45 protein-coding genes and 4 pseudogenes (2 of these 49 running past the window's edge) are annotated in these 57,671 nt (G+C 46.6%); 12 read left to right on the top strand and 37 right to left on the bottom strand.

Annotation, left to right across the window (positions count from 1 at the left end; all coding sequences use genetic code 11):
- Nucleotides 1-785 carry the 3' portion of an HAD-IIA family hydrolase gene (locus QBE55_07265; protein WZL77384.1) on the top strand. The gene continues 76 nt to the left of window position 1, outside the view, so 785 of the gene's 861 nt are visible here — the last part of the coding sequence; its start codon lies beyond the left edge, outside the window; the stop codon is at nt 783-785.
- Nucleotides 786-1,063: 278 nt separating this feature from the next.
- Here QBE55_07265 and QBE55_07260 read toward each other — a convergent pair whose 3' ends face one another.
- The 6 genes from QBE55_07260 to QBE55_07235 all read right to left on the bottom strand — a co-directional run bounded on the left by QBE55_07260 (nt 1,064) and on the right by QBE55_07235 (nt 10,558).
- Nucleotides 1,064-2,377, bottom strand: a complete 1,314-nt coding sequence (locus QBE55_07260) for an alpha-L-fucosidase (GenBank protein WZL77383.1) — start codon at nt 2,375-2,377, stop codon at nt 1,064-1,066.
- Between the two features lie 95 nt (nt 2,378-2,472).
- Nucleotides 2,473-3,708, bottom strand: coding sequence for an alpha-L-fucosidase (locus QBE55_07255; GenBank protein ID WZL77382.1), 1,236 nt, complete (start codon nt 3,706-3,708; stop codon nt 2,473-2,475).
- A gap of 141 nt (nt 3,709-3,849) precedes the next feature.
- The gene (locus QBE55_07250; protein ID WZL77381.1) at nt 3,850-4,119 is read right to left on the bottom strand and encodes a hypothetical protein; all 270 of its coding nucleotides are present in this window, start codon (nt 4,117-4,119) and stop codon (nt 3,850-3,852) included.
- A gap of 211 nt (nt 4,120-4,330) precedes the next feature.
- Nucleotides 4,331-6,403 (bottom strand): molecular chaperone HtpG, encoded by a 2,073-nt coding sequence (gene htpG / locus QBE55_07245; GenBank protein ID WZL77380.1) that lies wholly within the window; start codon nt 6,401-6,403, stop codon nt 4,331-4,333.
- 29 nt (nt 6,404-6,432) lie between these two features.
- On the bottom strand, nt 6,433-9,663 hold the full coding sequence (locus QBE55_07240; protein WZL77379.1) for a DEAD/DEAH box helicase: 3,231 nt from the start codon (nt 9,661-9,663) through the stop codon (nt 6,433-6,435).
- 70 nt (nt 9,664-9,733) lie between these two features.
- Nucleotides 9,734-10,558, bottom strand: a complete 825-nt coding sequence (locus tag QBE55_07235) for an AraC family transcriptional regulator (protein WZL77378.1) — start codon at nt 10,556-10,558, stop codon at nt 9,734-9,736.
- 200 nt (nt 10,559-10,758) lie between these two features.
- Here QBE55_07235 and QBE55_07230 point away from each other — a divergent pair, with 200 nt between their 5' ends.
- Nucleotides 10,759-12,084 (top strand): alpha-glucosidase/alpha-galactosidase, encoded by a 1,326-nt coding sequence (locus tag QBE55_07230; protein WZL77377.1) that lies wholly within the window; start codon nt 10,759-10,761, stop codon nt 12,082-12,084.
- A 172-nt stretch (nt 12,085-12,256) separates the two neighbouring features.
- On the opposite strand, the gene QBE55_07225 is transcribed toward QBE55_07230, so the two are convergent.
- The 3 genes from QBE55_07225 to QBE55_07215 form a co-directional block, all read right to left on the bottom strand.
- Nucleotides 12,257-13,312 carry a Gfo/Idh/MocA family oxidoreductase gene (locus QBE55_07225; protein WZL77376.1) on the bottom strand — a complete coding sequence of 352 codons (1,056 nt, stop codon included), beginning with the start codon at nt 13,310-13,312 and terminating at the stop codon, nt 12,257-12,259.
- Between the two features lie 134 nt (nt 13,313-13,446).
- A complete protein-coding gene (locus QBE55_07220; protein ID WZL77375.1) occupies nt 13,447-14,469 on the bottom strand; it encodes a Gfo/Idh/MocA family oxidoreductase in 1,023 nt (340 codons plus the stop codon).
- A gap of 79 nt (nt 14,470-14,548) precedes the next feature.
- A complete protein-coding gene (locus tag QBE55_07215) occupies nt 14,549-15,382 on the bottom strand; it encodes a sugar phosphate isomerase/epimerase (protein ID WZL77374.1) in 834 nt (277 codons plus the stop codon).
- A 388-nt stretch (nt 15,383-15,770) separates the two neighbouring features.
- On the opposite strand from QBE55_07215, the gene QBE55_07210 reads away from it, so the two are divergent.
- Nucleotides 15,771-16,754 (top strand): LacI family DNA-binding transcriptional regulator, encoded by a 984-nt coding sequence (locus QBE55_07210; GenBank protein ID WZL77373.1) that lies wholly within the window; start codon nt 15,771-15,773, stop codon nt 16,752-16,754.
- Nucleotides 16,755-17,120: 366 nt separating this feature from the next.
- Here QBE55_07210 and QBE55_07205 read toward each other — a convergent pair whose 3' ends face one another.
- The 8 genes from QBE55_07205 to QBE55_07170 all read right to left on the bottom strand — a co-directional run bounded on the left by QBE55_07205 (nt 17,121) and on the right by QBE55_07170 (nt 26,246).
- Nucleotides 17,121-18,761, bottom strand: coding sequence for a sugar ABC transporter substrate-binding protein (locus tag QBE55_07205; protein ID WZL77372.1), 1,641 nt, complete (start codon nt 18,759-18,761; stop codon nt 17,121-17,123).
- A 43-nt stretch (nt 18,762-18,804) separates the two neighbouring features.
- Nucleotides 18,805-19,689 (bottom strand): carbohydrate ABC transporter permease, encoded by an 885-nt coding sequence (locus tag QBE55_07200; GenBank protein ID WZL77371.1) that lies wholly within the window; start codon nt 19,687-19,689, stop codon nt 18,805-18,807.
- 20 nt (nt 19,690-19,709) lie between these two features.
- A complete protein-coding gene (locus QBE55_07195) occupies nt 19,710-20,333 on the bottom strand; it encodes an ABC transporter permease subunit (protein WZL77370.1) in 624 nt (207 codons plus the stop codon).
- A gap of 480 nt (nt 20,334-20,813) precedes the next feature.
- Nucleotides 20,814-22,622 (bottom strand): DUF4838 domain-containing protein, encoded by a 1,809-nt coding sequence (locus tag QBE55_07190; protein WZL77369.1) that lies wholly within the window; start codon nt 22,620-22,622, stop codon nt 20,814-20,816.
- 60 nt (nt 22,623-22,682) lie between these two features.
- On the bottom strand, nt 22,683-23,861 hold the full coding sequence (locus tag QBE55_07185; protein ID WZL77368.1) for a GNAT family N-acetyltransferase: 1,179 nt from the start codon (nt 23,859-23,861) through the stop codon (nt 22,683-22,685).
- 34 nt (nt 23,862-23,895) lie between these two features.
- The gene (locus tag QBE55_07180; GenBank protein ID WZL77367.1) at nt 23,896-24,792 is read right to left on the bottom strand and encodes a haloacid dehalogenase-like hydrolase; all 897 of its coding nucleotides are present in this window, start codon (nt 24,790-24,792) and stop codon (nt 23,896-23,898) included.
- Nucleotides 24,793-24,804: 12 nt separating this feature from the next.
- Nucleotides 24,805-25,743, bottom strand: a complete 939-nt coding sequence (locus QBE55_07175) for an ROK family protein (protein ID WZL77366.1) — start codon at nt 25,741-25,743, stop codon at nt 24,805-24,807.
- Nucleotides 25,744-26,030: 287 nt separating this feature from the next.
- The gene (locus QBE55_07170; GenBank protein ID WZL77365.1) at nt 26,031-26,246 is read right to left on the bottom strand and encodes a hypothetical protein; all 216 of its coding nucleotides are present in this window, start codon (nt 26,244-26,246) and stop codon (nt 26,031-26,033) included.
- A 240-nt stretch (nt 26,247-26,486) separates the two neighbouring features.
- On the opposite strand from QBE55_07170, the pseudogene istA (QBE55_07165) reads away from it, so the two are divergent.
- Nucleotides 26,487-27,508 (top strand): annotated as a pseudogene (gene istA / locus QBE55_07165) (IS21 family transposase).
- A gap of 1,009 nt (nt 27,509-28,517) precedes the next feature.
- Here the strand turns inward: istA (QBE55_07165) and QBE55_07160 are convergent.
- The 3 genes from QBE55_07160 to QBE55_07150 form a co-directional block, all read right to left on the bottom strand.
- A complete protein-coding gene (locus QBE55_07160) occupies nt 28,518-29,084 on the bottom strand; it encodes a relaxase/mobilization nuclease domain-containing protein (GenBank protein WZL77364.1) in 567 nt (188 codons plus the stop codon).
- Nucleotides 29,033-29,344 (bottom strand): plasmid mobilization relaxosome protein MobC, encoded by a 312-nt coding sequence (gene mobC / locus QBE55_07155; protein WZL79886.1) that lies wholly within the window; start codon nt 29,342-29,344, stop codon nt 29,033-29,035. The genes QBE55_07160 and mobC overlap by 52 nt, the downstream gene beginning before the upstream one ends.
- A 292-nt stretch (nt 29,345-29,636) precedes the next feature.
- Nucleotides 29,637-30,092, bottom strand: a complete 456-nt coding sequence (locus tag QBE55_07150; GenBank protein ID WZL77363.1) for a hypothetical protein — start codon at nt 30,090-30,092, stop codon at nt 29,637-29,639.
- Nucleotides 30,093-30,382: 290 nt separating this feature from the next.
- Between QBE55_07150 and QBE55_07145 the strand changes: the two genes are divergently transcribed.
- Nucleotides 30,383-30,700: a hypothetical protein gene (locus tag QBE55_07145; protein WZL77362.1), complete on the top strand. Its 318-nt coding sequence runs from the start codon at nt 30,383-30,385 to the stop codon at nt 30,698-30,700.
- Between the two features lie 203 nt (nt 30,701-30,903).
- A pseudogene (locus QBE55_07140) lies at nt 30,904-31,050 on the top strand (serine dehydratase subunit alpha family protein).
- Nucleotides 31,051-31,133: 83 nt separating this feature from the next.
- On the opposite strand, the gene QBE55_07135 reads toward QBE55_07140, so the two are convergent.
- The 3 genes from QBE55_07135 to QBE55_07125 all read right to left on the bottom strand — a co-directional run bounded on the left by QBE55_07135 (nt 31,134) and on the right by QBE55_07125 (nt 33,469).
- Nucleotides 31,134-31,901, bottom strand: a complete 768-nt coding sequence (locus tag QBE55_07135) for an AraC family transcriptional regulator (GenBank protein ID WZL77361.1) — start codon at nt 31,899-31,901, stop codon at nt 31,134-31,136.
- Nucleotides 31,902-31,999: 98 nt separating this feature from the next.
- Complete coding sequence (locus QBE55_07130) at nt 32,000-32,827, bottom strand: nucleotidyl transferase AbiEii/AbiGii toxin family protein (protein WZL77360.1); 828 nt, start codon at nt 32,825-32,827, stop codon at nt 32,000-32,002.
- Between the two features lie 399 nt (nt 32,828-33,226).
- On the bottom strand, nt 33,227-33,469 hold the full coding sequence (locus QBE55_07125) for a hypothetical protein (protein WZL77359.1): 243 nt from the start codon (nt 33,467-33,469) through the stop codon (nt 33,227-33,229).
- Nucleotides 33,470-33,893: 424 nt separating this feature from the next.
- On the opposite strand from QBE55_07125, the gene QBE55_07120 reads away from it, so the two are divergent.
- Nucleotides 33,894-35,156 carry an IS30 family transposase gene (locus tag QBE55_07120; GenBank protein WZL77358.1) on the top strand — a complete coding sequence of 421 codons (1,263 nt, stop codon included), beginning with the start codon at nt 33,894-33,896 and terminating at the stop codon, nt 35,154-35,156.
- A 354-nt stretch (nt 35,157-35,510) separates the two neighbouring features.
- On the opposite strand, the gene QBE55_07115 is transcribed toward QBE55_07120, so the two are convergent.
- From QBE55_07115 to QBE55_07095, 5 genes are all read right to left on the bottom strand, one after another.
- Nucleotides 35,511-36,428: an RraA family protein gene (locus QBE55_07115; GenBank protein ID WZL77357.1), complete on the bottom strand. Its 918-nt coding sequence runs from the start codon at nt 36,426-36,428 to the stop codon at nt 35,511-35,513.
- Nucleotides 36,429-36,490: 62 nt separating this feature from the next.
- A complete protein-coding gene (locus QBE55_07110) occupies nt 36,491-37,222 on the bottom strand; it encodes an SDR family NAD(P)-dependent oxidoreductase (protein ID WZL77356.1) in 732 nt (243 codons plus the stop codon).
- A complete protein-coding gene (locus QBE55_07105) occupies nt 37,209-37,358 on the bottom strand; it encodes a hypothetical protein (GenBank protein WZL77355.1) in 150 nt (49 codons plus the stop codon). The genes QBE55_07110 and QBE55_07105 overlap by 14 nt, the downstream gene beginning before the upstream one ends.
- Nucleotides 37,359-37,384: 26 nt before the next feature.
- Nucleotides 37,385-38,746: a mandelate racemase/muconate lactonizing enzyme family protein gene (locus QBE55_07100; protein WZL77354.1), complete on the bottom strand. Its 1,362-nt coding sequence runs from the start codon at nt 38,744-38,746 to the stop codon at nt 37,385-37,387.
- Between the two features lie 25 nt (nt 38,747-38,771).
- Nucleotides 38,772-40,112, bottom strand: coding sequence for an endo-1,4-beta-xylanase (locus tag QBE55_07095; GenBank protein ID WZL77353.1), 1,341 nt, complete (start codon nt 40,110-40,112; stop codon nt 38,772-38,774).
- 758 nt (nt 40,113-40,870) lie between these two features.
- Here QBE55_07095 and istA (QBE55_07090) point away from each other — a divergent pair.
- Together istA (QBE55_07090) and QBE55_07085 are read left to right on the top strand one after the other, a co-directional pair.
- Nucleotides 40,871-42,427 carry an IS21 family transposase gene (istA, locus tag QBE55_07090; protein ID WZL77352.1) on the top strand — a complete coding sequence of 519 codons (1,557 nt, stop codon included), beginning with the start codon at nt 40,871-40,873 and terminating at the stop codon, nt 42,425-42,427.
- A 6-nt stretch (nt 42,428-42,433) separates the two neighbouring features.
- Nucleotides 42,434-42,514, top strand: a pseudogene (locus QBE55_07085) (AAA family ATPase).
- Nucleotides 42,515-42,546: 32 nt separating this feature from the next.
- Here QBE55_07085 and QBE55_07080 read toward each other — a convergent pair.
- Nucleotides 42,547-43,989, bottom strand: coding sequence for a transposase (locus QBE55_07080; GenBank protein ID WZL77351.1), 1,443 nt, complete (start codon nt 43,987-43,989; stop codon nt 42,547-42,549).
- Between the two features lie 162 nt (nt 43,990-44,151).
- Here QBE55_07080 and QBE55_07075 point away from each other — a divergent pair.
- From QBE55_07075 to QBE55_07065, 3 genes and pseudogenes are all read left to right on the top strand, one after another.
- A pseudogene (locus QBE55_07075) lies at nt 44,152-44,853 on the top strand (ATP-binding protein).
- 329 nt (nt 44,854-45,182) lie between these two features.
- Nucleotides 45,183-45,824 (top strand): AraC family transcriptional regulator, encoded by a 642-nt coding sequence (locus QBE55_07070; GenBank protein WZL77350.1) that lies wholly within the window; start codon nt 45,183-45,185, stop codon nt 45,822-45,824.
- A 304-nt stretch (nt 45,825-46,128) separates the two neighbouring features.
- Complete coding sequence (locus QBE55_07065) at nt 46,129-46,368, top strand: serine hydrolase (protein ID WZL77349.1); 240 nt, start codon at nt 46,129-46,131, stop codon at nt 46,366-46,368.
- 152 nt (nt 46,369-46,520) lie between these two features.
- Here QBE55_07065 and QBE55_07060 read toward each other — a convergent pair whose 3' ends face one another.
- The 8 genes from QBE55_07060 to QBE55_07025 all read right to left on the bottom strand — a co-directional run.
- Entirely contained in the window at nt 46,521-48,767 is a 2,247-nt protein-coding gene (locus QBE55_07060; GenBank protein WZL77348.1) for a helix-turn-helix transcriptional regulator, read from the bottom strand.
- Nucleotides 48,768-48,949: 182 nt separating this feature from the next.
- Nucleotides 48,950-50,203 (bottom strand): IS256 family transposase, encoded by a 1,254-nt coding sequence (locus tag QBE55_07055; protein WZL77347.1) that lies wholly within the window; start codon nt 50,201-50,203, stop codon nt 48,950-48,952.
- Nucleotides 50,204-50,385: 182 nt separating this feature from the next.
- The gene (locus tag QBE55_07050; protein WZL77346.1) at nt 50,386-51,321 is read right to left on the bottom strand and encodes a carbohydrate ABC transporter permease; all 936 of its coding nucleotides are present in this window, start codon (nt 51,319-51,321) and stop codon (nt 50,386-50,388) included.
- Nucleotides 51,322-51,332: 11 nt separating this feature from the next.
- Entirely contained in the window at nt 51,333-52,253 is a 921-nt protein-coding gene (locus QBE55_07045) for an ABC transporter permease subunit (protein WZL77345.1), read from the bottom strand.
- Nucleotides 52,254-52,580: 327 nt separating this feature from the next.
- A complete protein-coding gene (locus tag QBE55_07040; GenBank protein WZL77344.1) occupies nt 52,581-54,362 on the bottom strand; it encodes an extracellular solute-binding protein in 1,782 nt (593 codons plus the stop codon).
- A gap of 51 nt (nt 54,363-54,413) precedes the next feature.
- Nucleotides 54,414-55,427: a transposase gene (locus tag QBE55_07035; protein ID WZL77343.1), complete on the bottom strand. Its 1,014-nt coding sequence runs from the start codon at nt 55,425-55,427 to the stop codon at nt 54,414-54,416.
- 907 nt (nt 55,428-56,334) lie between these two features.
- Nucleotides 56,335-57,372, bottom strand: coding sequence for a hypothetical protein (locus QBE55_07030; GenBank protein ID WZL77342.1), 1,038 nt, complete (start codon nt 57,370-57,372; stop codon nt 56,335-56,337).
- Between the two features lie 20 nt (nt 57,373-57,392).
- Nucleotides 57,393-57,671, bottom strand: partial view of a family 20 glycosylhydrolase gene (locus QBE55_07025; GenBank protein WZL77341.1) — the 3' portion only. 1,230 nt of this gene lie beyond the right edge of the window; the window shows 279 of its 1,509 coding nt (coding positions 1,231-1,509); its start codon lies beyond the right edge, outside the window; its stop codon occupies nt 57,393-57,395.

Raw genomic sequence — 57,671 nt, 5'->3', positions numbered from 1 at the left:
TGCTGGAAGGTTCCCTTGAATTTCTGGAGAAGGTGAAAGAGCAGGGAAAGCATTTTCTTTTCTATACGAACAACTCGTCCAAAAATCAGGATGTCTATGTGCAAAAGCTGGCGAAAATGGGATGCAACGTTACAAAAAGCCAGATCATTACCTCCGGGATGGTGACCGCTTATCACCTGAAAAAGCGATGGGCTCATCCAAAGGTTTATCTGCTGGGGACCCCGCTGCTGGAAGAGGATTTTCAGGACAGTGGCATTCTTTTGACAGCGAAGGATCCGGATGCGGTCGTGGCCGGATTTGATACAACTCTGACCTATGAAAAGCTCTCAAAAGCCTGTACTTTGATTCGAAACGGAGTTCCTTTTCTTGCCACTCATCCGGACAACAACTGTCCGACGGAAGACGGTTTTATCCCGGACTGCGGTGCCATATGCGCCTTTATTACCCAATCCACCGGCATTCTTCCAAAATATTTCGGGAAACCCTATAAGGAAACCATGGACTATATTCTGGATAATCTGAATTGCACAAAGGAGGAAGTGGTATTCGTAGGAGACCGTCTGTACACCGACATCGCCATCGGCGCAAAAAATGGGGCCACCAGTGTCCTGGTCCTGACAGGCGAAACGAAACTTCCGGATGTGGATTCTTCCGATGTGAAACCGGATATCATTGTGGACCGATTGGTGGATTTAGCAAACTTGTTCCAGCCACTGCAGCAGCTTCAACAGCCAGGAACTCAAAAGCGGAAACAATCTGCAGTGAAGCAGAATTGGAAATCATAATCCTATGATTTCCAATTCCCAATGTCATCCCAGCCCCGATGCCCTTCCTAAAAAGCACAGATGTCAAAGCGAAAAAGCGCAATAACAGATTTCCTGACAGGATCATTGATCTACGTTTTGGTACTCTTTGTAATTTACTTTTCTGCTTTTATTTCAACAAACAGAATTTTCATGCGGTCCTTCTGTTATAGAGTTAATATACTTATCTTTTCCTCAAAATAAGCGCGTGCATCATCCGCATGCATCATCAGAGAAAAGCCAGCTTCATCTCCAATCTTCTATTTCAGGAAGACTTCGATCACCGGCACGAGAATCGGAGGTTTGATCTTCGGTATGTTAAAGACCAGCAAATCCTTCGATTGCATTCTGCCTTCACTGAAATGATCGCTGGTTTTTTCCGTAAAGGTTATTTCGCTTCCATCATGCAAAAACTGCGCATAATCCACTTTTCCGGCCATCCCCGGTATTTCCAGAAAAGCATAGGGATATTCCATCAGATGGATGTACAGGCGTTTCCCATCCCCGCTTTGCGTATACCGGCAGCCCTTTGGCTCCACAAACTCCGGTTCGGCCATGGTGCACCCATAAATGGAGCGACTGTTGACCTTCATCCAGTCCGCATATACCTTAAGTGCCTTTTCGGCCCGGTAATCGATATAGCCTCTGGACGTCGGGCCCACGTTCATCAACAGATTCCCGCCCCGGGAAACCGTATTGATCAGCATCTGTATCAACACATCCGGCGTCTTCCAGGACATTTCATCCCGATAATACCCCCAGGAACCGGAAAATGTCTGACAGGCCTCCCAGGTCACCCGCTCCCCGGTATCCTCATGGCGGACCCATTCCTGCGGCTGATATTGCTCCGGTGTCCAGAGGTCCTGTTCGATCCCGGTGCGGTTGTCAATGATAATGCCAGGCTGCAGCTTTCTGGCCAGAGCAATCAGTTTATCCGCTTCCCAGTCTTCCCTGCCCTTGCCTTTCATCCATGGCTGATCCTTCATGGTTCGGTCCGGATAGGAGAAATCAAACCACAGAATATCGATCTTCCCATAGTTCGTTAAAAGCTCCTCCACCTGATTGCGCATATATTCCGCATATTTGTGCATATCCCGGCCCTTACTCTGCTCATAGGCATCCTTATCATCACGCCGCGGATGAATGGGATCGATGGGAAAATCGGGATGATGCCAGTCAATCAGGGAATAATAGAAGCCAATACGCAATCCTTCTGCCCGAAAAGCATCCACATACTCCCGGACAATGTCCCGGCCGGCAGGAGTATTTGTGCACTTATAGTCTGTATACTTTGAATCGAACATGCAGAAGCCCTCATGATGCTTTGTGGTGAGAACGGCATATTTCATTCCTGCTTCTTTTGCTTTTCGGGCCCAGTCCTTCGGATCAAACAAATCCGGATTGAAATATTTGAAATATTTATCGTACTTTTCTTCCGGTATTTCTTCCCTGGACTTCACCCATTCATGCCGGGCCGGCATGGAATACAGCCCCCAGTGGATAAACATACCAAACCGGTCATGAACAAACCATTCCGTGTCTCCGGGCGTTTTCCTCGTTGTATAGCTTGACATAATTCCATTTGCTCCTTTCCATTACTGGATATGTTCCCAGATATATTTTGCTTATTATCTCATGGATTCGCCCTTTTCCATCCCGTTTCCTGCCATCATTGCCGGATATAAAAGACCTGAGGGGACAAAAAGTGAAACGTCCCCTTTGCCTCTGTAACTTCGATCCGAACCTCCGCTGCCCGGATGGCAGGAAAGGTAATAATCCTTTTATGCCCGATGGCAGCCCCCATATGGACACAGACAGGACGCTGGATCAAACCGGACCTGACAGAAACACGGAACGCCTGTATGTTTTCCCCTGCCGTCAAATTTTCCCGCAATATAACATGATTGATAAGTTGTTCTTCCTCCAGCCTGATGCAAATGCCATCTTCTATACTCTTCCAGGTGGTTGGAACCGGCTGAGAAAAACGTCTCCTGATTTCCTGACCGAACTCCAGCAGCCGCCTGGCGTCCACCTCCGGCAAAAGACCTCTGCGGTCCGGTCCAATGTTAATAAGGAAATTCGCTCCGTTTCCGACAGAATAATAATATAGGGAAATCAGCTCTTCCACACTTTTCACCGTATGAACATCATATTCACTGTAAAACCAATTCCGGTCCCGCATCATGAAATCACATTCCGCAGGTAAAAACCGTTCTGTATCCAGATCATCCCCGCTCTCGGTGAGGACGGAAAAGTCCACACTGGATACTACATTGCTGTTGGTCACATTTGCCACGCCCGCTTCATTGCCCACCCATCTCGTATCGGGATCCCACATATTGAAGATCAGGATTTCGGGCTGAAGGTCGCGGATCGTGCGTATAATCCTTTTTCTGTCATACTCATGCCCTTCTGATCCGCAGCCGTCAAACCACAGGTAATCGATCCTGCCGTAGTTGGTCAGCAATTCGCTGATCTGGTTGATAAAATAGTCGTCATGCTCCTTTGGCGACCGTTTCTGATACCCCGCCTCCGCGGGAGAATAGTAAAGCCCGATCCGAATGTCGTACTTGCGGCAGGCGTCTACAAACTCCCGTACCACATCACCCTGTCCATCCTTCCATGGGGTGTTGGCCACAGAATAATCCGTATACTTCGAAGGCCAGTTGGCAAATCCGTCGTGATGCTTGCAAACCAGGATGGCATAGGCCATCCCGGCTTCCTTTATCGTACGAATCCAGCTGTCGCAGTCCAGTTTGGCCGGACGAAAGGCATCCAGATCCATTTCTTTCCCGTCCCAGTCCCGATGCCCCTCATAAAATGTGCGGATGCCGAAGTGAAAAAACGCACCCATTTCCCAATCCAGGAAGGAAAGCTGTTGCTTTGTCGGTAATACCCCCGTCATTATTTCATCCCCCGATTTGATAAAGCCCTTTATGAAAGTCCTTTTCTCTCTCTTGTCCCTGTCCTTTGATTATTCCATAAGAGACACTATGGCGTATCTCCCAAAAACAGAAAAAGCATATTATGTGGATCTAGGAACGTCCTATTCCTTGTTCTGCCCGGATCCCGAATGATTCCCCTGCCCGGACTTATCATGCTTTTCCGATGATACCGTCTTCCCGGGAAAGGGGATCACCTTCCCTTTATCATGATCCAGCAGGACATGCTCTCGCCGCCTGGCGGCAGGCATATTTTTCCTATGAAACGCAATACTTTTCTTCTCTTTCTTTTTCCTGCGCCTGTTTTTAATACGGTAAATCAGAAAAGCCGCCAGAGCGAGCAGGAAAAGAGAAACCGCCGTATATTGATCCATAGTCTCCCTCCATCCATAAACTGTTTCCCTGTCTGCCACGGATAATCCTTAGCCTTTGCAATTGGGCACCCGGATTATCCTTCCTTTTTTTCCTCTGTTCCATCCCTTCTTTTCCTACTTCTATCATATCACAAAAAGGGCCGGTGAAAAAAGGTTCTTCACCGGCCCTGCCTGTCCTTTTTTATTTTTCTCAGAAGGATTGCTGTTTCCCCTATTTCCCGAACTCTGCAAGCCGGGTCAGCAATTGATTGCTTCTCTTTACAAACGCAGCCATCTCATCCGGCTCCAGCGGCCTCTGGTTCATCATGGCCAGATCATACACATGTTTGCAGATCATTGCCACATCATCTTTTCGATCCGCCCGATCCTTCATCTTTTCCAGCCGGGCAATCAGATCATTCTTCCGATTCAGAACCAAAGTCTGCTCCATCGGGAAGTTCCCCATGTTCAAATCCCCGAATCGTTTCTGCATCTCCTGCATTCTTCTGGTCTGCTCCGAAAGCACGATAACAGCCGGAATGTCCTCCGTCTTCAGAGCTTCCACCCGAACTTTCAGATCCTTGTTGTCCAGGGCTTCCCGAAACAGTTTCTCCAGATCTTCCGAGTGGGATTTGTCTTCTTTTCTGTCCTCTTTCCCGTCTTCGGACTTGTCCTTCAAAGCATCGGTAATATCGGCATCAATCCCGATAAACTTGATGGACTCCTTCATCTCCAGGAAAGCAATGAAATTGGTATCAATCATGGTATCCAGATACAGGGCTTCCAGATCATTTTCCTTGAACATCCGGATATACTGAGCCTGCTGTTTCTCATCCGAAACATAAAACACCTTGTCCTTGTGCTTCTCACTGTTTCGGTTCAGATAATCCTTAAGGATGGTATAATCCCCGTTTGTGCTCTTATAAATCAGAATATCCTTTACCCGGTCATAGAACTTGTCATCCTTCATGCAGCCATATTTAATGAAGGGATGGATATCCTCCCAATATTTGTTGTAACTCTCCTGTTCCGTCTTGAACAGGCTGTTCAGCTTGTCCGCCACCTTCTTGGAGATGTGTTCGGATATCTTCCTGACATACCCGTCATTCTGCAGAAAACTCCTGGAAACATTGAGCGGTAAATCCGGACAGTCAATCACCCCTTTGAGCAGCAACAGGAATTCCGGAACCACTTCCTTCACGTTATCGGCAACAAATACCTGATTGTTATAGAGCTTGACCTGTCCTTCCATGCCCTGAAAATCGTTGCGTATCTTCGGGAAATACAGGATGCCTTTCAGATGAAATGGATAATCCACATTCAGATGAATCCAGAACAGCGGCTCCTGATAATCCATGAATACCTTGCGATAGAACTCCTTGTATTCTTCCTCCGTGCATTCAGACGGCCTTTTCAGCCAAAGCGGATGGATATCGTTAATCGGCTCCGGCTTTGACGGCTGCTCCGGTTCCCCGGATTCTTCACCGGATTCTTCCCCGGCTTTCTCCGTCTCTTCCTTTTCCTCCTTTTCCCCGGATGCTTTCTGATCAGATGTTTCTCCTGCTCCCGTCTCTTTTTTAGGTTCCTCTGCTGCTTCCTTTGCCTTCGCTACCTTCTTTTCGGCAGCCTCCTTCGCCTTTTTGGCAGCTTCCTCTGCCTTCTTTTCCTCTTCCTCTACATCTTCCAGATATACTTCCACAGGCAGAAAGGCGCAGTACTTCTCCAGTATCCTGCGCAGTTCATATTTGTCCAGAAACTCCTTGCTGTCCCCGGAAACATGAAGAGTAACAACGGTGCCTCTCTCATCTCTTTCGGATGAAGTCATTTCGAAATCCGTTCCGCCGTCACAGATCCACTTTACCGCTTCCGCCCCACTCTGATAGGACAGGGTATCGATCTCCACCTTGTCCGACACCATAAACACGGAGTAAAAGCCCAGGCCAAAATGCCCGATGATCTGATTGGCTTCGTCCTGATCCTTATACTTCTCCAGAAACTCCTGCGCGCCGGAAAAAGCCACCTGGTTGATGTACTTTTTCACCTCTTCGGCCGTCATGCCGATTCCATTGTCCATCACCTGAATGGTTTTCTTTTTCTTGTTCAGCACCACATGGATCGCGTAGTGTTCGTCATCGTCCACTTTCGCATCTCCCATGGAAACAATCCGTTTCAGCTTGGCGATGGCATCGTTCCCGTTGGATACCAGTTCGCGGAGAAAGATATCCTTATCCGAATAAAGCCATTTCTTTATGATCGGAAAGATATCGGCAGTATTGACCGAAATATTTCCACTTTCATGAATCATAATCCGTTCCCTCCATAAAATTCTGTTTTTTATTCAAACAGTGCCATGACTTCCTCTTTCGACATCCTGGATACAAATGTCTCGCCAGGCTTGATCACGGCATCCGTCAGATTCCTCTTTTGTTCCTTCAGGTGCTCGATTTTCTCTTCAATCGTGCCCTTTGTGATCAGCCGCATGACATGAACTGCCTTCTTTTGCCCAATCCGATACGCCCGATCCGACGCCTGATCCTCCACCGCCGGATTCCACCAGGGATCAAAATGGATGACCGTATCGGCTCCGGTCAGATTCAGACCTGTTCCTCCGGCCTTTAAGGAAACAAGGAACACCTCTCCGTCCCCTTCGTTGAATCTCTTTACCAGTTTGCCGCGTTCCCGCACCTCGGTATTCCCATCCAGATAAAAGGTATGGATCCGGTTCGCTTCCAGCCGCTCCCGGATCAGATGCAGCATGCTGGTAAACTGGGAAAACAGCAAAACACGATGTCCGCTTCCCAACGCATCGGACAGGATTTCATCCAGCAGGAGCATCTTGCCGCTTTCTCCTCTGTAATTTTCCAGAAACATCCCGGGGTGGCAGCAGATTTGCCGCAGCCGGGTCAGCGCAGCCAATATCTTGATCTGACTCCGTTCATAGCCCGAACGGTCAATCTCCGCCGTAATTTCTCCCCGAACCCGGGCCAGATAAGCCAGATAAACCTTCTTTTGCTCCACAGTCAGATCCGCAACCATCCGGCTTTCAATCTTTTCCGGAAGCTCCTTCAGTACATCAGTTTTCAAACGCCGAAGGATAAAGGGCTTGATATGCTTTGCCAGCTCCTCCACCGTATCTGTGTCGCGTTCCTTCACAATGGGCTTTTCATAATCCGACAGGAACTTTGTATGGCTGAACAGATAGCCCGGCATGACAAAGTCAAAGATGGACCAAAGCTCGGAAAGGGAATTCTCCATAGGCGTACCCGTCAGGGCAAACCGTCTCTTTGCATGGATCGACTTGACCGCCTTTGCACCCTGGGAGGCAGGATTTTTAATATGCTGTGCTTCATCGATAATGCAATAACGGAAGGTAAACTTCTGATAGCTTTCCTTATCCCTCCGGATCAAAGGATAGGAGGTAATTACCAGGTCAGCTTCCGGAATTTGCTCCATCAGCTCTCCCCGCTCGCTTCGGTTGCCGATCAACAGCAGCGTTGACAGATCCGGCACGAATTTCCGGACTTCCTCCTGCCAGTTACAGACCAGGGAAGTCGGCGCCACCACCAGAGATGGTTCCCCGCACCCCTCCTCCTTGTCCGAGAGAAGCAGCGTCAGCACCTGCAGGGTCTTTCCCAGGCCCATGTCATCTGCCAGGATCCCGCCCATCCCGTATCGGGACAGGGTTTTCAGCCATTTGAATCCCAGCTGCTGATAATCCCGCAAGGTTTCTTTCAGGGATTCCGGTGTATTCGCATGAATCTCACCGGGCTTCCGGATATCCCTTACCATATCACGAAAGGCGTCATCCTCCTGAACATCCTGTATCCCGAAATCCTGCAGCTGGCGGTCCAGATACAATGCGCGGTATTTCGGCATCTCCAGCGTCCCGTTCCGCAAATCCCTGTCCCGGATGCCAAGATGCTCCGTCATTTCCGCCAGTCCGTCCAGCTCACTGCTGTCCAGAGGCAAAAAGCTCCCATCCTTCAGCCGGTAATACCGTTTCTTTTCCCGCAGTGCCTCGAAAATCCGGTCGAGTTCGGAAGAACGGATCCCGCCGATATCAAAGGTAAACTCCAGCAGATCCGTATCTGCGCTCAGACGGATTCCGGCAGAATAGGTCAATTTATTGTGGACAATCACCCGAAAGTCCTTGGAATAGTATACCTCTGCCACCTGCTGCAGCTGAAACAAGCCGGTATGGAAAAAGGAAAAAATATTTTCTTCCTCTTCCAGATACACACCATGGGGACAAACCCGAAAGGAGTACTTTTCAAAAAGGCTCAGTACCTTTCGTTCGGTATCCATATCCCGGATCAGGATCTTGCCGCTCTTTTCCGATACCGGGCTGTGGCGCTCCGGATCAAAGGGATCGATTTTCCTTTCTCCATATTGGAACAGGACATGTGCCCGGATGCCTTCCCCCTCCCGGTCAAAGTAGATTTTGGCCTCCAGCGGTTCCCTTTCTACCATCTGGTCCACAGAATCACTGGCCTGAACACTGCCGACCCGCTCCGCATGGGGCAGCACCTCCGAAACAAAGCGCTCCCTGTCTTCTCCGGTAAAAAGCAGCTTCCTGCTTCCCGTGCGGTTCATGATGCTGACAAAGGGCATGATGTTTCGGATCTGATCGACTGGCGGACGGTAAACCCGGGTCCCCACCAAAATATAGGTCCCGTCTGCTGTCAGGTTGTGGATGGAATCCGCCAGTTCGATATTCATGGCAAGATCCTCTCCCTCTTTGTCCACCGAAAACTGAACCGGGACGGCTTCCCGGCGGACCCGTACATCATCACATACCCTGCCATGCAGGATAGCCCGGAAGGATTGATCGCCCATTATGGAGAAAAAGCGTTTGACAAGGGCATCCGTCAGACAAATGTATTTATCGTGAAACAAGCCGGAGCTATAATAATGGTATCCTTTGTCCAATCCGCTCACCTGGTGCAGCTCATGGAGAAAATCGATCAGTGAACCCAGTTCCTCCGGAAACGTATGCCAATCGGGATCATAGGTAAATTGCTTGCCGAAATAGATGGAATTCCCATTCTCCAAGTCCTCCAGAAATTTTCTCATATTGCGTACCACATACATCCGATTCTCTCCGATTCGAAAGGAGAGAAGGGAGGATACGCCATAATCCTCCTCCGCATCCGGCCGGAATTCATAGATCGGCTCCAGGGTAACCGGAGTCCGTTCGGCAGACGGTGAATACTGAAAATAATGAAAAATCTCCCTGGCGGTTCTTTTAGCCGTAATTGTCCGGAACCCATCGTGTTCTTTCAACCACTTCAAATGAAGCAGAACTGCCACGATATGCTTGCAGTGCCCCCAGTACTTCCGGCTTGCCGGGCAGGTGCATTCCGCAGACTGAAAAATACCGTCATCATCAAACTCAATACGCACATCATAGTCCTGACGGCCCCTTACTACGCTGTATATAATTTCCTTGTCCTCCTGGATCCGGATACTTTTGATCCTCCCGCTGCGATAATAAGCCATGCCCCGCTTATAAACCTGCGGCGACGCACTGTAGTTCACAATCAGGGAGTCCGGTATCTGAAGCATTGGCAAAATCCTTCCTTTTAGATGTCCTATCCAAATATTATAACATTTTTACAGGACTTATGGAAGGGGCTCAAATTTTCGCTTTTTGTCCGGTGCTGATGCTCCGATAAGCACCCGGCGGCATACCATATACTTTTCGAAACTGCCGGGAGAAATTGGGCAGATCATTGAATCCGCAGGAATACATGACCTCCTTGATCGTCATATCGGTGGTTTCCATCAGATTTCCCGCCCGTTTCAGGCGAAAGGACAGCAGATATTCCTGCACCGATAATCCCAGCTTTCCCTTGAAAACACGAAAAAGATGGCTTCTGCTGATGCCCAGATGGGAAGCAATCTGGCCAACCGTGATCCCGTAGGAATAATTCTTGCTGATGTAATCCAGAGCCGGTTCCACAATACCTGCACGCTTGCCTGCCGGCGCTGCTTCCCGCTGAATCATGGAAAAGAATTCATACAAACGGGACAGGGTCAGAAATTCATTGCCCCCGGAATCACAGATTTCACGCAGCTCCCGCATACAGGTCTCCATCCGCGGCGGGTCGGCATAGGAAAATGCCGGATGCTCCAGGCCGATGCCGCATTGGCTGCAGATCTTCGCTGCTTCGGTTCCGTTGAAGCCAACCCAGCAGTATTTCCATGGATTGTTCCGGTCTGCCCGATAATAGGTCACCACACCGGGCACAATCAAAAATCCCTCACCCCGGTTCAGCCGATATTCCTTATTCCCCACGGAAAAGGTCCCTTCCCCCTCCAGAATACAGTGGATCAGGAAATGATCCCTTACTGCCGGGCCAAAGCTGTGCCCCCCCGCGCAGGTTTCCCATCCAACCTGGTGGATATAAACAACACCGCAACAGGTATCTCCTTTGGATTCGATCCATTCACGGGTCATAGCATCCTCCTGGTTCCCGATTTGCCTTCCGCTCAAATTACATAATACAGTAAAATTATATCATACATATTATGTAATGCAACATTAAAACAATAATTTGCAACAATGTTCCATATCAATTTCACCGGACATCGTTTAGAATAAAGCGGTAAGGATACAGATCCATGGAATAGTCTGCAACCAATAAGAGGAGGAGAATTATGCCAAAGATCACATTTATGGGTGCCGGCAGTACCGTATTTGCACGAAACGTGCTGGGGGACTGCATGTGCACGCCGGCCCTGCGGGAAAGCGAACTCGCCCTTTACGATATTGATGCCAAAAGGCTGGAAGAGTCCGGAATCATACTGAAGGCCATCAATAAAAACATAAACGAAAACAGAGCCGTCATTAAAACCTATCTCGGTGTGGAACACAGAAAGGAAGCCCTGAGAGGAGCGGACTTTGTCGTCAATGCCATTCAGGTCGGATTATATGATCCGTGTACCATCATTGACTTTGAAGTCCCGAAGAAATACGGTCTGCGGCAGACCATTGCGGATACGCTGGGAATCGGCGGCATTATGCGTGCCCTTCGTACCATTCCGGTACTCCAGGATTTTGCCGATGATATGGAGGAAGTCTGTCCCGATGCCTGGTTCCTGAATTACACCAACCCCATGGCCATGCTGTCCGGATACATGCAGCGATATACCGGCATCAGGACAGTGGGCTTATGCCACAGCGTACAGGTCTGTTCCTCCACCCTGCTGAAATCGCTGGGAATGGAAGATAAACTGGAGGGCCGCCGCGAGCTGATTGCGGGGATCAACCACATGGGCTGGCTGCTGGAGATCCGTGATAAGGATGGAAACGATCTGTATCCGGAAATTCGAAAGCGCGCCGCGAAGAAAAACGCATCGGAAAAGCACAATGACATGGTCCGCTTTGAATACATCAGGCGGCTGGGCTACTACTGCACCGAGTCCAGTGAGCACAATGCGGAATACAATCCGCTTTTCATCAAATCCCAATACCCCGAACTGATTGACAAGCTGAATATCCCACTGGATGAGTATCCCCGCAGATGCATAAACCAAATTAAGGGATGGGAGGAAGAAAAGAACAATATCCTTCAGGACGGCAAGGTAACCCATGAACGTTCCAGAGAATATGCTTCCTATATTATGGAGTCCATTACGACCAATACCCTGTATAAAATCGGTGGTAACGTGCTGAACACCGGTCTGATTGACAACCTGCCCGCAGACGCCTGTGTTGAGGTGCCCTGCCTGGTGGACGGCGGCGGGATCCGCCCCTGCCATGTGGGAAGACTGCCCGTTCAGCTGGCTGCCATGAACATGACCAACATCAATGTTCAGCTGATGACCATTGAAGCAGCCCGAACCCGGAAAATCGAAAACATCTATCAGGCTGCCATGTTGGATCCCCATACCGCAGCTGAGCTGTCCATCGATGATATCGTGAAAATGTGTGACGATCTGATTGAAGCTCACGGTGAATACATGGCAATGTACCATAAATAGAAGCTGGAGATTGGAAGCCGGAATCAGTCTCCTTTCCGGGAAATGGAAGCGGCATGATCCATCCGGATCATGCCGCTTCTCTGTCTCTATTCCATTATTTGAAATATTTGAAAACCAATAATTGCTTGATATCTATAGATACTTGATATCTATAGATGCTTAAAATCATAATTTACTCGAAATCAACGACCTGCTGTTTTTCCGCAGATTCAAAGATGGCCTCCATCAGTTTCATTACGCGCATGGCCTGCGGCAGCTTCACGATAATTTCTTCCTTCCCGTCCAGGGTAGCCGCCACATTCCTGTAGAATTCCTTGATGTTGCCCGGAACAAGGGAAATTTCCGTCTCCTGAATAGTATCCTTTCTGCGGGGTGCCATGGTTTTGGTGATACCTGCCGCTGTCCGGACCGGTATAATATCGGTCTCGCTCTTTCCCTTTGCAGTCACCACTTTGGCAGGCTCTCCCCAGTTCCCGATCTCAGCCGTGCCATTATTGCCGAGCATGTACCATCTCGGAAGATTAATAAAGTTGCTGGTTCCCACCTCAAGAACAAACTTCACACCGTTTTCAAAAAACAGTTCTGCATGAAATCCGTCATCCACCAACTGATTGGTAACATGATCCACAGTGGCATAGACCTTTTTGACTTTCCCCGGTACGAACATCAGAGCCTGGTCCAGAATATGAACTCCCCAGTCCAGAATCATGCCGCCGCCGTGTTCCTTTTCCTGTCTCCAGTCACCGGGAATCCCTCTGGAACCATGGACTCTGGATTCAATGGCAAATACCTCGCCCAGCATTTTCTCATCATAGATTTTTTTCATGGTCAGGAAATCTTCATCCCACCGGCGATTCTGATGGACCACCAGAAGTTTTCCGGTCTCTTTGGAAACATCGATCATTTCCTGAAGATCTGCGGATCCCAATGTGATGGGCTTTTCCGACACAACATTTTTGCCTGCCCGCATGGCCTGAATGGCGATTTCCTTATGAAGATCATTTGGTGTAGCCACCAGAACGATATCAATCGTATCATCCGACAGCAACTCTTCCCTGCTGTTATAGACTTTCAGACCTTTCTCCCTTGCCAATTGCTGTCTGCTCTCTTTGATGTCGAAGGAACCGACAATCTTTACTTCCTTCGTACCCTCGGCCAATTCCAGGTGATGACTGCCCATTCCACCGAAACCAATGATGCCAATGGCATATACACCGTTATCCAACACGATAACTCCTCCTTTTCATTGATGGTTATCTGTTTCAAACCACATCAAGTATTCATTATAACATGATATCCACATGAATCCATACCAATTGACAAAAAAGTCAATTTTACATTTTTCCATCCATCTTGTGCGGCTCAGAGACGGACAGGCTGTCCTCCGTTATCCGCAGATTCCATTTCCGCCCGGGCGATTCGTATGGTTTCCATGGTACTTTGCGGGGATGCCGTCCGGATTGGGGTGTCATTGATCAGGGCATTGGCAAAATATTTGATCTCCCGATAATATCCGTCGTCTTTCGGCAGATCCGGTACAAAGGACTTTCCATCATTGGGATTGGCTTTCAGAACCCCTTTCCGATACACCAGATTGCCTTTTTCAAAATTGACCCGGAACAGCATTTCAAAGCCGAAATCCCCTTCCAATGTCCAGTCATCCTCTGCCGTAACCACTTTCCCGTCCTCATAGAGATATCGGGTGGATACAATATCGTAGCCGCTGGCGGGAATGACATTCTTCCCCACGGTGGAAACTGCCTTTGGCGTACCAAATACCCAGTTGATGGTATCCACATCATGTACATGCTGGTCCATCAGTGCGCCGCCGCTCTTGTCCCCTGTCTGCAGCCAGTTCTGATAGGACCATTTTGGCGTGGAACCGCCGCGGAAGAAATATGCGCTTAATGCCTTGCCGAACCGGCCCGTTTCCACACAATCCTTCAGGTATTCATAGGCCGGCAGAAAACGCAGGCACTGCGCCGCCATGAGTTTCTTCCCACTTTTCTCCGCCGCATGGATCATCGACTGGCATTGCCCCACGGTCAACGCCATGGGCTTTTCGCATAACACGGGAATCCCCTTGCTTAAGGCCTTTACTGCAGCTTCTGCATGCAGATAGGTCGGCAGCGGGGTATCCACATAGTCCAGATCTTCCTTCTCCAGCATCTCATCAATATCGGTATACAAATGATATTTTGAAAAATCATATTTTCCATTGCCGACGTCAATGTTTCCCGGAATGAATATATTCTGAAATTTCTTGTCATCAATATCGCACACGGCGGTCAATTTGACCGGAAATCCCTCGGATTCCAGGCGGATATAATTATCCAGATGACCTCTTCCCATGAAACCGATTCCGATTAATCCAACTTTCAGCATAATGAACCGTTCTCCCCTCTCTTTGTTTTCTCTCTCCTGCTTTTCTACTTTCTTTTATGTTTCCAATTTTCCATGTATCTTATCTTTCCAGAATCCGATCCATGGCTCCGGACGTATTGTAAAGGATTTGATCAGCATATTTCTTATAGGGCGACATTTCTGCCGTTATATAATCATCATATCCGATCTCCCGGAATGCCTTCATGACCTCAGGGAAATTGACATCCCCTGCCAACAGATCGACAAAGCCGCCCAGTGTCCCCACCGACTGGCGGAAGTCCTTGATGTGAACCTTTTTGATGCGATTTCCCAGAATCCGCACCCATTGCTCCGGATAACCAAACTGGAGCACGTTGCCGATGTCAAAATAGGAGCCGATCCACGGGCTGTCGATTTGATCAATGAGGTTCCGCATTTCAAGAGGGGACAGCAAAAATTTGTTCCATACATTTTCCAATCCTATGTTTACCTGATTGGCTGCCGCCTCCCCTTTCAATCCCGTAAAGGCTTCCAATGCCCGATCATATGCCACATCATACGGCACCGCCTCACCGCCTGCAGAAGGACCGGTAACTGCACCGGGAACCACGAGGATGCTGTCCGCCCCAAAAACAGCGGCTACTTCCAGTTGCTTTTTTACGATGTCCCCCGACTTTTTCCGGATCGCCGGATCCGGACTGGTGGCAGGATAGGTCCAATAAAGCCCGCTGGCAATGCTGGGAACCTCAATTCCCACTTCCTCTGCCGTTCTTTTCAGAGCCAGCAAATCCTTCTCACTGCTTACAAGGCTCACCTCGCCTTCCTCATCCAGGCTCAGCTCGATTCCATCGTATCCTGCCTTTTTAGCCAGTACCATGCAATCCGTCATTTTCATGCCGCCTGAAAAGGACCAGATGTTGATTCCCTTTTTCATTTTGATTCCCCCTTTGTTTTGACTGTAGATGTAAACCCATTTCTGATTGGCATATGGTATTTATGGAAAATTCGTTTCCTTATTTATTATACACGGCATTTCCGGATTTTTCTTTACACAGAGAGTCGCAATATTTATAAGATTGGACGTTTTTCAAAAGAAATCTGACACAAAAAAAGCCCCGGGCCTTTAATACAGGGACAGGGATTTCAACAAGTGTTCCACAGCCTCATCAACCCAGAAATTGATCAGAGGATACAGTCGTCTGCCATTGCTCTATCTCCCGTTTCAGCTCTGAAAAAACGTACTCCTCTGCAGATATAGTAAAGATACTTGAAATTTCATTTTTTTATGATTATAATGAAGTAGCCATTTAGGAGGAGCTCGAATGATTACAATTGAAAAAGTAGCAAAGCAGTGTGAGTTATCAAAATCAACTGTTTCCAGATACATTACTGGAAAAGGTTATGTCAGTAAAAAAAGCGGGCAGAAAATTGAACAGGCGATTCAGGAACTGGGCTATATTCCAAACCAGATTGCACGTGATTTCCGTTCAGGCTCCACCAAAAACATTGGTTTTATTTCCAATGGTTATTTCGACCAATTCGGAACTTTTCTGAATCATTTTCTGAATGAAGCGCTCAAATACGGCTATTTTGTTACTTCTTATCTGACAGATGGCAATCAGGAAAAAGAGATCGAATGTCTTGATTTGTTGAAACAGAAAAAACTGGATGGCGTTTTTATTCTGATTAAATCCAACGATTGGGGGACCATCAAGCCTTATTGCAAATATGGGCCTATTGCCACCTGGCACAAACTAAATTGTCCGGAAATCTATTCTTGCAGTGTGGATCATTATGAATGTTATCTGCACTCTCTGAATTATCTGTACCATCACTGCCACAAGACAAAAATCGCCCATGTCATCGGCTATCAGGAGAACAACAATACCCAAAGGCGCCTGAAGGCGATCAAATTTTTCTATCATCAGCATCCAGATTTGGTATTAAACAAGGAATGGCTCTTGATCAGTAAGTATCAACAAATAGGGGGAAGGGAAATTGCCCGGTTATGGACAGCTTCCTCCAAGGAAGAACGTCCGGACGCCATTATTTTTCATGAGGATTTTCTGGCAGGGGAATTCATTTCCGAATTACGTTACATGAATTATCGCATTCCGGAAGATGTCAATGTCATTGGTTGTGACAACAGTACCATTGGACAGCTTATGAATATGTCCACCATTGACTATTCACTTGATAGACAGGCGCAAAACTCCTTTCGATATCTTTATAATCAACTGAACGGGACAAACCTTCCCTATTTTCCGATCACAGTCCGGTTACTGCCGCGTCAAACGACGACATGAGATTTTAACCTGTCCCAATCTTACTTGCTGTCACGGTTCCGGAACCATTCCATGCATGCCGGGCAAATCCGAAATCCAGATCAACTCCGCGACGAACTGCAGACATGGGCATGCCGGGAAAGTCGATTCCCGATGCCCATGCTGCCCATTATGAATTTAACCGACGCACTTCATTTCCTTCACAAACGTGCCATAGTTCACCAGAGGATTGTAGTGGAGGCAGCGCTTCGGCATAAGGACACCGTCTTTGCGCTCCCACTCGCCGTTATAATGGTAATGCACATTTATCTGTCCGATGGTGTCAAAGGCTTCCCGAATAATGGCCGGATCGTCGCACCTATGGTTCAGATCAAAATCTATAGGCCTCTAATCAATGCCCAATTTTTCCTTATTTTGTTTTATTTTTTCATTCTTTACTTTCTCGATATCTTCCCATCCATTGCTGTCCAGGAATTTCTTATAGCTATCAAGGTTCGCATTAAATTGCTTTTCCGATTTCGAACGAACCAGATTAATCAGTGTCTTACTCCATTCGACCTGAATGTTTGAAGCGTTCCGGGCATCTGCCGTGCCGGGATCCGGTTCCGTATTTTCAAGAATGAAGTGCGGATAGAGTTTCCCTTTGCCCCATTCCTTCTGCTGTTCCAGGGCTTTGGGTTGAGTATCTTCCGAAGCATAGTTCAGAAACTTATCGTGACCAAAGAAAATAAATTCGCTCAGGCGATATTCCTTTTGATATCTTTCCGGATCGTTATCTTTGATCTCCTCTACTTCCGGCAACAATTTTATCTTATGATCTGCATTATATTCGAATGTCTTCCCTTCGATTCCATAATTTGTCAAAATTCCTCCGTACTCACTTTGCAGATAGGTAAAAAATTGCATAGCCTTTGCCGGATCCTTACAGGATTTGCTGATATAGTTAACCATCCAGCCTGAAATTCCTGTTTGGTTTAATTTCGGCTCATTTCCTTTCGTGCTTTGAGGACCATCAATTGCAATGTATTGCGCATCCGGATTGGATACCAGCCATGTTTGCAATGCCCCACCCATCTGAGCCGTACCGGAAGCCTGAATCGTAGCGTATTGCCCGGACTTTACCTTTTCTTCAAACGCATTGGGATCATCTGCAAAGCTGTCGTCACTGATTCCTCCGTTATTATAAATCTTACGGAATGTACCCAGCCAGCTTAAGTAATCTTCATCCAGGTTGCGATTATAAAATTTTCCATCCTCAGTTTCCAGTGGAACACCAATAAAGTCCTGAAATTCTTCTCCCAACGAGCCGGTTCCATTGTCTTCAAAGGGACGGAATCCGAAAGGAATCAAATCGGGAAACTTTTCCCTGATCTTGCTCATGGCGTCGATAAATTCTTGCTGCGTACCAAGTTTCGGTTCGCCGATTGCCTTATATACATCCTGGCGGATAAAAAAAGCAGAGTTGGCAGGGATCAGATTATTCTTATAATCTTCTGAAGTATTTGAATAACTTGGATAACCATATGTTTTCCCGTCATCAAGCTTCAACCATTCCATTGTTTCCCTGGCTGCTACTTTGTTCCAGTATGGATCGTATTTTTTAGACAGATCATTCAGGGAATATGCCCAGTTTTTAGCATCCTTGGCTACCTTTGAAGCTTCATCGAAAATTGTCACGAAATCTGTCATGTCCTCCCCTGCAAACATCGTATTCAGATTCGTATCGTCCCCTTTACTGAATTTGATTTTCAGGTTCAAATCCTCTTCTATCTGCTGGGTTACAATATCTTTGCCCCAGTCCGTATCCCACCAATCGGCGTTGACATACCAGGTAAGTTCTGTCTTTTCCTCTTTTTTGTCCAGTTGCCAGGCTGGCTTTGTCTCATCCAGTTCATAGCGATTCGAAATATCAACATCTTTTACTCCTTTCCCACTTTCTTTTCCCTTGCTGCCGCAGGCCCCCAGAGGCAGCAACAAACTGGCTGTGCAAAGAAATATAAGGAATGTGCTGAACCTGCTTTTTTTCATTTTAAAACCGCCTTTCTTAATTTTTATGCTATAAGATTGGAAGCTATTCTTTGATGGCTCCAACCATCATGCCGCCGATAAAATACTTTTGCAGCAACGGATACATAACTAAAATTGGCACAGTTGTAATAACAATGGTGGCCAACTGCACACCTTTGGTTGTACTCCGGTGAACCACTGTCCCTATCTTCTGCATACCCTCCGTTTGGGAGCGAACAATAATTTCATACAATTTCATTTGCAGCGTATAGAGATTCTTATCCGTAATATAAAGTTTTGCTGTCATAAAGTCGTTCCATTGATCGACCCCGTGGAATAAAGCAATTGTTGCCAGTGCCGGTTTGGACAGAGGCAAATAAATCTGCAGAAAGACACGCCAGAAACCCGCACCATCGATCATTGCGGACTCTTCCAGGGAGGAAGGTACGGAACGAAAAAAATTCATGATGATAATTGCATCGTAATAACTGAGCATTCCCGGAATGATATACACCCAGAAATTATTGAGTAAGCCCAGTTGTTTAATCAGTAAATACGTGGGAATCATTCCACCGGAAAAAAACATAGTAATAATCCCCATGGCGGAATAGACCTTACGCCCGAACAAATATGGTTTGCTCATCGGGTAAGCCACCATTGCACAAAAGAATACGTGGAAAACAACACCAATCAATGTCACGGCTACTGACACCAAGAAAGCCTGTAGCACTGTTTCATCCCGAAAAACAGCACGATAATTCTCCAATGACCACTCAGAAGGGAGAAAAACGAAATCCCCTTTAGCCAATGCCTGTCCGGAGGCAAATGAAGAAACAACAACATTCCACAATGGCACTATAATCACAATCAAAAAAAGAATAAGCAAAATGGCGTTGACAAAATCAAAGGCCTTGCTATTTCTATCCTGCCTCATTACTTTTCCTTCCATAATATCCTTCCTCTCCCCACCTACAAAACGGATGTATTGTCGTTCATTTTCTTTGTCACCGCATTTGATACGATCAGGAGAATAAGCGAAACGACAGAGACACCCAGACCAACTGCTGTAGCATAGGAGAAATCCCCCTGACTCATTCCCATCCGATATACATAAGAGTTAATAACCTCTGCCCGATCCCGGTTTTGTGAATTCATCAGGACCAATGTCTGGTCCAGATTGGATCCCAGTAGACCACTGACGGTTAAAATCAGATTCAGGCTGATGATATTCCTGATCATCGGTATCGTAATCTTGATGATTTGCTGCAGTCGTGTCGCTCCATCTATCTTTGCAGCCTCATAATAAGTGGGATCTATTTTAGCCATAGAAGCCAGATACAGGATTGTGCCCCATCCGGCATCCTTCCAGATATCGGATAACACAGCGATCCACCAATATTTGTCCTCACTCAAAAGATAGTTCTGATGCTTAATGGAAAAGCCTAATCCAGAAAGAACTGTATTCAACAGCCCATTGGTCGACAACCAATTTATCAGCATTCCTCCCAAAACAATCCAGGAAAGAAAATGTGGCATATAAGAGATTGTCTGCGTGATTCTCTTAAAGGGTCCCTGTCTTAACTCATAAATCATAATTGCCAGGATAATGGATGGAATAAAACCTAATAAAAGTTTTAAAAAACTGATTCCCAAAGTGTTATAAACAGAATGCCAAAAAAACTTATCATCTACGATGATTTTAAAATTTTCCCATCCCACCCATGGAGCGCTTTGAAAATCATCAATTACAGTATATTGCTTGAATGCAATTGCAATTCCATAGATAGGTAGAAAATTGAAGATAATCATAAAAATTGCGCCAGGAAGGATCATTGATTGTAAGCCCAGTTGATTTCCAAACCGATGCTGATCACTTTTATTTTTTTGTCTTTTTATAGTCTGCTGATTCATGCTTTTCCCCCAATTCTCATCTGCTGGAAAACGGTTTATCCTCTCACAACCTTACTATACATTGTGGGAAGGTTCCCATGTCAACACTTTGTTAGAAAAATTTCATTTTGCTTTAAATCCATCTTCCCATTTGAGACAAACCCCTGCCGTATATCGCATATTTTATTTGTAACCGAAGCGTTTGGCCAAATACTGGCGAACATAGTAAAGATCGTAGTCCAAAGAGCATTCGTTTTCATAGGCTGCAATGAAAACCAGCAGTTGTCCGGATCGTTTGCCCAGGATCGTTTGATTTCCTTCCATTGCGGCTTTTTCCAACTCATTCAGGCCTCTATAAATCTTCAGTTGAACATCAAAGGATCTTAAACAGCTTGCTGTGACGAAATCCTCACAGGCAATCGCCGGTCGGGCTTCCAGCAGCTGAGAAAAGTCATTCACTTCTTTTTTGGACGCATGCTGGTCTTCCCGCATAAAAGCAGAGCTATCAGTGAGTTCCTGCCAATAGGTGCGCATCTTGCTGAAGTCCCTCCCAAAAGCACCTTCAAAAAACTCATCAACAATTGCTTCGAAGGAACGTTCGGGTTCCAGCAGTGCTGCGGCCAGAACATACATTGGCAATGCGGCATGCCCGAAGAGGCGCTGCATCTGGCAGTTGACGATTCCGTTCAGGCCGTTTTGCTTCAGGCGGTGAACATCTTCGTAAATGATTCGCGCCTGTACAAACTGTCCGCAATCCCCAAAATTATTCAGATAATAATCAAACTCAAAAGTATTCCTCAGATCAAAATGATTGCCCTTTAGATACTGATTCCAGGCTTTTAGATGACTGACAGCTTCCAGATTGGTCTTCGGAAACGGCTGGTCATTCATGCAATAGGGTTTCATCTTCCCAGCAGATGCTATATCCGGAAAGGACTGACGAAAGGACCGCTGTATTGGCGCAAACATGAAAATAAAGCGCTCCGGATGATGCAAACGATTCCTCTGCGGTGGCCACAAAGTTTCATGATAAGCCAGAAAGACAATTCTTACGTCCAGTCCACGTGCTGTCAACCCGGCATCAAGGCGATTCAGCATTTCCACATAAAAATCAGCAATTCTTGTATCTTTACAATTTTCGCATTCACACTTGTTGTTGTTTCCATCATCCAACCAAAAATGAACCACATCCATCTCCGGATGGGCGGCGATATAATCCACTGCACTGTCCACTACTTTTTCCTGCACTTCCTCGTTAGAGTAACATAGTGCACTGATCAAGGGTACCTGATAACTCATATTCCGTACCCCGTTACGCATTGCAAGGGCATATTGATATTCTTCCGGCCAGTCATCCATTTCCATCCATCCCAGACCGGGCACCCCAAAACATTCACAGGTAAATCCATGGCCTGCCCCCTGATAACTCAAGCCATTTTCCCTGACACAGGCAATAATTCGCGGCAGGATGGTCCGTTCAATGGTCAGGTCGAAATGCCAGGGTTGACGGGCCGGATTGCTTCCGTTCCGGTACCATCGTTCAAAAAACTGATACCCTTCGCGAAACTGCATGAAATAACTGTTCATTCCAACTTTTGGCATCCATTCCAGCAATCCCAGCGTATCCTCCAGATTACAGGAACCTTCAACACAAATCCCACGATAACGATATCCTGCTACAACATCCAAAGAAGCGGTGATATCTTCCAATGAACATTGGGGAACCCGTTCATTTGCTTCCCCCGGTCGTACAAAAGAGCACCCGCAGGAACGCAGTAAATGATAAACGGCCAGCAGCAGGGAACGGGCATTGCTGGCCTGAATGGTTCCTTTCCCATGATGAACTGCCACCCGGTAGGCATCGTCCAGTTTCGGATCCGCCACGGCAAAGGCATGCGGATTGATCACAAAACGGATATGTCCGCTCTGTCCGGTCATCTGATAAAGATATTTTGCCAGAACTTCCTTTGCCTTTTCTTCGACAATTGTCATTTCTTTTCCCTCCCCGAAACAGGTGAAAAATTCTACGCAAAAACCCCATCTGTCTTTTTTCTAAAAATATTCCTCCAGGATGGGCTGTCCTGTATGAATGCAGTCCTCCAGCCCTTCAACCACTTCCCTGTTTCCTGAAATTCTTTTGGCAAATAACAGCTCGGAAGGCTTTCTGCTGCCCATAAAAAGCTCGGTATACGCCTGGATATTTCCGGTGATATCCCAACCTTTCTGCTCCACTCTTTCCACTTTTGCTTTCCCATCCTTTACGGTAACCTGATATCCGCCTGTGTTCCATGGTGCAAAGCGGTCTTCCGTCACATAGAAGGAAAAGAAAAAATCATGCCGGAACGGATAATGGGAGACAAAACGCTGAATATTGATGATACGGGCCATCATATCCGCACAAATACTCATCTGTGTGCTGAAGATATCCCTGGACATTGTGTCAAAAAGTGTACCATGATAACCGATGCTGAACACGAAGTCGCGAAAGGTTCCCGCATGGCTTTGACAAAAGTGCAGAAGGGAAGAAAGCGCTTCATAAGTCAAAAAGCCCAAATCCCTGATCACAAAAACTTCGTCGTCAAATTCATAAGCCATATAGCCTTCTACTTCACCGGCAGGATTTCGATAGACCGCAAACAGAATATCCTTGTTGCCAAACTTATAATCCAGCCACCATCTTCTGCGAATCACGCCGCCTTTCTGATTTTGTGGCATGGAATTGAAAATCCGGAGCAACTCCGGAATGATCTTTTCATATTCACACCGTTCAATGACTCCGTCATAAGTCGGCATAATGCGAAATTTCTCGTTGTTCACCTTATATCTTAACCGGTGAAAAGCCAGCCGATAGCCATATTTTTCGTAAAAATCATAGGAAAAAGGAGCCAGATAGGATAAATCCACATCCCGTGCATTGGCATCCTGTAAAATTTTCGTCATTAACTGATTGATGGCACCATGTCCGCGAAATTCCGGATAGGTGGATACATATCCGATTCCAATCATATTATACACCTGGCCATGCAGGTTTACATCAAAGGGAGTCGCCATCACCTGGCTCATCAAACACCCTGTTTTAACATCAAAATAGCCATAATTCCAGGAACCGGCAGAAATCTCATTGAATTTTGCCACTTCCTTATTGGTCTTCTGCCCGAAATTAAAAGAATAACTTGCCAAATCGTACATCTGGGAATAATATTCCCTGCCCATTTCTCTTATTTTCTCCAATTCATTCACCACATTTCTAGTTCACGGTTGCTGTCTAACGATTGATCGAACGGGAAATACGACTGATCGTGTGACGAATCCCACGTATGGCAATGGACATTTCATAAATATTCTCAGGCAGGGCAACTCCGGCAAATCCCGCATCCCCAATATGTTGCATATCCACACCACAGATTTTATTTGCAATGGCCATTTGCCGGATCGTCTCCACACGCGCTCCTTCCTGACTGGTACCGATGGCGGACATCGTCAGCAGGTCGTGCTTTTTTGCCAATCGCACGGCTTCCATCAGATTTTCCTGTGTGAACCCCTGAATGGTTCCCACGGAAGGAAGCAAAAGAACATTCGCACCGGCTTCCGCATAGCTTTCCACTACTTCCATGGTCACAACGGGTTCATCGGATCCGGCAGAATGCATTTTACCGGCGATAATCAAGCCTGAAAAATGTTGTTTGGCGACCCGGACGGCTTTCGCAATTTCCCGATTTGTTACGCCGGTACCGGGATTTCCGGTCAGGCAAATAAAATCCACTCCCAGCTTCTCACAGGCTTCAAATGTGGAAACCGAGGAGATGCGTCCTTCCAGTATTTCTTCTTTTTCACTCAAAAGCGTACTGCCCGGATCCACTGGTTCCAGATTCACCCCCACCGGGCGGCCAATATAGCGCTTCAGTACGGCAATCGGATTTTCTACATCTTTTTCTATTCCTTCAATATAGGGATGCAATGCATCAAACGCATTCAGCAAAATCATATCCGCTCCATAAGCCACAGCCACTTCCGAATTGGTTACATCGGTTAGCGTTGGCACGGAACAGACATTTTCAGAAACAATGACTCTCCCTTCACTTGCTTTAATTGATTGTTTTAACTCCTGCGCCTGCATCGCTGCAATTTCACTTGCACTGGCGCTGATGAAACGTCGTACCATAAAAAAACCCCTTTATTTATTCTGTAGTTTTTGATGAATTAAAAAGGCTGCTCCGGTCAGTCCTGCGTCATTCGACAGTTTGGCTGGAACGATCTTTGCCATTTTGTCGCGGCCAATGTTTGCCAGGCTCTCATGCCGGGCAAACATTTCTTCAAAGGTTTCATTCAGTTCCTTTATAAACTGGAAATTACTGCTGATCCCTCCACCGACTATAATCTTATCCGGATCAAAGAAGCTGATAATATTGATGAACAAGGTGGACAGATCTACATAGTATTTGTGCAGTACCTTCTTTGCAACCGGGTCATCCGCATTGTTTAAAGCAATGATTTGCCGTGCGTCAATGGTTTCATCCATTGGCAGTCCCAATGCTTTCCGTGTCAGGTTATATTGATTGTACAGTCCCAGCACGACTGCATCCTTATAATTCAATGTGGCATCTTCGATATTCCCGGTTTCCGGAACCCCGTCAATAATGGAAAAGCCAAACTCTCCTGAAAGGCCATGACTCCCTTTATACAGATGATTATTCAGGACAACTCCCCCGCCAACCCCGGTACCCAATACCACGCAGATGTAATTCTTACAGTCCCGGGCATTGCCAATCCATTGCTCGGCAATCGCTGCACAATTGGCATCATTTTCGATCACAACGGGAATCGCCGCTTTCTTTTCCAGTCCTTTCTTTAAATTCACTCCATACAGGGAATGAATCGCGCCCGCCACAATCAATGTACCATCCTCTGCCATCTGGCCCGGAGAAGAGATACCGATACCGGCAATATCCGATACTTGCTTCCGGCAAAGGAAAAATGCCTGTTCCATCTGATGAAGAATTTGCTCCTCATTTTCCGGCGTTGGAAAGGAATCTCTCAAAACAATCTCTCCGGTACCTGTCAAAACTCCATATTTAATGGAAGTCCCGCCAATATCAAAACCCATGTAATGCATAAACACACCTTCTTTCCTGCTCTTTCTCCATTCCTGTTATTTTTTATATTTCTTCTTTCCAATGATGGTCCCTGCGAGCAAGGAATCACAATCCCAATCATGAACCATATTTTGTTTTTCCTGACGGGTTGCCAGGTGAAACCTGGCAATCCATGGCTGCTTTCTCCAGGTCTGCGAGGACAGTGTTGAATTCCCGGGGTTCAGGACTAAGATATCGACGTTCTACCTTTATAACACTACTATATACTGTGGGAAGGTTCCCACGTCAACACCTTTTTAATTTTAAACTATAAAAAATAGTATTTTTTCGCGCTTTTTCTCTTTTGCGGCTTGGCTTTTTCCGCTTGTGCGCCTGCCGCTTGCACGGCGACGTGATAGAGGTCAAGCACTGCTGCAAGCTGTTGTTTTATGCTCGACTGTTTCGGATTTTGGACGCGCACCTTGAACGCGGCGGGTCGGGCTTCTTTTTCGCACTGTTCCCGCGCCTGTTTCAGAATATCCATGAGTGCCCCCGCGTCCTCCGGGTCTACGCGGAAAGACATGACTTGCCCATGTTGATAACACAGCCGTTCCCGTTAACCTGTTTGTTGTATAATAAAAATACAGAAAGTTGCAAGTGGAAAATCCATAGTATTGCAATTGGAAAATGCATAGAATTGCAAAAGCCCATTGCAGACATCATCTCAGGAATATATCCTTGTGTTTATGCGTATACACACAAGGAGGAGAGGACAATGCTTACAATGGACAACATAAAGGATATCAGATATCGGTATTTTGTGAAAGGAGAAAAGATTGGGCAAATATCAAAATCACTAAAAATGGATTGGAGGACAGTACGAAAATATGTTGACATGAATGATTTCAACGAACCTGATCCTAAGCCGACAGAAGAACGACGTTTTTGTCCAAATCTCGATCCCTACAAAGGAATGATAGACAGATGGCTGGAGGAGGACAAGCAGGCACCGCGTAAACAACGGCATACTGCCAAAAGAGTGTTTCACCGTCTCAGGGAGGAATCCCCGGGCTTTGATTGCTCCTACAGGACGGTAGCTGCCTACTATGCTGCAAAGCATAAGGAAATCTTCAGCGATGCCCGAGATGGCTTTTTACCCCTTGAGCATAGCCCGGGGGAAGCACAGGTGGATTTCGGAGCGGCTGATTTTTATGAGAATGGCAGACGGGTATCCGGAAAATATCTGGAGGTATCCTTCCCCCACAGCAATAAGGGCTACATGCAGTTGTTCCATGGAGAGAACATGGAATGCATTTTGGAAGGGATGGATGCGATCTTCCGGCACATCGGAGTGGTACCCGGGGAGATATGGTTTGATAACACCAAAACAATTGTCATCAAAATAATACGGGGCGGCGGACGAAAGACCACTGAACGGTTTGAGCGATTTCGTGAGCATTACCGATTCCAGGCAGTATTTGTAAATCCCGGTGAGGGACATGAAAAGGGGAATGTGGAAAACAAGGTTGGTTATCAAAGGCGCAACTTTTTGGTCCCCATACCACACTTTCTTTCCCTGTCTGATTTTAACCGGCAACTTCTGGATAAGTGTGAAGAAGATGCTGACAGGGAGCATTATCGTTACAATGAAACCATTGAGGAAAGATTTGCCGAAGATCTGAAGCATTGTCATCCTCTCCCGGAAATAAAATTTGATTTAAGCATAAAGGACAGTATACGAACCAATAATTGGGGAAATTCTATCTGAATAAAGGGATGCATGAATACTCTGTATCCCCCAGGTATGATGGTGTATCAGGTCTTTCACGCACTAATATTTTCAGCCTCCCGATTTTAGGCGGTTCAGATGGGGGCTTGTTTACTTGTGCTCAAGATTTAGATACACTCTGGTGTTCAGTATTTGCCGGTCGTGTGTTGTCAGAGAAAGCATTACAGGATTTCCTAAAAGCTCAAGTGACGAGAGGCGAAGGAAAGAGTTATGGCTTGGGCATATACCGTTTTGATAAAAATGGAGATACCGCATATTATGCGGTTGGCGGAGATTTTGGCGTGGACTTTTTCACTGCCATATTTCCCAAAACATAAAATTACGGCATCGGCATTGTGTAATAAAGAGGACAATAATCATTTGCTAAACGAGTTGTTTTCGGAGCTTATGGATTAAAAGTTACATACTCAAGCCGTTGTCTCTGCCTCGGTCGCGGCCTTTGTTCTGACGTATAATGGAATACAGATTCTTGCGGATAACATCCATCTCTTTGGGCTTGGCCTCGTTCCGCTTGTACCGAGCATTGGCATCGGCGCTCTGCGCCTGCAGACGCTCGATTTCTGCGGTGACGACCTGTGGCGGTAGGGATGGGCTGTTTGGATGCGGACAGCGCCGTTTTCGCCGCCCTGTGCGCATCGATGTCATCTTTGTTGGCGGTATAAAATTTGGGGCGCTGCTTTTCGGGCAGGGCGCGGTATTGATTAAACACATCTTTCGTGCGCCCATAAGCCCGGAGATTATTGCGGAGGGTGGACAGGCTCTTGATGCTGGTGTCCAATCCGTTCAGTCCCCGAGATAGCGCCAGCTTGTCGCCGATGGCACCCTTGTAAAGCTCGTCAAAGGCATCAATGCCGCCGTACTGCTGGATGAGATTAATCGATTCTGATAGCTGCTTGAGATTGAATATTGCCGCCCATTGTTTGTAACCGGGGCTGGACTTGATTTTCTCGTTGCCCTCGATGTCGATAATGCTTTTGAGCAGCGTGGGCTGCGGTTGGATGTGCTCATTTGGAGTGGATTTCTCGGTTATTCTGCGTCATAAAGAATCCTCCGCATAATCGCCGCCTTGAGCTTGGCCTTCCAGCTCGTACCTTCTTTCTTGGCGTGGTACTCGGTGTAGCTCTTGCCTACGCCCTGCGGTGCGATGACCGACAGGCTGTATTCCTCGCACAGGCGGTCGCTGGCATCGCGGATGTCGTGATAGCTGCGCTTGTTTGAATGATACTTTTTATGGGTTTCCACATCGGCAACACCCCACACGAAATGATTATGGATGTGCCCACGGTCAACATGGGTCGCCATGACAAAAGCATGCTTCCCGCCGAGGGTTTCAGAGGCCAGCTTTTTGCCAATCTCATGCGCCACCTCGGGTGAAACTTCTCCCGGCGCAAAGGACTGAATCAAGTGCCGCCCGATGGTGTTGCCGCCCGCGCGAGCTTGGTCGAGGTGATGCCGGAAAGTCAGCGCCGCCATCTGCGGAACGCAATGCTCGGAATGAATGTACAGACAATCGCCGGTCTTGTGTTGATTGCAAATATAATCTACCGACTTTTCGATAGTAAATCGGATAGGAATGATTTTAGTAACCGCCATATTTCATTAACCATCTCCTTCAGGTGCTCCATTTCATCGGGGTAAGTCATGCCGCTGGCGTTCACGGTCTTTGCAATCTGGTTGATGTTGATGCCGACCTTGTTCACCTCTCCGGCGAGCATCTGGAACTGGCTCAGGTCAACGTGAATCACATATCCATCAATGAGCATTTTACGGGCGTAGCGGCTGAAATTTTCCGTGCCGAACTGCTGCATTTTCTTCTGAATGAGCGCCTTTTCTTCCGGCGTTACCCGGATGATAAGCTGCTCGGCTCTGGTTCAATTCTGCAAATATATTCATCTCCTTGTGATATGGATTTGTGCTTTTTAAGACGGGTTTGGGTAGTGCCCAACAAGCACAAATCGGCAAAAGGTTATCCTTTTGCCGTGCTTGCTCTCCGTAAGCCCCACCTTTTCCGCTGAACGGAAATTGCGCGAAACGGTGACAGGTGTGACGGTGTGACGGCAGTTATGGTGTACCCCCTCGGCTGATTTGCCATCACGGATTTTGCGGGGTGTGACAGTAGGAGAGACGGCAGGGGGTATGTTCATATTAACCGTCACACCGTAACGCATCCTGTTCCCGACGCAGAAAAATCCGCCTGCTGCTGCGGGTTCGCTCGAAATCAATGAGGATGTGGAAATCCTTTCTGAATAAGCCGGACATGGCTTTCAGCTTCTTGGTGAGGGTGGCGGGGTTGAGGTCAAAGTTGCTGCCGGATAATTCACCGCACAATTCCGTAGCCGTGCCGCTCCAATCGTCTTTCAGAAAATCATCCAGCAGACAGATGAGCGCGTCCTCGTCCTCATCGCCGTCGATGCTGTTGCCGATAAATTCCCGGCGGCAAACTTCCTTGTCGAAGCGAAGGTTGAAACAAAATCCCTCGGTGTCACGGTTGGTAATAGTGAGCTTCGCGCCGTCGCCGGTGCGCCGGCGTGTGTAGTTGGGTATTTCCGCTTTCATCCCGGCATCGTTCCTGCGTCCGGCCTTGTGTGACCTTGGGCGCATTTTTTCGACCAAAAGCCCTCGCGCTGCTACTCCGGTTCACGACATTGGCAAGGTTGCTTTGGCCGGTATCCTACCGGCTGCGGTATTCAGTTTTAAGGCCACAAGCGCGACCTGTAAGGCTATTCTCTCAAATTTTGATAGGCTATCCCGTATGTGTCCTACATGGGTTATTAGGGCGAAATCGCTGTTTTTTCCAGATATGAAAAAGCAGCCTGTGAGGGTTTCACAAACTGCTTTCAGAATGGGATATTTTGTTGTATAATTAAGAAAAAAGATTCCGGGGAAAACATATGCAGAAATTATTAGTTGTCGATGGTTCCAATCTTCTATTCCAGATGTTCTTTGGAATGCCGCCAAGGATAGTGAATAAAGACGGTAAAGCAATTCAGGGTACTTTAGGTTTCATTGGTGCTTTAATCAAAATAATAAAGATGATAAGCCCGACCTATCCTGTCGTTTTGTTTGATGGCGAGCATGAAAATGACCGTGTGGACTTGCTTGACGATTACAAAGCAAACCGCATAGATTATTCTACAGTTCCAGATGATGATAATCCGTTTTCCCAGCTTGATGATATTTACGCCGCTCTTGATTTCATCGGGATATAGCATACAGAAACGACCGAATTTGAAGCTGATGATGTGATTGCTGGCTATGCAATTAAGTACGGCGCGGAGATAGAAATTGCGATTTCTTCATTTAACAGTGACTTTTTTCAACTAATTAGTATTAGTAGCAATGTTTCCGTATTAAGATACCGAGACGATAAGGCCATAATCTGCGATGCCAACTACATTTTTTGATAAATAACATGTATAAAAATGGACAGCAATTTTTGGGCGGGGATGGAATCGTCACCAAGGGGGTGGAAAACACTATCGTCAATATTAGCCAATTGGCCCGAAACGGAATGAGCGAAACTGATAAGGAAGTTTTGCGTATCATGATGCGTTGCTGACAGGGCATCCATGGAAAAGGAAAAATATCAACAAAACGAATACGCCAACAGACTGTTCCGGAAAGATCCTGCAACGCAAATCGTCAAACGATATATTCGGAATACTCGGATGGGGTCTTCCCCGTCTCCTTTTTGAATGCGGTGCTGAAATACTTTTCGTCCGAAAAGCCCGCCATATCCGCAATTTCATAAACTCTGTAATAGCCGCTGGCAAGCAGCCTTTTTGCATACTGGATTCGCAGCGAAATCAGATGTTTCAGCGGGGTAACGCCATATACACTTTTGAATACTCTTCTGAAATATACGGTGCTTATGTTGGAATGAGCAGCGGCCTGTTCGATTGTCAGGGAAGGATCCATATACCGGCTATCCATATACTGTACCGCGTCTTTTATCACATCAAATTCCTTTGAATCAACCGACGCATGTACCGACTGGACATGGAGGTCGGCAAGCAGATCATATAGGATTGCCAGGGACCTGTACTGATACCCGTATCTCCTGACCCGCCATTCTTCGTGTATCCGCTCAAACGCATCCTTGCTTCCACCTTTATTCTGGGGCGAAAGCACATTGATTTCCTTTCCCTCATATCCGACGATATTCATATGGACGGCAATCACGGTTTCTCCCTCGGTGGACTGGGAGTAGTCGATATTGGGAGGAAGATAGAGAATATCTCCTTCCTTCAGCGAATAAGCGTCCTCTCGGAAAAACACTTCCGCCTTTCCGGAAATCCTCTGGCTCAAAACATGGTAGTTACGTTTTGAGGTATCGAAACTCGTACTTTCCCTTACGATTTTGAACACGCCTATAATATGGAGATTCAAGTCATCCTTCGCAAAAAACATAGTTCTCCTCCCGTATACAGTCCGTCCTGCTATGTTTATCATACATGATCTTGTATCGGAATTCAAATTTGTGCAATACTCCCGAGCATATCAACGTTTTATTTCTTGCTTCTTTGCTTTTGGAGTGACTTACTGAGCATTTCAACGGCTTCGACCAAATGCTTATAAGCGAACAAATTCATTTTCTTTATGTAGCCAAGCTTCTTGTATTCGTCAGAGCGAATGTCGGCTGCCGTATAATAGCTGTCCTCTTTAAAGGCTGGCATACCATCTTGGTTTGTGAGAATGGCGGCGGCAAGACACATGACCACGCAGGCTCGTTGCACGGCAACCTCGCCGTTGAAGTTTTCGCTGTAAATATGGCTGCGGATATTCGTGATGCCCCGTTGCAGGAGAGGATATTCTTCGGGATGACATTGCCCTCTGCCAGCGACGCAGGCTGCCGTCTGGATTGCATCGAGCAGAGCGTCATCTGCACCGGCGTCCAAGCCCCGATATCTAAGCTCGGTTTTTACTATATCGTGGTAATTTGACTTTACCTCGGCAAAATCGTCTATGTAACCGACCAGGGCGGAAATATCATATAGCTGCTTGATAATCTCCATTTCCTTGTCGACGCTGTATGGAATCCCCGACGTATGCGGGGCAAAGGCCGTGAGTTTATCCGCAAGGATACAGTTGACGTTCGGGAGCCGCACGGTAACGGCTGGAGGCTCAATAAGCAGCAGCTCATTTTCAATGCTTTTATCTATCGTCGCGCTGTACGGGTTTTCCTCAAATAGAATGTCAAGCAGAATCGTCTGCTCCCTGTCCGTCAGAGGCGAGGTAAAAGAAAACTTGAAGTTCCGCTTTTCAATATTGGAAACGGCGCCCCGTACTTGCTCCATCGACTTAACAAATGGCCAAAGGGTAGCGGTTATTTCCAAGTACTTATCCACCTCGGCGCCGGACTCCACAACGATATCGATGTCGGTTGAGAACCTCCGGGCGCTTGTCCATCAAGAGCATCAGCGAGGTTCCACCTTTAAAGATAAAGGATAGCCCTGAGCGGGCGATAGCCTCTAAAAGCCCAAATGTAAAATCACCCGCTCGATAAGAGCGGGGTCGCGTTTGCTCTGCTGCTGAATTTCTCTGATATGCTTGGTGGTGAAGGTTTTAGGATTTATCATTCAAAGGTAATCGCTCCGGCTGATAATCCGGTCAAGCAGCTTATTTGCGAAAAGGTCTACCAGCAGCTTTTCAAGCTTGGCGTCATAGCCGCTTACAGGCGCTTCCGACGTAAGGGGTAGCACCGACACTGTGACATCACCGGAATACAAGGATATTTATTTTACGCTCGGCTTATACAGGGTCGCATAATTGTTCTGCTCGTGAACCGCATTAAAAACGCTCTCGCCAAGTGGCTTCTCAACCTCGATAAATATGAAATTACGCGCCATCTGGTGATTTGCGAACTCATTGAAAGCACGCGTTTCCCATATGATAAACGTAAGTAACGGAAATTGCTTTCTGAGGAATTCAAGAATATTGACGGCGTCATCCGACAGGTTGGGTTTATACTCCTTCAAAGAGCTGCCCTCTTTGTATATCTGAAATGTGTCATGCGCAATACGCTGAATAACGTGGTGCTGGCAAAGATCATAAAGAAGCTAGCCAAAAGAGCTGTCCTTTAGCGTCGGATTTTGCGCCTTGATATAATCCTTTAGCTCGTTTCTCGTGAATATAGGTTTGTTTGAAAAAACGGAGCTTATTTCATTACAATAATTCATTGCGCAACTCACCTACCGGAAAATAACGCATTATTATACCCATTGACTCAATAAAAAGTCAAGCGTTTTGGCAAAAATAAAAATTATCGTGAATAGAAAAAGTAACATCCAGAGTCAAGCGACCTCATTGGACGTAAGTCTTACGGTAAATTCCAGAATAAGATTGCAAATCCAGGTTCCACAGTTCATAATGAAGGTGTACCGCCAAAGGAGGCCAATGATTATGAAGAGACAACTGCTTCATGACAATACTCATCTATCTTTGGAGGACAGAAAGATCATCCAGGTTGGAATTGAAAACAATTCCACCAAATCATCCATTGCACGGACCATCGGAAAAGATGCCACCACCGTCGCAAAGGAAATCAGGAAGCACCGCAGATTTAAACCCCGCAATCCGTTTAATCATCCCATTGTGTGCACCAAAATGCGCACCTGCCCAACAAAGCCCTGCGTTAAAAAATGCGCCTTCTATGAAGAGCCCATATGTAATCGCCGTGACAAATCTCCGGGAGCCTGCAACAAATGCAAGGACAGCCCCGGATGCCATCTCGATAAGTATTACTACAACGCGGTATCCGCTGATAAGAAATACCACGATGATCTTGTCGAGACCCGCGAGGGCGTCAACCTCACAACCGGAGAGTGTGACTCCATTGCCCAAATTCTTGTTCCCCTGCTTAAGAAAGGGCAGTCCATTCATCAGATCCTTTCCGCACACCCAGAGGTAAAACAGTGTGAAAGGACACTGTATAATTACATTGAAAGCGGAATCTTCAAAGAGTATGGCGTAGACAACTTTTCCCTCAAGGAACAAGTCAATCGCAAACAGTTCCGGCAAAAATACAAAAAACGTAAGGCCCCGGCGAACTATGAAGGACGGAAATACGCCGATTATCTGCACTTCCTGTCTGAAAATCCGGAAACGCCAACAGTGGAAATGGATACCGTCTACAATAGTCAGGAAGGGCCTTACATTCAGACTTTCCTGTTCCCCAAAACTGCTTTCATGATTGGGTTCCTGCACCCGCATAAAACCAGTGAGAGCATGGCGAAAAGCATCGACTGGCTTCAGGAAAAGCTTGGAACGGAACAATTCTCCAAACTATTTCCTGTCTTGCTCACAGACCGTGGGCCCGAATTTGAGATGCACCGACTTTTTGAGTTGGATCCATCCGGCAATTCGCGGCTTAGCATATTCTATTGCGACCCTATGCAATCATGCCAAAAGCCACATGTCGAAAACAACCACAACTACGTGCGTGATATCATCCCGAACTCTTATCCCCTCAGCGGTCTAACGCAGGAAAGCATTGATCTTATGTTTTCCCACATTAATTCGGCACCCCGAAAGTCCCTTGGTGATAAAACACCTTTTGAGGTCTTTTGCTTTCTTTACGGTAAAGACGTGCCGAAGGTTCTGAACATAAGAGAAATAGATCGTGATGATGTAGTGCTGAAACCGGAACTTATTTTCGCAAAATAGCGGAATAACTACAGTCCCAACCTTTTGCAGCATTTATTTCCGGCGGTACACAGACAACTCCAGCTCATCTTTGACTTGTGGAATTTAATCTTTCAGCTTTGAAATTTTAATTTTTTTCAGGCCTGTTTGCCATGCCCAAATTTTCTTCCAATTGATCATTTTTATCAATTTCACACTTTCCACACCTTCAATATCATCTCTTCAGGCCTCTATTCCAAGCCCTTTCCGGAACTTACCCCTTCATCTTTTATGGGGCTTTTGACTCTGGAAGGTACTTTTTCTATTCACAAAATAAAAATTATTGCCAAAACGCTATTTTCTGTATAGCTTTAATTATAGCAGACGCATTGCCTTTTACAATGCCGTCTGTGTGAAATCCGAAGAACCTGAGTCCGAAGCCTCCCGGTCTGCCAGGGCATATTCGGCGGACCAGTCCAGATCCCGGTATTTCTCACACTTTGGGTCCTTACGGATAAAGCCGGTCAGCCTATCCAGCATTTCCCTTGTCCAGACATTGCGGTCGATCTGGGCTGTGGTAAAAATATTCTGCGAGATCATTTCAAACCCAAAAATGTCTTTGGCATGGGATTTGGCGGCGCCATCCACCACCTCCGCCACAAGGTGGCTTGGGATGAACAGAACCCCGCCGCCCGCACCGAATACGATATCGCCGGGAAGGCATATCGCATTGCCGATCCGGCAGACGGTATTGAAACCGGTCATGACCACGTCGCGGATCGGAGTGGGATCGATCCCCCGGTAATAAACCTGTACCCCTTCCACCGTCAGCATCTGCTCAATATCCCGGATTCCGCCCCAGATCACGCCGCCCCCGTTCTTGGTCCTGGCCGCCAGGGCAGTCGTCAGGTTGCCTCCCAGAAACGTCCCTTTATATACCTTGTCATATAAGTCGACAACGACAACATCGCCCTTTGTCAAGCTGTCCATGACCCACTGGTTGTAATTTCCCATGCGGCCTTCCCGCATTCCGACGTCAAACAGATTCTCATGCAAATCGGGGCGGGTTGGGCAGAACGTACAGGTAACCGCCCGGCCAATCAGCTTTCTGCCGTCATGATGCAATGTCTGCAATCGTCCCTCGAACTGATTTTCATATCCTTTTGTGAAAATCGGCTTCCAGACCTCCTCCAGCGTCATTCCGCGAAGGGCGTCGAGATATTTGTCCGAAACATAAGGCCGTCCGTCCGGCAACCGCTCCCCCTTCCACCAGGGAGTGAGCGCAATAATTTCATCTTTGTCATTAAAATGCAAGATGTGCCCCTCTTTTCTGAGTATTCTCTGAAACATAACCCTTATTGCAGTTTGCGGCGGAATCATAAATGCATTCCGCCGTCAACAACCAGATTGATGCCGGTAATATACCGTCCCTCCCGGGAGCAAAGGAGCAGAAAGGCGTAAGCGCAATCCTCGGGAGTACCGGCAAACCCACATGGGATCCCTGCCATTACCTGCCCGGCATAGTTGGGATCCGAAAGTGCCTCTTCGTTGCGGGGTGTATCGATGACTCCCGGCGAGAGGTTGTTTACGGTAACACCCTTTGGTGCCAGCTGTTTGGCAAGATTTCTCACCAGGCTCATCTGGGCTTCCTTGGAGGCTGCATAGATGGGCATCTCCCTATGAGGGCGGGTCTGCTGCACGCTTCCGACGGTTACGATCCTGCCCCAGCCTTTTTTCTCCATATCTCCGGCATAGAGCTGAATCAAACGGAAAGAGCTCTTGAAGTTTGTCTGCAACTGCAATTCGCAATCCTCTGCCGTGATTTCCTTCCATGGTTTTCGAATCTGCACCGATGCGTTCAGAATCAGGATATCCACCGGTCCGGTTTCCCGATACAGCTTGTCACAGGCATCCGATCGGGACAGGTCCGCCAGAACATATCCGGCGGCTCCCGTTTCCCGGACTGCATGGAGGCACTTCTCTCCGGTACGGCCATGCAGGATCACTTCGGCGCCGTATTTCACAAGGCAGGCTGCCACCGCTTTTCCAATTCCTTGGGTTGAGCCCGTTATCAATGTGCGTTTTCCACTCAAATCAAATGGTTTCACCAACGATTTCCTCCCATTCGTATTCCCGATCGAACTGCATTTCAAATCCCCGCTCCACTTTGCTCAGATATTTCCCGAGAATCTTCTGTATTGCCGGCAAACATGCCATAATGGTTTGGAATAGCGACTTAATCAAAATGCCGAATGCCGATACGCTGTGTTTCAACTCCAGGTCCGGTCATTGGACCATTCCTTGTCCCATTGTCCGGTGGGCTCCCATTGTCCCGGATATCTGTCATGGATGTGCTGCGCAATCAATTCTTCATTGAACCGGTCGATGCCAAGGCCCGGCTTTTCCGGAATCCGGATAAATCCGTCCCGGACCAGGGGATTGTCGATTCCGATGGCAAGATCGTTCCACCAGGGGATGTCGACGGAATGATATTCCACCGCAAGGACATTCTGTATGGCAGCAGCACAATGGACAGCCGCCATACAGCCAATCGGGCTCTCCGCCATATGGATGGCCATGGCGGTGCCGTACTTATCGCATAGATCCCCGAGTTTTTTGGTTTCCAGAGCTCCGCCGATGGTCAGCACATCCGGATGGACGATGGAAACGCCGCCGCTTTGCATCAGCGGCTCAAAATTTTCATGCAGATAGATGTCCTCTCCGGTGCAGATCGGAATGCTGGTGGCGTTCGCCAGCCGTACATAATGGCGGGTGTACTGCCAGGGAGCCGGATCTTCCATCCAGGCGATACTGTAGCGTTCCATCCGTTTTGCGAACCGGATACAATCTTCGATACCGACATGGCCGAAATGGTCGACGGCCAGGGGGATCTCATAGCCGATGACGCTGCGGACCTCCTTTACATAGTTCTCCAGACAGTCCAGGCCGCGCTCGGTGATGTGGATACCGGCGGCATAATGAGGTATGGTGAATATTTCATAATTCCTGCCCAGCATCATATCATAATCCACCGAACCCTTCTGATGACGAATCGCTTTGGAGGAGTAACGCCGGATGTCCTCCAGGAACCCGGCGGGCGCGTTCAGACAGCCGGGTTCGTCAAAAAGCAGCTCGATGCCGAGATCCATCTTGAGAAAGGTAAAGCCCATCTCCATCCGCTTTTTCAGGGCATTACCCATATCGATACCGGTGTGCTTCCCCTCCACGTCGGTATCTCCATATATACGTACCCTGTCTCGGAATTTACCGCCCAGCAGCTGATATAGCGGCACTCCGTAAGCCTTTCCCGCCAAATCCCACAGGGCGATCTCAATTCCCGACACGCCGCCGCCCTGGCGGGAATGGCCGCCAAACTGTCTGATGCGGCGGAACAGCTTATCCACATTGCAGGGATTTTCCCCGATCAGGCGGCTTTTCAGCATTAGCACATAGGTGGCGCTGGAAGCATCCCGGGCTTCCCCGTAACCAACGAGCCCCTGATTCGTATAAACCTTGATCAGGATACAATGCTTCGGAGCCCCGTCCAGATTCACGACCCGGATGTCGGTGATCTTCAATTCTGACGGTGCGGAACAGGTATTGACATTTCCGCTGATCCATTCCTTTTCCATTGCTGTCGCTCCTTGTCTCACAAGCTTATTTGCATTTTAGTGTTAGAATGCCAGTATTCCCTTTTTTCAGATGGAACGCAAGGGTTTCCTGTCCGGTGCCCCGGGTCAGATTGGCTTCATAGTTGCCATAAAATCCTTCCAGGCTTGCATATCCGTTTTCGTCCGTATGCAGCTCCGCTTTGGTATGCCATTCCCGGTTGATCAAACGATCCAACACCTGATAAGCGATCTTATCCGAGAAATCCTTGTGGAGCAAACCGCCTGCAAAGTAGTTTTCATTCGCACCGGTCAGGGCATTTTCATAAGTATAACCGTCTGCCAGGTTCCAGTAAACGATCGCATCCATAGCCGGATGGCTGAACCAGGTCCGGTACAGTTTTTCACATAGCTCGGCCTGCACCTCTTCATCGTCCTTGGCATCGGTATAGGACGGGATCGTGATCTCGGATACCTGCAGCGGCAATCCGAACCGTCCGTAGCAATCCATGACCCCATAAAGTTTGACCGGATCAAAGGGAAGGGATACCCTTGCTTTGACCTCATCCTCACGATGGACAAACTGATGGAACTGCAGTCCGATCACATTTACCCGCATTCCTTTTTTCAGAAGACGTTCGATCTGCATATAATATGGGCTCCGGACTCCCTGGAAATTGCCCCGGCCTTCCTTCCAGACAAAGGCCGCTTCGTTGATAAAAAGGCGGTTGCCGGAGAGGAAAAAACGGTCGGCCTGGGTAAAGCACCATTCCAGATAATCGGGTTCTTCATACAGACGGAAAGCCGGATAATGATCGGCACAAAGATTTTCATTTTCTACATCCCAGTCATGAATTCTACCGGAATAACGGTCGGCAACTTCCTTCAGATGCCGCTGGGTCAGATTCTTCTGGGCAGCGATATCTTCCGGCATCCAGGTAGGCATAAAACTATGATAGACAAGGCAATGACCCTTAACTCGGATTTCATATTTTTCACAGTACTCCAGAACGAGATCGGGAGCCGGACGCCGATAGACCTTGTAACTGTCCTTCGCGTAACGGGGCTTGCCCTGTTCCGGTTCCAGATCTCGCCAATAGAAAGGCGCTACGGCATAGTTGAAGACCTGGCGGAACTTGTCCCGGTATAACCGGTTCTTTTCCGCATCCTCCAATTCATCCAGCAGGAAAATGCTGCATCCGAAATTGAAATCATGAGTCTTCTGTTCCATGCTGACGTCCGCGTTGGCAAGAGGTTTTCCTTCCCGGTCGGTAAAGAGGAGTTTCACAGTACCCATCCTGTTCTGGGCAATTCCCCGTTCCACTTTCGTTTTCATGAAATCCCGGTTTTCATCAAAGCCTTTCAGCAGGGCGTTTCTTCTTTCTGACATGAATTGCATCTCCTTTGCTTATCCTTATTTTGGTGCTTGTTGTAAATGCATCTGCTAACAGGCACATGCATAATAAATAGTGAAATAATAACATATACAACTGTGTCCTGATTTTTCTGGGGCTGGGCAATACTGCACGTATGATTGCATAAAAAACCACCCTTTTGTTTCAGTATATCGTTCCATGAAACAAACGTACACTCAAATTTGGATACAAATGGTTTGAATTTCGAAACAAAAGGACGTACTTCGTATCCTATTGATCGCTGAAACAATAAAGTTGTGCTGTACTTGAAACGCAACTATATTGAACATTTCAAGTACAGCAAACAGAATCTGCACAAGGGATAAACAAAACGGCCATGCAGTCAAGTAAGATGGCTCTATTTGAGCATATGATAAATTGATAAAATGTTTTCAATTGAGGTATCAGAAGTAAAACTATGGGAGGGCCCTATCACAAACCCGCCTTTACCCCATTTATATCGAGAAGATGCCTTATATGCTTCTTTACGTCGGCTCCATTACCTTCTACGGCTATATGCTGAGCATCTATTGCCCCCATAAACATATCCTTTCTCCGTAATTCCTCAATAGATGAGTATTCCGGTTCCGGTGACACCACCTGTCCGGTATTAGGAAACCGTCATTCCGGAATAACGGAAACCACGATTCCGGTAGTGGAAACCGTTTATAAATATCCTTTATAATGTATCCATGCACCGTTGGTGTAAATACATTTTAAAGGAAGTCACACCATGACCAAATACCGAGAGATTCTTAGATTATCTCATCTGGGGCTCAGCCAGCAGAGCATTGCAGACAGCTGCAGTGTCTCAAAGAAAACGGTCAATCGGGTTCTTAAGCGGGCAAAGGATATTCAGCTTTCCTGGCCGCTTGAAGCGAACCAGACTGATCAGGTATTGGCAGATATATTGTTTCCGTCTGCCAATAAGCATTCGGCATCTTCGCAAAAGCGTATGCCGGATTTCAACTACATCCGCAAGGAGTTGCTCCGCAATGGGGTCAATAAAAAGCTCCTGTGGACGGAATACATGGAAGAGTGCCGTTTAGCAGGCGAGAACCCGCTTATGTATTCCCAGTTTTGCTATTACATCCAGCAGGATGAGCAGAAACGCCGTGCAACAATGCATATCGACCGTAAACCCGGCGAACAGATCGAAGTAGACTGGGCCGGAGATCCGGCGCACATCATTGATCCGGATACCGGTGAAATCATCGACGCATGGCTGTTTGTTGGTGTTATGACCTACAGCATGTATCCTTATGTGGAGGCTTTTATTAACGAGAAGCAAAACGCATGGATTTCTGCCCATGTCCATATGTACGAATACTTTGGCGGTGTCGCTAAGATTCTTGTACCGGACAACTGCAAAACAGCCGTTATACACAATAAGGACTGGTATAACCAGCAGGTCAACACAGTTTACCATGAAATGGCTGAGCACTATGGCACAGCCATCATCCCAGCCCGGGTCAGGGCACCCAAGGACAAGCCGAATGCGGAAGGCAGTGTGAATGTCATTTCCACCTGGATTACCGCCGCATTACGCAACGAACAGTTCTTCTCAGTGGTCGAATTAAATCGTGCTATCCATGAAAAACTGGAAGAATTCAGCCATCGCCCTTTTCAAAAGAAAGAGGGCAGCCGGTTTGAAATCTTCCGCAACGAAGAACTGCCATTGCTGGCTCCCTTACCTGCGTCCCCTTACGAACTGGCGGAATGGAAACAAGCCACCGTTCAGTTCAATTATCACATATCTTGCAACGGAATGCTATATTCAGTTCCGTATGAATACATAAAACGCAAGGTTGATGTACGGATAACCGATAAGACTATTGAGATTTTCTATAACCATAACCGCATTGCCTCCCACCGCCGTCTGTATGGCCGTAAGGGGCAGTATGCCACCATTGTGGAGCACATGCCGGAAGACCATCAGAAATACCTGGAATGGAACGGCAATCGATTCCGCAGATGGGCTGAGCGGATTGGTGCCAATACGTACCAGGTCGTGGATGCCATCCTTACCTCCAAATGTGTGGAACAGCAATCTTATCGCAGCTGTATGGGGCTACTGAAGCTGGCAGACAAATATTCAGCTGACAGACTTGAAGCCTCCTGCAAAAAGGCCCTTAGTTACACGGCCTCGCCCAGCTATAAGAGCATAAAGAACATACTCTCTGCCGGGCGGGATAAAACAGCTGATACGTCCGTCGACAAAACGACGGAGTCCGAAACCAGACAGAACAGATACGCCATCACCAGAGGCGCTGATTATTACAGGAGGTAAATGACCATGACCAATCAAAGTACGATTGATAAATTAATTGAAATGCGTCTGACATCCATGTCAAATGCATTCATCAACCAGCTAAACACAACTTTTTGGTTTTTTAGGTAGCCTGCCTCTCACACCTCGACAGCCATTTTAGTATTAAGCTGATTGAATAGAGTTTGATGACTTTTTTTGCAATTGCATACGATCCAACAGCCGCGACGTTTATTCGCTTTTACCATTTTTGCATCAAGAATACAGTCCTGAGCCGACTTCCCCTTAACTCCGGCTACAGCATCCTCAAAGTTTTTATGTATTAGAGCACTGACAAGCATAATGAATGCTAGACCTTGTGTCTTGTAAAAATCGGCCTGATACAGAGCATTGTAGTCTGCCTTGTTCTTGAAATAGTTGTAATATGTCTCGATAGACCAACGCTTCTTGTAGAGCTCATAAATTTCCTGGGGTGTCTGTGCTGTCAAACTCGTCTGCAGTACGGTAACTCCCATAAAATCTTTCAGCTTATTGAAGTTTTCATCGGTATACGACTTATCCCCTCGTGCCAGGTGGCGGAGATAGTTTGCCTGCTCCGTTGAAGCCTCGTTCAGATCCCTGAACGTAAGAACTCTTTGCCCGTCTGTTATCTGTTCCCTATACTCAACCACGGAAGCTTTGCGTCCTTTTTGGTACATAAATCTTCCTGTCATCTCAAGACTGCTGACGGCCATCTTGCAGGTTGTGAGGTTTTTGGCAAGCGGTATAATGTATGAGTTGCCATTTGACGTGAACAGATTGAGGTTGTCGGCACTGTAGAATCCACGATCGACAATAAAGAGCAAATCCTTTAACTCAACCTGAACAAGCAAATCCTTAACGCTGACTTTATCCTGGCTCCCGCCTTCATATATTCTGGAAATAAGGGGCATACCGGTGTTAACGTCATATGCCATGAGAAGATTGATCTGTGGTTCTCCGATTTTCCAGAATTTATATCCCTTTTCAGCAAGATCGTTTTCCATAGAGCCACAGCCTATTACGTGCCCATCAATTGCGACTTGCCCTGAGCACTCAGTAACAAGTTTTTCTTCCAGATGGAGTATTTTTCCCTGGCGACGGCCCAGGCTATCATACAGAGAAGATAATGCGGCGTATCCCAGCTTCAGGGAAGGGTATTTCAGGGATAGATAGCTCATTTCGTAGTACTTATGTATATCTTTCATGTACAAAAAACCATGTATATAATGAATCAGTGCCACCACATATATTCTGAGGGCATCTACTTGATTGAAGCATTCTTGAAGAAGCAATAGCGTTTTCTGAGAATTTGAAAGGACAACCGCATATTCGCCAAATTCAAGAGTGGTTATTTCCTCGTCACAATTAAATCCGTTATTTGGGACGAATCCGACGCCATCCAGGATTGTTCCGATTTCTTTTCCCATTTTTGTTCGTCGTTTTCCGTCAGATCCTTTTACGCTGGAATATTCATAAACATAGTAGCGCCCGGAAATAAGTTTCACCATCGTGCCTTTTGGCTTGAATTTTAGTATGGATTCTGGCACAGAATATTTACCCACAGCCAACACCTCGTATACCTAAAATATACCTAAATTATACCACAATTTTTTTGTAATGTCAATAAGAAAAAGCGCCGATATTGCTGATGAAATGGCGCTTTTCACACATTATTTGAACTATGTTCTATCCCGATACATACCTAAAAATCATTGTTGGTGTGGCTAAACGACTCCAGGATGAAGGATATCCCTTTCGAAGACCGTTTCTCCATGCTGGTAGACATTGAATACAGCAATCGAAAGAACAACCGCTTAAAAAGGTTGATCAAGAATGCTGGATTCGACCAACCGGAAGCGTACATCGGAGATATCGATTACAAATCCGGCCGCAAGCTGAACCGGTCTCTTATCAGCAGACTGGCGACTTGCGAATATATCATTGAACACCGAAATCTTTTTATTACCGGTGCAACAGGCAGCGGTAAGACATACATGGCTTGTGCTTTTGGCATAGAGGCGTGTAAACACTATTTTACGACCAGGTATGTCAGACTTCCCGACCTTCTAATAGAACTGGAGATGGCCAGGAATGAAGGCACTTACAAGAAGGTTCAGGCCAAATATGCCAATCCCATTCTTCTCATCATTGATGAATGGCTGCTGTTGAAACCGACTGAGACAGAGCAGCACGACATCCTGGAGTTGCTTCACAGGAGGCGGAAAAGATCATCAACCATCTTCTGCTCCCAGTACCATGATAATGGTTGGTTTGATCAACTTGGCGGGGAGTCCAGCCCTCTCGCAGAAGCAATCCTTGACCGCATCAAATATGATGCCTATAAAATCAGCATAACCAGCACGGATCCGAACAACTACAGATCCATGCGTGAGGTATATGGACTGGACAAGTCCTTAAGCGAGTAAACTCGCATGCGGTTTCCCAGTTCCGGACTCTCGGTTTCCAATTTTCCGGAACTGCGGTTTCACCGCACCAGAATATTCAATAGATCTTCAAAATGGTTTCCTTGTGCTTCAGGTTGAAGTTTTCCAACGCATTTAATACCCATTTCAAATAAAATCATCGAATAGTTCGGTAAATCCACCACAGCCATGATAATAAGGTATAACATCGTATTCTTTACAAAGATTAACCAACTTTTGCAAATAAGGCTTTATCATCTCACACCACATCGAAAGACTCATCATCAGCCCTCTCTGGCTTGCTACATCATCGCCAATGTACGGTAAAAGTATTGGAATCCAATATTATCCAGAAGCTGTATGCATTGACACTTGCCGGAGAAATCGACACCATAGTAGAATCCCTGGAAGAAATCAAAAAAGCTCTGATCGGGCCGTCAAGCCCAAGTCCGGACCGAGCAGAGGAGTATACCTTCCTTTTGCGCTTTATTCTGCACAATATCATCACAGAGCAGCAGCTGGATATAGGAGAAAACCGGATACCAAGCTATCAGTCCAGCACCAATATCGAAAAGCTCTTTCAAGGGTTCAAAGATTGCTTTGAAGAAGTATGCCGGGCTATCGCAAAGAAAAGGCTAAGCAATAACCAGTCCCTGAAAAATGACATTGTGGAATATATCCGTCAGAATTATACCGATCCCCAATTTGATATCGTAACTGCAGCTGTTCAGTTCCATCTGTCCGAACAGCACGTATACCGGTTGATCCGTGAGCATACCGGCCAAAGTTTTGGCGCCTATGTGGAAAAACTACGGATAGAGCTGGCTATACGTCTTCTTAGGGATACCACTCATTCGGTATCCTCCATTTCAACGGATTGCGGCTTTAACGTAGTGAATACCTTCTATCGGGTCTTCAAGAAACATTATGGCGTCACGCCGTCCACTTACCGGAGAAAGCTGGAGTATAGATAAGAGCCGACGGATCATTCCTGTCGGCTCTGTGACAATAGAGCAGGTTTCATCCCATCTGTATTCAAATTTGAGTGTACATTCTTTTACCGGGACGATATACTGAAAAGGTGCTTTGAACGGTTTGAGAGCATTTATATTTGTGTGCGATTAATGCAGAATGGAGGTTTCTATGAAAGAGCGTTTTGGTGCAGTGGCTGAGGTTCTTCGTAACGCCATAAAGGCTTAAGTTTTCCCCTGCGCAAATTTTGAGATTGGAAACAGCAAAGGCGAGTTATTTCAATTTAGCGAGGGCTATAGGCAGATTATGCCTGAGCGTCTGCCGGTGAATGAAAATACTATATTTGATATGGCCTCGATTACGAAGATCATAGTAACGACAATGGTTGTCATGCGGCTGGTTGAGAATGGCCTCCTTGCCCTCAGCGACAGGATGGAGCAGTTTTATGATAATATCCCACAAGGTTCACGAGATATCACGGTCAAGCATCTATTAACCCACACATCCGGGCTACCCGGCAATGATTCAGCACATGCCAGAGAATAATAATGAGGAAATTTGGCGAATCCGCCGTCTCGTACATAATTCGGCGGTTGCGGCGGTTACATCCATGGATGAGTATTCCGCCTTTTAGTGGTAAGCCAGCTCATATTCCCTCCTTTCCTTCTCTTTTGAAAAGGTATAGGCTTGTACCATATTTATACTGGTCCAATATTGGGAGAAGGCTTCTGTTCGGCACTTCTATCCACATTGGGAGAGATACCAAACCTTTTTTTATAAACTTTATAGAAAGTATTGGAAGAATTATAGCCACAGGCACAGGCGATTTCCGCTACGTTCATCTGAGTGGAGCGCAGCAATCCTCTTGCCTTTTCCATTCGGATATGTTCCAGGCTCTCGGAAATGGTCATTTCAGTAGCTCTTTTCATAACACGGTAAAGATAGGATTTCGAGACGCAAAAATATTCGGCTACGCTATCGATGCATAAGGAAGCATCCGCATAGTTCGCCCATAGATACTCCATCACTCTTTGAGAGAACTCAAGCGAACGGGCGTCCCGTTTCAGGTTTAGAGCTTGAATGACTTCATCTACATGAACTTTCAAGCCAGAAGAAATACAGCCGAAGGAATGGGCGGCAGGCTTGATGTAATGATGGCCTGTTGACAGGGAAACCCCTGCTTCTTCACAAATTGAATCCAGGATCAGCCTAACTGCACTTGTCAGCTGCCACAACGAGTCCTCATCGTTTGATTTGATTCGCATTTGAACGGTTTCCATCATGACATCCAGATAATGATTCGCATTATCCGTTTCGCAGGCCAGGACGGCGTTGTGGAACCGATACAGGTCAGAGAATTGAATCAATCCGTTCTTTTTCTTTTCTTCGGCAAAATAAAATACGGACAATGGCTTTTCGTCTACATATTGCATGCAGAATAAGGCATGAAGATATGAACTGTGCAAACGTTCCAGAGAGGAGAACGCTTCGCTGGCGCCAGCCCGAAAAGAGCCTCCATAAAGGCAGGCACTCTTATTGATCGTAGCGGCCACACCAGACATCCATGAAATCAAGTCTTCATGTTCTTTGGCCAATATGACGAACTGAGTATTGCTTACCTGTGTAAGAAGTGTGTTGTCTACCATTAACCGCCGAATTACCTCCAGTAAGCGGTAGCTGACCATATCGGCATCCGGTGCATCCTCACGGGCCAACTCCAGGCAGAAGACACGGCAGGGGCTTGCCAATTGGGGAAGATAGTCCATGGCCAGTTCTTCATCTGCAGTTGTATATGACTCCTGCACCATCAGGCGTGTAAGGAGATTAGTTCGAAAAATTTTTCTATTTTCATTTATTTGTTTTTGAAGCTGCCAATTTTCCGTGATCGAGCCACGAATGGTTTGTTCTAAAGCTTGGTACTCATTACTGGGGCGAACCGATTCCCTGTTAGAGGAGATGCGCAGCAACCGTTGGACAGGCCTCACATGCATAAGGGCGAATCCCACGCTGCACACTGTTCCAATAGCAACAGCTATTACTGCATATAGCACATTAAGGGATGTGATGGGTTCAATCAGCTCGTTGAAATAGCTGTCCGGAATGCTGAGTACAACTTTCGCACGGAGGCTGGAAAGGTTGCATTCAAGGACAGTAAAGTTATTCTCCGTCGCTTCCTTCCTGTTCGTGTACAAAATCTCCCCTTCATCGCTTGCGATAACAAGATTAGTTTCCCGGGGCAGATCCTGCAGATGAAATAAAGATAAAATATCCGACTCTGCCAGCAACATTCCATATATAGTACTTTCTGATGAAGGCCGGAACACGTAAATGAGATAGGACGAAAATCCCCTGGCACCTATTCCTATAGATACCTGTTGCGCCGGCAGCAATTCCCCCTTGGCACCCATATCATACAATGACCTCACAGTCTGAGACGGATTCATTCCTTCAAAACTTATAAACTTTTCGAAACAATCGGTTGCATCTATGTAATAATGATGGTCTGCGATAACCGAACCGTTTCGCATAAATAATATGAAGCTTATGTTTGGAATTTCCATAAGCAGGCACTGTTGTTTGAACAATACCTGTAGTTCAGACAAACTGTAATAATGCCGAATACGCAGACCCCCTGGTTCCAGCAAGCGTATATTCTGATAATGTTCCGTCTGATTCATGATAAAGGGAATAGTTCTGAAATTGTTAATCTGCCGCTCAAAGGAAACCGAGCTGATCTCCAGAGTACGCTGGGTTTGGTCCAGATAACTTTTTACCGCCACCTGCTGTGCACGTCTGGACACCGATAGCAGCACAGAAAACATAGCAAGTACGATCAAAAAATAAGTACTGATGAATTGAATAAAAACAGGTATACGTGAAAATATCAAGTGTGCCCGTGGAATTTGCCTGAAAAAGTCAGAGCAACCATCTGTTAATCTTCTCATCACCGTCACCTCCTTGAATCAGCTCTTATATTTCCCCTTTTTCATGTGAAAGGAACTCCTTTGCTGCACTTCTATAAGTCATGAAATATTAACCATTGTAATGCGCCCAACGAACGTGTCCCTAGCTCCGTAGAATTTGCTATTTCATAGTATTGCTCCAAATATCTTCTGAAAGCTACGACTTATGCAGTTTTGATTTCTGAAGTACCGGTTGATTGAGTAGCAAGTGTTGCTATGAGCATTGGCAATTGCTTGTACCCTTTGATTCTACGGAATCCACGTTCTGCTTCAATGAAGCCGGCCGCTGCGTGTCGGAGAGCCATTCCGCCATCTCTGAAGTTAGACACCCTGCGGATGATACCACGGCAGGCGGAGTTGGCTGATTCCATAGGGTTCGTGCTGCACAATGTTTCACGAAGCATGCCGGGGATCTTGATCCGGTGCACTGTCAATGTCTCCTCAAGCCCTTCCAGAAGGCTTGCTGCTGCTTTTGGATATCGATACTCCAGGTTATTGGCAATGCTCATAAGCTTGCCTTTAGCGGCCTCATACTCGAACTCCCTGTAAGCCATGGTCATAGCGACAGATACATTCGCCTGCTCCGATTCCGGGAGGTATGACAGTACGTTACGTTTCTTGTGCACCTGGCAGCGCTGAACGAGAGCTTCTGTGCCGAATATATCCGTAACAGCTTTGTGGAGGGCTTTTCCACCGTCCAGCACATAAAGCCTTGGGCGAGCAGCATCCAGTCCTCTATGAATCAAGTCTTCCAGCAAGCCTTTTACAACGGTACTGTTTTCAGAGCCACCTTCAGCAATCCCTAAGATGCGCTTTCTGCCATCGCTGTCTATACCCATGGCGGCCAGTACGGTCAGCTTCCCGAGTTCCAGGCCATCGATCATCATAACCGGATAATCCTGGTCCAGCGTTCGTGTGAAGAATTCCTGCATAAGGCTGTCCATGCCTTCGATGAACCGCCGGCTGACCTCACTCTTGCTTGTGCATACCGCATCTGCGGTGTCTCCTTCCACTGTGCGGGAATATTTCCGTGTGCTTACTCCTGAAAGCAGCTTTGCCATGATTGCCTTGTTTAACGGATCTTCGGATTGAAACAAGCTGAGTGTTTCCAGTGGTAGTTCACCACTGCCATCAATGGCCCTAACCCTGGGGCGGTCTACCCTAACCTTCTTGCCGCCCATGACCACTGTAGTCTTGTCGGTACCGTGGCGGTATCCGGTGCGCTCCTCCGTATTGTGCTTTCCTTTGGGGCCGGCGTACTGTGCTACATCTTCTTCCAACATCATCCGCATGACATCAAGACCCAGCGCCATCGAGAGTTCCATCAACCCATAGCGCGCTTTTTCATGTAGTACGGTGCTGTTTATTATTTCGATACTCTCATTGACGGATCCCTTGTTCTCCTGATATACTTTCATTGTGACAGCTCCTTTGTTATTTGATAGTCTATTGCTTTGACAACTTTATTCTATCAGAACTACTTGGAGCTGTCATTCTCAATTTCTACGGAGTTTGGGGCAGAATCCGCCCAACGGGCGGAAGTTAATGTCAAGTGTTTCAGGCAAACCAGACATTTATCTATGCGATGACGTGTCGCACGTCATCCTTTTATCGAACCTATCATAACGCCCTTAATAAAATATTTTTGAATAAACGGGTAAACACACATGATTGGAACCGTGGATACCACGATCAGCGAATATTTAAGGAGGTCAGCAAGGCCTTGTTTGGACACCAGGCTCTCCACATCCACAAGGTCGCCCAGGTCGATTTGGTTGGCTACCAGAATCTGTCTCAGAATTAACTGTAGGGGAAAGAGATGAATGTCATTAAGGTAAATCATAGCATTAAAATAGGAGTTCCAGTGGCCTACGGCATAATACAGTGTGAGTACAGAGATAATAGGCTTTGATAAGGGCATCAGGATACGAAAGAAGTAGCTCGTATCAGAACAGCCGTCAATCTGTGCGGCATCGTGAAGATCTTTCGGTATGCTTCCGGACAGGAATGTCCTGGCCAGAATCATATTATAGACTGATATAGCCCCTGGAATTAACATAGCCCAGATGGTATTCACAAATTTAATCTGAGTCATAAGAATATAAGTAGGAATCAATCCGCCGCCGAAAAACATAGTGAACAAAAATAACCAGCTGAAGGCGTTGCGCATTGGAAAATCCTTGCGTGACAAAGGGTATGCGCATGTCATGGTAACGATTAAGTTGATAAGAGTGCCCGCTACTGTATAAAAAATGGTATTCCGATATCCTGATACAATATGTCTGTGGGAAAACACCGCCTTATACCCCTCCAGGCTGAAATCCACCGGGAAAAGGATGACTTTTCCTGAGATAACTGCCCGGGGCGAGGAGAAAGATGCAGAAAGTACATAAATTAAAGGATAAGAGACCAGTATAGCAAAGAGAATCAAGACAAGGGTGACACAAGTATATAGTATCTTATCCTCAACCGCATCTTTTATCTTCTTCCGTTTTTTTGTATATACCGCTTCATAAGCTGCTCTTTTGATATTCATACAATCCCTCCTTAAAAAAGACTGACACCGTTATCTATTTTACGTGAAAAGGCATTAACGACCACCAGTATGATGCAGTTAACAATCGAGTTGAACAATCCAATTGCAGAAGCATAAGAAAACTGTGTGCCCCCCGCGCTCATACCGACCTTATACACGTAGGTGGAAATGACTTCTGACAATGCCAGATTGGTTGAATTCTGCATCAAGAAGACTTTCTCAAATCCCACGTTCATTATACTGCCGGCATTGAGGACAAGCATTATGGATGCGGTAGGCAGCAGAGTTGGGAAGTCGATGTATCTTATCCGTTGCAGGCGGGTAGCGCCTTCTATCTCTGCTGCCTCGTGAAGTTCCAAGTCAACATTCGAAAGAGCTGCTATATAAATTATTGTAGACCATCCCAGGTTCTGCCATGTACCTGACCACACATAAAGGTGAGGAAATGCCCCTGTTTGTGTCAGTATATCTTTCGGATAACCGGAGCCTCCCAACAATTGATATATAGTCCCATAAATACCCATGACTGGGTTCAACATTTGTGTAATCATTCCTACCAGCACTACAACAGAAATAAAGTGAGGCATATAGGTTATGGTCTGAATCGTTTTCTTAAATCGTATATTCCGCACAGCATTAATAGCCAATGACATGCAGATGGCCAGAGGGGTATTGACTAACAGTCCATAGAAAGACAGACGTATCGTGTTGAGAATTACCCTTGAAAATTGATAGGAATGGAAGAACTTCTGAAAATGCTTCAAGCCAACCCAAGGGCTTCCCCAGATTCCGGCGCCGGGGGTAAAGTCTTTGAAGGCAATCTGCACTCCTAACATTGGGTAATACGCAAAGACCAAGATGTAGGCAACCGCCGGGATAAGGAATAGGAAAAGCTGCCAGCGTTTGCGGCATTGGATTAAGAAATTCGTCATTACCATGCTCCTTTTTTTATTTAGGTTTAGGCTCTACTCTTCTGATAGTGGATGAATGGTCTTCCAAAATATAGCTTGCTATCTTCAACTGTCCGATGAGTACATCGCATGGCATAATTACTAAGGAAAGCCGGCAATATAAGCGCCCGAAGCAACTCGATTAACGTGCAAACCCTCTAATTGCCGGCTTTTCCGGTGCATCCGCACGGCGATGAGCGATTGATAAATAGCCGTTTTGAATAGATTCAGAGTACAGCGGAAGGCAATATCCTTTATCCGTTTATCTAAGTAGAGTAATTATTTAATAGTAATACTATAGAAACACCATTAATTGGAGTTCATGCGGTCATAACATTTCTGCGATACTTCAATTAAAGAGGGGAGTCCCATGGAATCCAAGGCAGATAAATAGGAATCCCATTCAGTCTCGATGTTCATATCGCCCAGTATGAAGCGGGTACGCGATTCATCCACATAAGAACTTATAGACGTTTGAATCTCGGAGATAGCGTCTGTTTCCTCTTGGGTAAAGATAAATCTGTTCACCAACTCGTCAGGGTGATTATTATACCGAAGCGGGACGGATTCATACCAAAGGGTGCGCATCTGGTATTCCCTGTATTCATTGTCATATCCAGGCGCTTGTCTTCCTCCATGCAGTTTTGGAGGAATTTGAGTCATTGGGATTGAATGCCAGATAATATTATTTTCTGTTGTCCATGGTTGTGGTCTCTCTGCAGTAGCGGTTTCGCCGAAAATGGTGGAATACCCTTCCAGGACATGGGAAGGTCTCCCCTCATCGGTATACTCCCAGTCAACACCTTGTTCACCAAATCGACAGGAGAGGGATATGTCTTCCTTGGAAATTGCATCCATTACCCGGAAGGCCAAATCCGGGTTTTCGCAGCTCTTGGTTATCTGCGTGCCATAACTTGCGAACCAGCCGTCGTTGGGCGTCCAGCTGATTCCCCCGGGGCCGGTCATAGCCGGAAGAGGCATGTATTCCATTACGCGCGGCACCCCATCTGCTCCGAACATTGGGGAAGGATGCCCGACGAATGCACCAATAATGCTGTCTTGATCACTGGGATCGGATAAGATTGCTCTTAATTCGTTTGATGTCTGGGAAAAGGAAAGCGGCGAAAGGAGTTCTTCTTTAGCCAGTTTATGGATATATCGTATCCCATCACGCCATTCGTCCCTGGTGAAGGGGGCATATAGCTGACCATTCTCGGCGTTGAGTTGTGCTCCCCCTTTATAATAAATGAAGGAGTTCATAAGGTAGAGATCTACATTACCCTTCCATTCCTTGTGCCCAGTCAGGGGGATTTCATCATTGGGATCCCCATTGCCATTGGCATCATTGTCACGGAACGCTAAAAGTACCTCGTATAACTCTTCGGTAGTAGCAGGTGCCTTTAACCCCAGATTGTCCAGCCACTGCTTGTTTATCCAACAGCCGAGAGCTGATGCGTCACCCGGATCAATTTGGTAAGATGGATACGCATAAATGTTACCGTCCGTGGAAGTCCCATATTTGAATATATCTTCCTTTTCGCTGGGCGATGCCCACTTATCCAGTGTTTCATTAAAGAAAAAAGCGTCATTCTCAAAGTATTCATTGAGAGGAAGAAACACGCCGCTCGACCCATAGGTATATCGTTCAATATCGCTAAAATCAAGGCATAGGATATCCGGCAGTGTTTGATCAGCTGAAACCATTAGACTGAACTTTTGTTTTGCTTCTGTGCCGTCACTGGGAAACAACTCGAAATCTAAAGATACGCCGGTTTCTTTTTCTACTAAATTTGTGAAATAGTTATCTTCGAAATCGGTTGTCAGCGGATGTTGTGCAATACCGATGGTCAGTGTGACTGGTTCCGTCACAAGAGGAAGCACGCCTGGTGCAGGAAGCCCGTTATCATCCGATGAACTCTCTTCAGGACCGGAAGTAGATGCAGAATCAGAGTCCACAGGTGGAGCGGAAGACAAGGCGCTGCTGTCATCACCGGAATTGCCACAGCCAACCATGCTTCCGGTGAGCATCAGCAGTACCAATACACCAATGCAGATGCGTCTGATTTGGATACTTTGTTTGCTTTTCTTCATAGAAAAACCCTCCATTCAAAATAAAATCCCCTAATGCATAGTGTTGCTTGATTACGTTTCAACATCAGTATTAGTAGCATAGAATTCTCTATACCTTAGCAATCTGGGATTTTGAAATCCCAAATTTATCACACGCTCTACTTTTTCCAACAATTCGGCTGGCGGGTTTGTGACAAACGCAAACAAGTTCAGATATCCTTGTATGTCCTCGCGTTTGAAGCCGCTGTGAGAATTCAGGAAGTTTTTAAGTATGGCGTGAACGCGGTTGACCGGATTCATAGGGTTCACATTGTCAGGCATCCCTTTTAAGGATTTAGAAGGATGCACTACGCTTTTCAGCGAAAGCTTCTTAATCAGGCGGCTGTGCGAGGTGTCGCCGTCATGGATTAAGAGCGACCCTTGTCTGATATGTTCCCCGAATGCCTCAAATGTCCTCTTTTGCGAAGGTTTGCCCGTGCCCTCCAGCAGAACCACACTGTTTTTCTTGTCTGTGGCAACGCCAATGCAGAGCTGGTTCATAGACAGCCCTCTCAGCTTGTCGCCGTTGTCCTTCCGCACCATGTCTTCCGCCCGGACGGAATAGAAGGTTTCGTCGAGCCAGATGTCGCCCGACAGGACGACCCCGTCCTGCACCCCTTCGAGCGTCAAGAAGAGCTTCTGAAGCCAGTATCTGGACGTTCTGAATGCGTTTTTGTTGTTCCAGGAGTCAGCGGTGATGCTTACGTGGTGGAATAAATTTAAGCAGTAGTCAGTCCATTCGCTGATTGGGATCCGGTGTTCATCGAAAATCGTGCCCGTAGTGGGCAGGAAGGTTTTGCCGCAGATGCACATATAGCGTTGCACCCCGCTGCGCGTATGGCCGCTCTTCTTAAAGCCTTCCGCCCCGCAGTATGGGCATTTAGCGGGGATGTGGGAATTAATCATCTCGGCTTCGCAACTATCGGCAACCTTCTGATGGCGGCTTTCGTAGCTGGCAATGTAGCGTCCCTGCAAAAATTTCTGTGTCGCAGTCATGTTTTCAGTCCCTTCCCATGGCGTTTTCCTGCGTGATTTCGCCCGTTCCATTCTATCCCTCCTGCATTTCCGTATGACGAAAGCATATCATACGAACAACAGAAAAGCAACACTATGCATTAGGGGATTTTTTCAAAATATATAATATAGACAAGGTAAGGCAATATCGTTAGTAGTGTTTATAAAATTATGCAATGAATCGAGTGATGTTGCAAGATGATATATCTTTCATAACTTGAAAATTCGTTCTAATAGCGCTTTCCCCTCAATGAGAATTCGTTCAGATGATGATTTTTCTACAGTTGCCAAGGATTTGGGTGTATATAAGATCATGACTATCATATCGGCGGTTTCCAAACAATATTGAATCCCCTCACGGATCATGTCTTCATCGTTAACGATATTATAATGTAATCAATCTCTTGCCCCCTGTCAGAAATCCTGTAAACAGGGCCAAAATCTAAAACCTATAGATAAGCGGCTGCCGAACCAGTTCGATGCCACCCATGATGAATCAGATAATGCCCGAACCTTTGACGATCCCATCGGGAAAAGCGATATACACTTTTAGTAAACCATATATCAAACACCCTTTGCCCCATATGGCCAATATTGGACATACGCTATGTAAGATCCTTGACTGTCAATTACCCGATATAGCTGAATTTGTACCTGACGAATGATAGACTGATTTGTTCATCGCAGGTGGATTACATTACAGCCTTCCCGTATGCCAACATCAAATATATTCTCATGCAAAGGGACAGATCCGCTAAAGCGAATCCGGTGGCTCTCGGGTGGATGGTCGCCAGGCAGCCAAACATTGTAACGTTTCCTCCGCTTTACGAACCGGATACTGTCTTCAATGTTGACATTATGTCCACTTACCGGAGAAAACTGCAGAATAGTTAAGAGCCGACGGATCTTTCCTGTCGGCTCTGTGACGATAGAGTAAGTTTTACGGATTTTTTTCGAGCACCCTTATATAATTTTCGCCCAGTCTGTCCCATAGTTTTAACGCATCCGGCGCCGCTAAAGAAGTTCCATAGCCGCCACGATAGGTCCAGGCGGACAGCCGATCTACTCCCAACTCCTTGTATAAATCCACCACCTGATCCATCATGGCAAAGTCGTCCGGCTGCTTATAATAGTTCATAATCCAGCGCTCTGACAGCTTATGATGTCTCTTTGCGACCTCAACGGTTTTCTCCGTGATAGATCGAAAGAATTCATATGGAAGCTCCCAATTGATTATGGTAGTAGAGAATACATCAAAGTACGGCGATGATGCCACCATGTCCCAATTGTCATAGCCCCTCTGTTCCGTTACATAATAGGTATTTCGAGTAGCATGGACGCACATGGTGATCTCATAATCGGGATTCACTTCCTTTATCTTCCAGGAAGTATCTTCCAACAGGAACAATGCTTCACGCCAACGAAACTGTATTACATCATCATTCATCCGTTTCGGCATTTCATATCCATAGTAATCATAAAACTTCTTTTTACACACGGGACATCTGCAGGTCCAGTCTTCCCCGCCGGCACCCGTGATAGACGCATAGGATTTCGGCAGGGCATAATGGGGCTCATCCCAGAAAAATCCGTCCCCTTCCGTCTCTTTGGCAAGCTTCAGACAGATTCTTTGAAAGTAATCGCGGAAAGACTGCGTGTTAAAACAGGCAGCCGGCAACGCCTCTCCCGTAAAGGCGGAGACTTGACGATTATGGATATTGTTCTGCAGAAACAGGCTTACCTGTTCCCCTCCGAAGAACTTCCCGATTCCCCATGGATCAAGTAAAACCTTCAGCCCCATCTCTTTGGCCTTTAAAATGATCCTCTTGATATTGGGAAACCAAAAGTCCATATCAAACTCTGTAACAGCTAAGATAACGGTATTGCATCCGTGATCCAGCATCTCGCGGAAATCCCTTTCCGCATGTTCCACATAGTTGAGTCCATAGTAACTGATAGCTGTTTGTGTAATAGCCATGATAAGTCCTCCCCGGAAAGTTATATATCCACTTCTTTTCTGCGCCACCCCGCAGCTTCATAAATACCATTGACTGGTACCAGCTTTCGCTGCAGGTTAGCGGCAAGTGTTTGTATATTCCCGCCTTTTGAGGTAAAAGGTCTCCCCTCTTTTTCTTTTGACCAGGCTGCTTCCGCAGCACAAGGAATAAGGGTAATATGTTCGGGCAGCGTATGCCAGGTAGTTGCAAGCAAGCCAAATGCCTCTGTTTTCTGCGCTTCTTTTCCCAGCGTGCTGATATTCTGATTGTTATTATAAGA

Source organism: Eubacteriales bacterium mix99 (assembly GCA_038396605.1).
Classification (GTDB): Bacteria; Bacillota; Clostridia; order Caldicoprobacterales; family DTU083; genus UBA4874.
Note: the sequence above shows the minus strand (reverse complement) of the source record. Positions and strands in the feature narration are given on the sequence as shown.

What these genes read in the sequence shown, in the direction of transcription:
- QBE55_07260 (WZL77383.1), bottom strand. Translation starts at nt 2,377, where the DNA reads ATGTCAAGCTATACAACGAGGAAAACGCCCGGAGACACGGAATGGTTT.
- QBE55_07255 (WZL77382.1), bottom strand. Translation starts at nt 3,708, where the DNA reads ATGACGGGGGTATTACCGACAAAGCAACAGCTTTCCTTCCTGGATTGG.
- QBE55_07250 (WZL77381.1), bottom strand. Translation starts at nt 4,119, where the DNA reads ATGGATCAATATACGGCGGTTTCTCTTTTCCTGCTCGCTCTGGCGGCT.
- htpG (WZL77380.1), bottom strand. Translation starts at nt 6,403, where the DNA reads ATGATTCATGAAAGTGGAAATATTTCGGTCAATACTGCCGATATCTTT.
- QBE55_07240 (WZL77379.1), bottom strand. Translation starts at nt 9,663, where the DNA reads ATGCTTCAGATACCGGACTCCCTGATTGTGAACTACAGTGCGTCGCCG.
- QBE55_07235 (WZL77378.1), bottom strand. Translation starts at nt 10,558, where the DNA reads ATGACCCGTGAATGGATCGAATCCAAAGGAGATACCTGTTGCGGTGTT.
- QBE55_07230 (WZL77377.1), top strand. Translation starts at nt 10,759, where the DNA reads ATGCCAAAGATCACATTTATGGGTGCCGGCAGTACCGTATTTGCACGA.
- QBE55_07220 (WZL77375.1), bottom strand. Translation starts at nt 14,469, where the DNA reads ATGCTGAAAGTTGGATTAATCGGAATCGGTTTCATGGGAAGAGGTCAT.
- QBE55_07215 (WZL77374.1), bottom strand. Translation starts at nt 15,382, where the DNA reads ATGAAAAAGGGAATCAACATCTGGTCCTTTTCAGGCGGCATGAAAATG.
- QBE55_07210 (WZL77373.1), top strand. Translation starts at nt 15,771, where the DNA reads ATGATTACAATTGAAAAAGTAGCAAAGCAGTGTGAGTTATCAAAATCA.
- QBE55_07205 (WZL77372.1), bottom strand. Translation starts at nt 18,761, where the DNA reads ATGAAAAAAAGCAGGTTCAGCACATTCCTTATATTTCTTTGCACAGCC.
- QBE55_07200 (WZL77371.1), bottom strand. Translation starts at nt 19,689, where the DNA reads ATGGAAGGAAAAGTAATGAGGCAGGATAGAAATAGCAAGGCCTTTGAT.
- QBE55_07195 (WZL77370.1), bottom strand. Translation starts at nt 20,333, where the DNA reads ATGATTTATGAGTTAAGACAGGGACCCTTTAAGAGAATCACGCAGACA.
- QBE55_07190 (WZL77369.1), bottom strand. Translation starts at nt 22,622, where the DNA reads ATGACAATTGTCGAAGAAAAGGCAAAGGAAGTTCTGGCAAAATATCTT.
- QBE55_07180 (WZL77367.1), bottom strand. Translation starts at nt 24,792, where the DNA reads ATGGTACGACGTTTCATCAGCGCCAGTGCAAGTGAAATTGCAGCGATG.
- QBE55_07175 (WZL77366.1), bottom strand. Translation starts at nt 25,743, where the DNA reads ATGCATTACATGGGTTTTGATATTGGCGGGACTTCCATTAAATATGGA.
- QBE55_07170 (WZL77365.1), bottom strand. Translation starts at nt 26,246, where the DNA reads ATGGATATTCTGAAACAGGCGCGGGAACAGTGCGAAAAAGAAGCCCGA.
- QBE55_07160 (WZL77364.1), bottom strand. Translation starts at nt 29,084, where the DNA reads ATGGCGGTTACTAAAATCATTCCTATCCGATTTACTATCGAAAAGTCG.
- QBE55_07150 (WZL77363.1), bottom strand. Translation starts at nt 30,092, where the DNA reads ATGCGCCCAAGGTCACACAAGGCCGGACGCAGGAACGATGCCGGGATG.
- QBE55_07145 (WZL77362.1), top strand. Translation starts at nt 30,383, where the DNA reads ATGCAGAAATTATTAGTTGTCGATGGTTCCAATCTTCTATTCCAGATG.
- QBE55_07135 (WZL77361.1), bottom strand. Translation starts at nt 31,901, where the DNA reads ATGTTTTTTGCGAAGGATGACTTGAATCTCCATATTATAGGCGTGTTC.
- QBE55_07120 (WZL77358.1), top strand. Translation starts at nt 33,894, where the DNA reads ATGAAGAGACAACTGCTTCATGACAATACTCATCTATCTTTGGAGGAC.
- QBE55_07100 (WZL77354.1), bottom strand. Translation starts at nt 38,746, where the DNA reads ATGGAAAAGGAATGGATCAGCGGAAATGTCAATACCTGTTCCGCACCG.
- QBE55_07095 (WZL77353.1), bottom strand. Translation starts at nt 40,112, where the DNA reads ATGTCAGAAAGAAGAAACGCCCTGCTGAAAGGCTTTGATGAAAACCGG.
- istA (WZL77352.1), top strand. Translation starts at nt 40,871, where the DNA reads ATGACCAAATACCGAGAGATTCTTAGATTATCTCATCTGGGGCTCAGC.
- QBE55_07065 (WZL77349.1), top strand. Translation starts at nt 46,129, where the DNA reads ATGCCTGAGCGTCTGCCGGTGAATGAAAATACTATATTTGATATGGCC.
- QBE55_07060 (WZL77348.1), bottom strand. Translation starts at nt 48,767, where the DNA reads ATGAGAAGATTAACAGATGGTTGCTCTGACTTTTTCAGGCAAATTCCA.
- QBE55_07055 (WZL77347.1), bottom strand. Translation starts at nt 50,203, where the DNA reads ATGAAAGTATATCAGGAGAACAAGGGATCCGTCAATGAGAGTATCGAA.
- QBE55_07050 (WZL77346.1), bottom strand. Translation starts at nt 51,321, where the DNA reads ATGAATATCAAAAGAGCAGCTTATGAAGCGGTATATACAAAAAAACGG.
- QBE55_07045 (WZL77345.1), bottom strand. Translation starts at nt 52,253, where the DNA reads ATGACGAATTTCTTAATCCAATGCCGCAAACGCTGGCAGCTTTTCCTA.
- QBE55_07040 (WZL77344.1), bottom strand. Translation starts at nt 54,362, where the DNA reads ATGAAGAAAAGCAAACAAAGTATCCAAATCAGACGCATCTGCATTGGT.
- QBE55_07035 (WZL77343.1), bottom strand. Translation starts at nt 55,427, where the DNA reads ATGGAACGGGCGAAATCACGCAGGAAAACGCCATGGGAAGGGACTGAA.
- QBE55_07030 (WZL77342.1), bottom strand. Translation starts at nt 57,372, where the DNA reads ATGGCTATTACACAAACAGCTATCAGTTACTATGGACTCAACTATGTG.